This window comes from Pseudomonas sp. MYb541 (genome assembly GCF_037479595.1).
GTDB classification, from domain to species: domain Bacteria; phylum Pseudomonadota; class Gammaproteobacteria; order Pseudomonadales; family Pseudomonadaceae; genus Aquipseudomonas; species Aquipseudomonas canadensis.
In genome coordinates, this window is sequence record NZ_JBBGYS010000020.1 from 1 (window position 1) to 57,098 (window position 57,098).

General features: G+C 60.8%; 49 protein-coding genes and 5 pseudogenes (1 of these 54 running past the window's edge). 36 read left to right on the forward strand and 18 right to left on the reverse strand.

Features of this window, described 5'->3' with window-relative positions:
- The first annotated feature begins 125 nt into the window (after positions 1–125).
- The 7 genes from glgX to WH299_RS14100 all read left to right on the forward strand — a co-directional run bounded on the left by glgX (position 126) and on the right by WH299_RS14100 (position 7,472).
- Entirely contained in the window at positions 126–2,285 is a 2,160-nt protein-coding gene (gene glgX / locus WH299_RS14070; RefSeq protein WP_028616295.1) for a glycogen debranching protein GlgX, read from the forward strand.
- Position 2,286: 1 nt separating this feature from the next.
- Entirely contained in the window at positions 2,287–3,285 is a 999-nt protein-coding gene (locus WH299_RS14075) for an acyl-CoA dehydrogenase (protein WP_339550558.1), read from the forward strand.
- The gene (locus WH299_RS14080) at positions 3,282–4,040 is read left to right on the forward strand and encodes a PIG-L deacetylase family protein (protein ID WP_339550559.1); all 759 of its coding nucleotides are present in this window, start codon (positions 3,282–3,284) and stop codon (positions 4,038–4,040) included. The genes WH299_RS14075 and WH299_RS14080 overlap by 4 nt, the downstream gene beginning before the upstream one ends.
- Positions 4,037–4,636 carry an SAM-dependent methyltransferase gene (locus WH299_RS14085; RefSeq protein WP_339550560.1) on the forward strand — a complete coding sequence of 200 codons (600 nt, stop codon included), beginning with the start codon at positions 4,037–4,039 and terminating at the stop codon, positions 4,634–4,636. Before WH299_RS14080 ends, WH299_RS14085 begins: the two co-directional genes overlap by 4 nt.
- Complete coding sequence (locus WH299_RS14090; RefSeq protein WP_339550561.1) at positions 4,633–5,316, forward strand: glycosyltransferase; 684 nt, start codon at positions 4,633–4,635, stop codon at positions 5,314–5,316. The genes WH299_RS14085 and WH299_RS14090 overlap by 4 nt, the downstream gene beginning before the upstream one ends.
- Positions 5,317–5,471: 155 nt before the next feature.
- Positions 5,472–6,233 carry a PIG-L deacetylase family protein gene (locus WH299_RS14095; protein ID WP_122727263.1) on the forward strand — a complete coding sequence of 254 codons (762 nt, stop codon included), beginning with the start codon at positions 5,472–5,474 and terminating at the stop codon, positions 6,231–6,233.
- Between the two features lie 204 nt (positions 6,234–6,437).
- Positions 6,438–7,472: an alpha/beta fold hydrolase gene (locus tag WH299_RS14100; protein WP_126570359.1), complete on the forward strand. Its 1,035-nt coding sequence runs from the start codon at positions 6,438–6,440 to the stop codon at positions 7,470–7,472.
- On the opposite strand, the gene WH299_RS14105 is transcribed toward WH299_RS14100, so the two are convergent.
- Positions 7,450–8,877: an amino acid permease gene (locus WH299_RS14105; protein ID WP_339550562.1), complete on the reverse strand. Its 1,428-nt coding sequence runs from the start codon at positions 8,875–8,877 to the stop codon at positions 7,450–7,452. The genes WH299_RS14100 and WH299_RS14105 overlap by 23 nt on opposite strands.
- Positions 8,878–8,935: 58 nt before the next feature.
- The gene (locus WH299_RS14110) at positions 8,936–9,970 is read right to left on the reverse strand and encodes a histone deacetylase family protein (protein WP_028616302.1); all 1,035 of its coding nucleotides are present in this window, start codon (positions 9,968–9,970) and stop codon (positions 8,936–8,938) included.
- A gap of 121 nt (positions 9,971–10,091) precedes the next feature.
- Between WH299_RS14110 and WH299_RS14115 the strand changes: the two genes are divergently transcribed.
- From WH299_RS14115 to WH299_RS14125, 3 genes are all read left to right on the forward strand, one after another.
- Positions 10,092–10,583, forward strand: a complete 492-nt coding sequence (locus WH299_RS14115) for an Lrp/AsnC family transcriptional regulator (RefSeq protein ID WP_339550563.1) — start codon at positions 10,092–10,094, stop codon at positions 10,581–10,583.
- Between the two features lie 183 nt (positions 10,584–10,766).
- Positions 10,767–12,920, forward strand: coding sequence for a TonB-dependent siderophore receptor (locus WH299_RS14120; RefSeq protein WP_122727288.1), 2,154 nt, complete (start codon positions 10,767–10,769; stop codon positions 12,918–12,920).
- A 167-nt stretch (positions 12,921–13,087) separates the two neighbouring features.
- On the forward strand, positions 13,088–14,581 hold the full coding sequence (locus WH299_RS14125; protein WP_339550565.1) for a methyl-accepting chemotaxis protein: 1,494 nt from the start codon (positions 13,088–13,090) through the stop codon (positions 14,579–14,581).
- A 13-nt stretch (positions 14,582–14,594) separates the two neighbouring features.
- Here the strand turns inward: WH299_RS14125 and WH299_RS14130 are convergent, their stop codons facing one another.
- On the reverse strand, positions 14,595–15,260 hold the full coding sequence (locus WH299_RS14130) for a TIGR02466 family protein (RefSeq protein WP_339550615.1): 666 nt from the start codon (positions 15,258–15,260) through the stop codon (positions 14,595–14,597).
- A 245-nt stretch (positions 15,261–15,505) separates the two neighbouring features.
- On the opposite strand from WH299_RS14130, the gene WH299_RS14135 reads away from it, so the two are divergent.
- Positions 15,506–16,843: an MFS transporter gene (locus WH299_RS14135; protein ID WP_122727296.1), complete on the forward strand. Its 1,338-nt coding sequence runs from the start codon at positions 15,506–15,508 to the stop codon at positions 16,841–16,843.
- 418 nt (positions 16,844–17,261) lie between these two features.
- Positions 17,262–17,714, forward strand: coding sequence for a thiol-disulfide oxidoreductase DCC family protein (locus tag WH299_RS14140; protein ID WP_339550566.1), 453 nt, complete (start codon positions 17,262–17,264; stop codon positions 17,712–17,714).
- Positions 17,715–17,733: 19 nt separating this feature from the next.
- On the opposite strand, the gene WH299_RS14145 is transcribed toward WH299_RS14140, so the two are convergent.
- On the reverse strand, positions 17,734–18,900 hold the full coding sequence (locus WH299_RS14145; protein WP_122727300.1) for an MFS transporter: 1,167 nt from the start codon (positions 18,898–18,900) through the stop codon (positions 17,734–17,736).
- A 94-nt stretch (positions 18,901–18,994) separates the two neighbouring features.
- On the opposite strand from WH299_RS14145, the gene WH299_RS14150 reads away from it, so the two are divergent.
- Positions 18,995–19,888, forward strand: coding sequence for a LysR family transcriptional regulator (locus WH299_RS14150; protein WP_122727454.1), 894 nt, complete (start codon positions 18,995–18,997; stop codon positions 19,886–19,888).
- Here WH299_RS14150 and WH299_RS14155 read toward each other — a convergent pair.
- Positions 19,883–20,656, reverse strand: a complete 774-nt coding sequence (locus WH299_RS14155) for an NAD(P)-binding domain-containing protein (protein WP_339550567.1) — start codon at positions 20,654–20,656, stop codon at positions 19,883–19,885. The two genes, WH299_RS14150 and WH299_RS14155, sit on opposite strands and share 6 nt — an antisense overlap.
- A gap of 117 nt (positions 20,657–20,773) precedes the next feature.
- Here WH299_RS14155 and WH299_RS14160 point away from each other — a divergent pair, with 117 nt between their 5' ends.
- Positions 20,774–21,130, forward strand: a complete 357-nt coding sequence (locus WH299_RS14160) for a VOC family protein (protein WP_122727303.1) — start codon at positions 20,774–20,776, stop codon at positions 21,128–21,130.
- Between the two features lie 58 nt (positions 21,131–21,188).
- Here WH299_RS14160 and WH299_RS14165 read toward each other — a convergent pair whose 3' ends face one another.
- A complete protein-coding gene (locus WH299_RS14165; RefSeq protein WP_339550568.1) occupies positions 21,189–22,199 on the reverse strand; it encodes a zinc-dependent alcohol dehydrogenase family protein in 1,011 nt (336 codons plus the stop codon).
- Positions 22,200–22,369: 170 nt separating this feature from the next.
- On the opposite strand from WH299_RS14165, the gene WH299_RS14170 reads away from it, so the two are divergent.
- From WH299_RS14170 to WH299_RS14180, 3 genes are all read left to right on the forward strand, one after another.
- Positions 22,370–23,302 (forward strand): LysR substrate-binding domain-containing protein, encoded by a 933-nt coding sequence (locus tag WH299_RS14170; RefSeq protein WP_122727457.1) that lies wholly within the window; start codon positions 22,370–22,372, stop codon positions 23,300–23,302.
- Between the two features lie 103 nt (positions 23,303–23,405).
- Positions 23,406–24,044, forward strand: a complete 639-nt coding sequence (locus WH299_RS14175; RefSeq protein ID WP_339550569.1) for a hypothetical protein — start codon at positions 23,406–23,408, stop codon at positions 24,042–24,044.
- 97 nt (positions 24,045–24,141) lie between these two features.
- The gene (locus tag WH299_RS14180) at positions 24,142–24,684 is read left to right on the forward strand and encodes an ATP-binding protein (protein ID WP_339550570.1); all 543 of its coding nucleotides are present in this window, start codon (positions 24,142–24,144) and stop codon (positions 24,682–24,684) included.
- Positions 24,685–24,764: 80 nt separating this feature from the next.
- Here the strand turns inward: WH299_RS14180 and WH299_RS14185 are convergent, their stop codons facing one another.
- Positions 24,765–25,526: a hypothetical protein gene (locus WH299_RS14185; protein ID WP_126571735.1), complete on the reverse strand. Its 762-nt coding sequence runs from the start codon at positions 25,524–25,526 to the stop codon at positions 24,765–24,767.
- A gap of 317 nt (positions 25,527–25,843) precedes the next feature.
- Between WH299_RS14185 and WH299_RS14190 the strand changes: the two genes are divergently transcribed.
- The 3 genes from WH299_RS14190 (at position 25,844) to WH299_RS14200 (ending at position 27,773) form a co-directional block, all read left to right on the forward strand.
- Complete coding sequence (locus WH299_RS14190) at positions 25,844–26,464, forward strand: LysE family transporter (RefSeq protein ID WP_122727311.1); 621 nt, start codon at positions 25,844–25,846, stop codon at positions 26,462–26,464.
- 29 nt (positions 26,465–26,493) lie between these two features.
- Positions 26,494–27,213, forward strand: coding sequence for an SDR family NAD(P)-dependent oxidoreductase (locus WH299_RS14195; protein ID WP_339550571.1), 720 nt, complete (start codon positions 26,494–26,496; stop codon positions 27,211–27,213).
- Between the two features lie 77 nt (positions 27,214–27,290).
- Positions 27,291–27,773, forward strand: a complete 483-nt coding sequence (locus tag WH299_RS14200) for a VOC family protein (protein ID WP_068932877.1) — start codon at positions 27,291–27,293, stop codon at positions 27,771–27,773.
- Here WH299_RS14200 and WH299_RS14205 read toward each other — a convergent pair.
- Positions 27,770–28,666 (reverse strand): SGNH/GDSL hydrolase family protein, encoded by an 897-nt coding sequence (locus tag WH299_RS14205; RefSeq protein ID WP_323623768.1) that lies wholly within the window; start codon positions 28,664–28,666, stop codon positions 27,770–27,772. The two genes, WH299_RS14200 and WH299_RS14205, sit on opposite strands and share 4 nt — an antisense overlap.
- A 208-nt stretch (positions 28,667–28,874) precedes the next feature.
- Between WH299_RS14205 and WH299_RS14210 the strand changes: the two genes are divergently transcribed.
- The 4 genes from WH299_RS14210 (at position 28,875) to WH299_RS14225 (ending at position 34,076) form a co-directional block, all read left to right on the forward strand.
- Positions 28,875–30,266 (forward strand): hypothetical protein, encoded by a 1,392-nt coding sequence (locus tag WH299_RS14210; protein WP_339550573.1) that lies wholly within the window; start codon positions 28,875–28,877, stop codon positions 30,264–30,266.
- A 292-nt stretch (positions 30,267–30,558) separates the two neighbouring features.
- Positions 30,559–31,407, forward strand: coding sequence for a 4-hydroxy-tetrahydrodipicolinate synthase (dapA, locus tag WH299_RS14215; RefSeq protein WP_339550574.1), 849 nt, complete (start codon positions 30,559–30,561; stop codon positions 31,405–31,407).
- 129 nt (positions 31,408–31,536) lie between these two features.
- The gene (locus WH299_RS14220; RefSeq protein ID WP_323623771.1) at positions 31,537–32,913 is read left to right on the forward strand and encodes a cystathionine beta-synthase; all 1,377 of its coding nucleotides are present in this window, start codon (positions 31,537–31,539) and stop codon (positions 32,911–32,913) included.
- Positions 32,910–34,076: a cystathionine gamma-synthase gene (locus WH299_RS14225; RefSeq protein WP_339499874.1), complete on the forward strand. Its 1,167-nt coding sequence runs from the start codon at positions 32,910–32,912 to the stop codon at positions 34,074–34,076. The genes WH299_RS14220 and WH299_RS14225 overlap by 4 nt, the downstream gene beginning before the upstream one ends.
- Positions 34,077–34,148: 72 nt before the next feature.
- On the opposite strand, the gene WH299_RS14230 is transcribed toward WH299_RS14225, so the two are convergent.
- Entirely contained in the window at positions 34,149–36,347 is a 2,199-nt protein-coding gene (locus WH299_RS14230; RefSeq protein ID WP_339550576.1) for an OsmC domain/YcaO domain-containing protein, read from the reverse strand.
- A gap of 162 nt (positions 36,348–36,509) precedes the next feature.
- Here WH299_RS14230 and WH299_RS29655 point away from each other — a divergent pair.
- From WH299_RS29655 to WH299_RS14240, 3 pseudogenes are all read left to right on the forward strand, one after another.
- Positions 36,510–36,782: pseudogene (locus tag WH299_RS29655) on the forward strand (PAS domain-containing protein); the annotation flags it as partial.
- 318 nt (positions 36,783–37,100) lie between these two features.
- Positions 37,101–38,075: pseudogene (locus tag WH299_RS29660) on the forward strand (methyl-accepting chemotaxis protein); the annotation flags it as partial.
- Positions 38,076–38,160: 85 nt separating this feature from the next.
- Positions 38,161–38,304, forward strand: a pseudogene (locus WH299_RS14240) (LysE family translocator); the annotation flags it as partial.
- Positions 38,305–38,312: 8 nt separating this feature from the next.
- On the opposite strand, the gene WH299_RS14245 reads toward WH299_RS14240, so the two are convergent.
- Positions 38,313–38,969, reverse strand: coding sequence for an O-methyltransferase (locus WH299_RS14245; protein ID WP_339550580.1), 657 nt, complete (start codon positions 38,967–38,969; stop codon positions 38,313–38,315).
- 111 nt (positions 38,970–39,080) lie between these two features.
- Between WH299_RS14245 and WH299_RS14250 the strand changes: the two genes are divergently transcribed.
- Positions 39,081–39,746 (forward strand): TetR family transcriptional regulator, encoded by a 666-nt coding sequence (locus WH299_RS14250; RefSeq protein WP_126571495.1) that lies wholly within the window; start codon positions 39,081–39,083, stop codon positions 39,744–39,746.
- Here the strand turns inward: WH299_RS14250 and WH299_RS14255 are convergent.
- Positions 39,700–40,221 carry a GNAT family N-acetyltransferase gene (locus WH299_RS14255; RefSeq protein ID WP_323623778.1) on the reverse strand — a complete coding sequence of 174 codons (522 nt, stop codon included), beginning with the start codon at positions 40,219–40,221 and terminating at the stop codon, positions 39,700–39,702. The genes WH299_RS14250 and WH299_RS14255 overlap by 47 nt on opposite strands.
- Positions 40,222–40,323: 102 nt before the next feature.
- Here WH299_RS14255 and WH299_RS14260 point away from each other — a divergent pair, with 102 nt between their 5' ends.
- Positions 40,324–40,884: a cysteine hydrolase family protein gene (locus WH299_RS14260; protein WP_339550582.1), complete on the forward strand. Its 561-nt coding sequence runs from the start codon at positions 40,324–40,326 to the stop codon at positions 40,882–40,884.
- A gap of 9 nt (positions 40,885–40,893) precedes the next feature.
- On the opposite strand, the pseudogene WH299_RS14265 reads toward WH299_RS14260, so the two are convergent.
- The 3 genes and pseudogenes from WH299_RS14265 to WH299_RS14275 form a co-directional block, all read right to left on the reverse strand.
- A pseudogene (locus WH299_RS14265) lies at positions 40,894–41,123 on the reverse strand (hypothetical protein).
- A gap of 16 nt (positions 41,124–41,139) precedes the next feature.
- Positions 41,140–41,583, reverse strand: coding sequence for an HIT family protein (locus WH299_RS14270; RefSeq protein ID WP_339550583.1), 444 nt, complete (start codon positions 41,581–41,583; stop codon positions 41,140–41,142).
- A gap of 37 nt (positions 41,584–41,620) precedes the next feature.
- Positions 41,621–43,144: an FAD-dependent oxidoreductase gene (locus WH299_RS14275; protein WP_339550584.1), complete on the reverse strand. Its 1,524-nt coding sequence runs from the start codon at positions 43,142–43,144 to the stop codon at positions 41,621–41,623.
- A gap of 50 nt (positions 43,145–43,194) precedes the next feature.
- Here WH299_RS14275 and WH299_RS14280 point away from each other — a divergent pair, with 50 nt between their 5' ends.
- Positions 43,195–43,692, forward strand: coding sequence for a MarR family winged helix-turn-helix transcriptional regulator (locus WH299_RS14280; protein WP_038849624.1), 498 nt, complete (start codon positions 43,195–43,197; stop codon positions 43,690–43,692).
- A 52-nt stretch (positions 43,693–43,744) separates the two neighbouring features.
- On the opposite strand, the gene nirD is transcribed toward WH299_RS14280, so the two are convergent.
- Positions 43,745–44,107: a nitrite reductase small subunit NirD gene (gene nirD / locus WH299_RS14285; RefSeq protein ID WP_122727345.1), complete on the reverse strand. Its 363-nt coding sequence runs from the start codon at positions 44,105–44,107 to the stop codon at positions 43,745–43,747.
- Complete coding sequence (gene nirB, locus WH299_RS14290; protein WP_339550586.1) at positions 44,107–46,647, reverse strand: nitrite reductase large subunit NirB; 2,541 nt, start codon at positions 46,645–46,647, stop codon at positions 44,107–44,109. Before nirB ends, nirD begins: the two co-directional genes overlap by 1 nt.
- A 518-nt stretch (positions 46,648–47,165) precedes the next feature.
- Between nirB and WH299_RS14295 the strand changes: the two genes are divergently transcribed.
- The 3 genes and pseudogenes from WH299_RS14295 to WH299_RS29670 all read left to right on the forward strand — a co-directional run bounded on the left by WH299_RS14295 (position 47,166) and on the right by WH299_RS29670 (position 53,229).
- Positions 47,166–51,140 (forward strand): bifunctional nitrate reductase/sulfite reductase flavoprotein subunit alpha, encoded by a 3,975-nt coding sequence (locus WH299_RS14295; protein WP_339550587.1) that lies wholly within the window; start codon positions 47,166–47,168, stop codon positions 51,138–51,140.
- 232 nt (positions 51,141–51,372) lie between these two features.
- Positions 51,373–52,326: pseudogene (locus WH299_RS29665) on the forward strand (cache domain-containing protein); the annotation flags it as partial.
- A 198-nt stretch (positions 52,327–52,524) separates the two neighbouring features.
- The gene (locus WH299_RS29670; protein ID WP_445262710.1) at positions 52,525–53,229 is read left to right on the forward strand and encodes a methyl-accepting chemotaxis protein; all 705 of its coding nucleotides are present in this window, start codon (positions 52,525–52,527) and stop codon (positions 53,227–53,229) included.
- 63 nt (positions 53,230–53,292) lie between these two features.
- Here WH299_RS29670 and WH299_RS14305 read toward each other — a convergent pair whose 3' ends face one another.
- Both WH299_RS14305 and WH299_RS14310 read right to left on the reverse strand, forming a co-directional pair.
- Positions 53,293–53,772: an AAA family ATPase gene (locus tag WH299_RS14305; protein ID WP_123477718.1), complete on the reverse strand. Its 480-nt coding sequence runs from the start codon at positions 53,770–53,772 to the stop codon at positions 53,293–53,295.
- A gap of 18 nt (positions 53,773–53,790) precedes the next feature.
- The gene (locus WH299_RS14310) at positions 53,791–54,819 is read right to left on the reverse strand and encodes a UV damage endonuclease UvsE (protein WP_339550589.1); all 1,029 of its coding nucleotides are present in this window, start codon (positions 54,817–54,819) and stop codon (positions 53,791–53,793) included.
- A 172-nt stretch (positions 54,820–54,991) separates the two neighbouring features.
- On the opposite strand from WH299_RS14310, the gene WH299_RS14315 reads away from it, so the two are divergent.
- The 3 genes from WH299_RS14315 to WH299_RS14325 form a co-directional block, all read left to right on the forward strand.
- Positions 54,992–55,405, forward strand: a complete 414-nt coding sequence (locus tag WH299_RS14315; protein ID WP_016979973.1) for a DUF2231 domain-containing protein — start codon at positions 54,992–54,994, stop codon at positions 55,403–55,405.
- Positions 55,402–56,694, forward strand: coding sequence for a PQQ-dependent sugar dehydrogenase (locus WH299_RS14320; protein WP_122727354.1), 1,293 nt, complete (start codon positions 55,402–55,404; stop codon positions 56,692–56,694). Before WH299_RS14315 ends, WH299_RS14320 begins: the two co-directional genes overlap by 4 nt.
- A gap of 70 nt (positions 56,695–56,764) precedes the next feature.
- Positions 56,765–57,098 carry the 5' end (the start) of a bifunctional helix-turn-helix transcriptional regulator/GNAT family N-acetyltransferase gene (locus tag WH299_RS14325; RefSeq protein WP_339550591.1) on the forward strand. Its footprint extends 587 nt past the window's final position, so the window shows 334 of its 921 coding nt (coding positions 1–334); the start codon lies at positions 56,765–56,767; its stop codon lies beyond the right edge, outside the window.

Here is a 57,098-nt window from a genome sequence, read left to right on the forward strand (position 1 = left end):
ACAGACCCGCCCCCGTCGCCGGCAAGCCGGCTCCTACAATGATTTGCACTTATCAGACATTTGCCTGACCTCACGTCAGCACGGCCGTGTTCGGCCCGAAAAAAGACCTTTGCAGGAGCAACTCAATGAGCAAACCCGATAAAACCCCTTCGACGCCGGGCAACGAGCCGTCGCGGATTCGTGAAGGTTTGCCCTTCCCCCTTGGCGCCACCTGGGACGGCCTGGGTGTCAACTTTGCCTTGTTCTCGGCCAACGCGACCAAGGTCGAACTGTGCCTGTTCGATGATTCCGGCGAAGTCGAGCTGGAGCGCATCGAACTGCCGGAATACACCGACGAAACCTTCCACGGCTACCTGCCCGACGCCCACCCAGGGCTGATTTACGGCTACCGCGTGTATGGTGCGTATGACCCCGCCAACGGCCACCGTTTCAACCACAACAAATTGCTGATCGACCCCTATGCCAAGCAGTTGGTGGGCGAATTGAAATGGTCCGAGGCGCTGTTCGGCTACACCATCGGTCACCCGGACGACGACCTCAGTTTCGACGAACGCGACAGCGCACCCTTCGTGCCCAAATGCAAAGTCATCGACCCGGCACACACCTGGGGCAACGACCAGCCGGTGCGGGTGCCGTGGGACCGCACGATCATCTACGAGACCCACCTGCGCGGGATCAGCATGCGCCACCCTTCCGTGGGCGAGTCCGTACGCGGCACCTGCGCTGGCTTAATGGAAGACGACGTGCTCAAGCACATTCGCCAGTTGGGTGTGTCGTCAGTCGAGCTGCTGCCCGTGCATGCCTTCGTCAACGACCAGCATTTGCTGCAAAAAGGCATGACCAACTATTGGGGCTACAACAGCATTGCGTTTTTCGCCCCCGACCCGCGCTACCTGGCCAGCGGCAAGATCGCCGAGTTCAAGGAGATGGTCGCGCACCTGCATGAGCAGAAGCTCGAAGTGATCCTCGATGTGGTCTACAACCACACCGCCGAGGGCAACGAGCGTGGCCCGACCCTGTCCATGCGCGGTATCGACAACGCTTCGTACTACCGCCTGATGCCGGATGACAAGCGTTTCTACATCAACGATTCCGGCACCGGGAATACCCTGGACCTGAGCCATCCGTGCGTGTTGCAGATGGTCACCGACTCCCTGCGTTACTGGGCCAATGAGATGCACGTCGACGGTTTCCGCTTCGACCTGGCGACCATTCTTGGCCGTTACCGCGATGGTTTCGATGAACGTCACAGCTTCCTGGTCGCTTGTCGTCAGGACCCGGTATTGCGTCAGCTCAAATTGATCGCCGAGCCGTGGGACTGCGGCCCCGGCGGTTATCAGGTGGGCAACTTCCCACCGGGCTGGGTGGAATGGAACGACCGCTTCCGCGACACCGTGCGTGCTTTCTGGAAAGGCGATGACGGCCAACTGGCGGACTTTGCCGGGCGCATGACCGCTTCGGGCGAGATGTTCAACCATCGTGGCCGTCGTCCCTACAGTTCGGTGAACTTTATCACCGCCCACGACGGCTTCACCCTGCACGACCTGGTGTCGTACAACGACAAGCACAACGAGGCCAATGACGAAAACAACCAGGACGGCAGTAACAACAACCTGTCCTGGAACCATGGCGTCGAAGGGCCGACTGACGATCCGGAAATCAACGAACTGCGCCTGCGCCAGATGCGCAACTTCTTCGCCACCCTCCTGCTCGCCCAAGGCACGCCAATGATCGTGGCCGGTGATGAGTTCGCACGCACTCAGCACGGCAATAACAACGCCTATTGCCAGGACAGCGAGATCGGCTGGGTCAACTGGGACCTGGACGACGACGGCAAGGCCTTGCTCAAGTTTGTGAAGCGTCTGATCAAGCTGCGCCTGGCTTATCCGATTCTGCGGCGTGGGCGCTTTCTGGTGGGCGACTACAACGAAGACATCGGCGTGAAGGACGTCACCTGGCTCGCGCCGGATGGCAATGAGATGACCACCGAACAGTGGCAAGACAGCCACGGCCGCTGCCTGGGCATGTTGATGGATGGCCGCGCCCAGGAAACCGGGATACGCCGTGCCGGCGCCGATGCCACCTTGCTGCTGGTGGTCAATGCCCACCACGACATGGTCAATTTCCGCCTGCCGCCGGTGCCCGAAGGCGAGTTCTGGACCTGCATGCTCGACACCAACTCCCCGGCGGTACGTGGCCAGGAACGCTTTGATTTCGATCATGAGTACGCGGTGACTGGCCGTTCGTTGTTACTGTTTGAATTGCAGCGTGAAGACGAGGTGTGAAATGGCACTGCATGGATTCCTTCAAGGCTACCGGGGCTATGCGGACACGCAAGCCCTGGGCGCGGCCCTGAAGGCGCTTCAGGAGGAAGGCCTGGACCAGCTGCCCTTACCGGGCAGCGGTCAGACACTGGAACGGTTCAGCCGCTTGGCACAGGTGGCTGCCCATGACCTGCGCTTGTGCAAGCTGTTCGAGGGCCACACCGACGCGTTGGCAATCATTGCCGAACTCAATAGCCCCTTACCCCCCTTGGGCAGCATTTGGGGCATGTGGGCAGCTGAGCCACCCACCGCCAAGGTGCGCGTTTTCAAAGATGGCCATCGCCTGAAGGTACAAGGGCGTAAAGCCTGGTGTTCCGGCGCGGCGGTGGTCAGCCATGGCTTGCTGACGGCCTGGGACGAAGAAGACCGCCAGCAGTTGGTGGCGGTGCCTATGGATCAACCCGGTATCGTCGTGACGGACGAAGGTTGGAACGCCGTGGGCATGGCCGCCACCGGCAGTGTGGAAATAGTGTTCGACGAGGCCTGGGGGCTGGCCGTGGGCGGACCGGCTGATTACCTCGCGCGACCCGGTTTCTGGCAAGGCGGCATTGGCATTGCCGCCTGCTGGTACGGCGCGGCCCAACGCCTGGCAGAAGTCTTGCGTGAGCAGTGCAGCAAACGCCCCGAGCCCCACGCCCTCGCCCACCTCGGGGCGGTCGACAGCGCACTGAACAGCGCCGCTTGTGTACTGCGCGCCAGCGCGGAACAGGTCGACCGCGAACCCAAGGCCAATGGCAGGTTGCTGGCGCAACAGACTCGGGCCTGTATCGAGGACACCGTCGAACAAGTGATTCACCACGTCGGACGCGCTGTGGGTGCGGGGCCGTACTGCAAGGATCCGCATTTCGCCCAGTTGATGGCGGACTTGCCGGTGTATGTACGCCAGAGTCACGCCGAGCGCGACTTGGCCGGCCTTGGCGAGTTGGTCGCCGGCGAACCCACAGGGAGGTGGCAGTTATGAAACCCAATCCAATCGTTGGCCAAGGCACGCCGCTGCATCGTTGGCAGGCATCGCCAAAAATGGCCGAGCTGCCGCCGATCAGCGTTGCGCAATTGGTTCCCGAAGGCCACCGGGCGGTGATCATCGCCCCCCATCCGGATGATGAAGTGCTGGGTTGTGGTGGCTTGATGCAGGGGCTCGCGGCACTTGGCCGTCCGATCCAGCTGATTTCGGTGACCGATGGCAGCGCCAGTCATCCCGGCTCGCGGCGTTGGCCGGTCGAGCGCTTGAGTGTCGTGCGCCCCCAGGAATCGGCCCAGGCGCTGCATCGTCTCGGCTTGCCGCTGCACAGCCTGAAATGGCTGCGTGCGGGGTTTACCGACAGTAAGGTGGCGGCGCGGGAGGATGAACTCGCAGCGTTTATCCAGCGTTACCTCAAACCCACCGACGTGGTATTCACCACCTGGCGCGAAGACGGTCATTGCGATCATGAAGCCGTCGGCCGTGCCAGCGCCAAGGCGTCCCTTGCGGTCGGCGCAACCCTGTATGAACTGCCGGTGTGGACCTGGCACTGGGCAACGCCCGAAGATAACCAAGTGCCTTGGTACCGCGCCCGCAAGATTCCATTGACCTGTGAAGCGGTAGCCCGCAAACGCCACGCCATCCATGCCTTCGCCAGCCAGTTGGAGGGTGATCCGCAGATCGGCCTGGCGCCCGTGCTGGCGCCCTATGTAGTGGAGCGCCTTCTGCAGCCCTTTGAAGTGGTATTCGTATGAGTGTGGCCACACCGTATTTCGACCAATTGTTCGCCAATAACGACGACCCCTGGGCCTTTCGCCAACGCTGGTACGAACGGCGCAAACGCGCGTTGACCCTGGCGCTGCTCACCCGGCCACGTTATGCCTCGGTGTTCGAGCCCGGTTGCGCCAATGGCGAACTCAGCTTCGAACTCGCGCCCCGCTGTGACCGCCTGCTGTGTTGCGACACGGCCTCGGCCGCCGTCGCCCTGGCACGCAGTCGCTTGCTGGGCTTTGCGCATGCCCAGGTGCAGCAAAGCCGTTTGCCCGAACAGTGGCCTGCGGGCCAGTTCGAGCTGATCGTATTTAGCGAATTGTGTTATTACCTCGACGCCGATGACCTGAGCGAGCTGGTAGATCGTGCTCGCGCTTCGCTGACCGACAACGGCCAAGTGCTGGCCTGTCACTGGCGCCCCGCCATCGAAGGTTGCCCACAAACTGCCGAGCAGGTGCACACCCTGCTCCATCAGCGTTTAGACATGCCTCACGTCTGCAGCCACCACGAACACGACTTCCTACTCGACTTGTGGAGCCGTGACGGCACTTCGGTCGCCACCCTAGAGGGCTTGCGATGATCGGCATTCTGATCCCGGTACATAATGAGGAGGCCTTGCTGGCGGACTGCCTGAGCGCGGCATTGATCGCGGCCAGCCATCCAGGTTTACTGGGTGAGGAAGTGACTGTATTGGTTGTACTCGACAGTTGCAGCGATGACAGCGCCGTGATTGCCCAGGCCTACCCAGTGCAATGCCTGGAAGCCCAGGCGCGCAACGTGGGACACGTACGTGGCGTGGGCGCACGGCATCTGCTCAACCAGGGCGCACGTTGGATCTCCTGCACCGACGCCGACAGCCGCGTGGCGCCTGATTGGCTGGTGGCCCAATTGGCGCTGGGGGCCGATGCTGTGTGTGGCACGGTCACCGTGGACGCCTGGGGTGAAGGTTTCGACTCTGCAGCGCAGATTCGCTATAACCAGGCTTACGAGGCGCGGGACGGCCATCGGCACATCCACGGTGCCAACCTGGGTGTAAGCGCTAGCGCTTATGTCCGCGCCGGTGGCTTCGAACCCCTGCCGTGCCATGAGGATGTGCAATTGGTGCGTAACCTGGAGTTGTGCGGCGCCTCCATCGCCTGGAGCCATACCCCGCAGGTGATCACCAGTGCGCGCCTGGACGCCCGCGCTCAGGGTGGTTTCGGTGATTACTTGAAGACCCTGATGCACGCTACTTGGAAAAAACGACATTACAAAATGTAAAACCGACAGATCCTTGTCTATGCTGATGACGCCTTGCTGGCGTTCCAAGGGTGGAGTGCCATGCAACCACTGCGGCGGAGCCTGTAGTGGATAGAAGAGTGTCGTCCCGTCAACGGACCACGACCCAGCATCAATCGACAAGGATGTGACACCCCATGAAGCTTGCTTCCTTAAGCGACGGCCGTCGCGGCCCCGAGCAAATCTGGAACAGCGCCCCGCAGTTGGCGCAAATCCCTCCTATCTCCCCGTCCTCATTGGTGCCACCCGGCGCGCGTGTGGTCATCATCGCCCCCCATCCCGGTGACGAAGTACTGGCCTGTGGCGGCCTGCTGCAATTGCTCAGTACATTGGAGCATCCACTGCAACTCATCTCGATCACCGATGGCAGCGCCAGCCACCCAGGGTCCGACGTCTGGCCCGCCAGCCGCCTGAGCGTGGTACGGCCCCAGGAAAGTGTCGAGGCCCTACGCCGCCTGGGCATGCCCTTGCACAGCCTGAAGTGGATTCGCGGCGGCTTCTGTGACGACGCCCTCGCCGGCCGCGAGGCGCAACTGAGCCAATTCATCGCGCGCTACTTGCAACCGGGCGATGTCGTGTTCAGCACTTGGCGCAACGACGGCAATGACGACCACGACACCGTCGGCCGCGCCAGCGCCAACGCCTGCAGCCTGGTGAGCGCGCGTCTGTATGAACTGCCGATCTGGGCCTGGCACTGGCCCGCTCGGGAAGGCGCAATCATCCCCTGGCAACGTGCACGCAAGGTGCGCCTGGACACGTGGACCGTCGCACGCAAGCTCCATGCAGCCCATGCCTATGCCAGCCAGTTGGCTGGCGACCCGCAGATCGGCCTGGCACCGATGCTGGCCCAGGTGCTGCTGGAGAGAATGCGTGAACCCTATGAGATCGTGCTGTCTTAGCCGCCGATTCGTCCTACCTTGCAGCGGCTGCTGAAGGGGTGACTTGGGGATTCTCAATTCAACGTCTGCAAGGTTTGTATCGCAGTGTGTACAGAGCTCACTGCGATACACAGCCTTTAACTCAACGGGTTTCCTGAAACAGGCCAGATACAGCCCGGCGTTCAACTGAGCACCCGGCACACATCCAGCCGCAGGAGGCTCGCCATGCATACTCAGTTGACTCGCCGTTTCAACCGCCAATCCCTTTTCCTGGCCGTGGCCTTGTCGCAATTCGGCATTCTGGGCATGGCCCGAGCCGAAATGCCCGAGGCGCCTACCCGCGCCGTCGCCAGCCCACAAACCGCCTTCGGTGCCCTCAAGCACGTCAAGGCCGGCCTGCTGGACGTGGCCTACGCTGAAGTTGGCCCGGCCACCGGCCCGGTGGTAATCCTGCTGCATGGCTGGCCCTACGACATCGACAGTTACGCCCAGGTCGCACCGCTGCTGGCGGCCAAGGGTTATCGCGTGCTGATCCCCTATGCCCGGGGTTATGGCGGTACGCGTTTCCTCTCGGACAACACCCTGCGCAACGGCCAACCGGCTGCCCTGGCCAGTGACGTGATCGACTTCATGGACGCGCTGAAGATCAAGCAAGCCGTACTCGGTGGCTACGACTGGGGCGCACGCTCGGCCGACATCGTTTCGGCGCTGTGGCCGGAACGGGTCAAGGCGCTGGTGTCGGTCAGTGGTTACCTGATCGGCAACCAGGCGGCGGGCAAGAACCCTTTGCCGCCTAAAGCTGAACTGCAATGGTGGTATCAGTTCTACTTCGCCACCGAGCGCGGTGCAGCCGGCTACCAGAAAAACACCCACGATTTCGCCAAGCTGATCTGGCAACTGGCTTCGCCGCAATGGAAGTTCGATGACGCCACCTTTGACCGCAGCGCCAAGGGCCTGGAGAACCCGGATCACGTCGCGATCACCGTGTTCAACTACCGCTGGCGCCTGGGCCTGGTCCAAGGTGAGACGAAGTACGATCCCCTGGAGCAGAAACTCGCCCAAGCGCCCTCGATTGGCGTGCCGACCATCACCCTCGAAGGCGATGCCAACGGTGCCCCGCATCCGCAGCCCGAGGACTACGCCAAACGTTTTACCGGCAAGTATGAGTTCCGCCTGATCAACGGCGGCGTGGGCCACAACCTGCCTCAGGAAGCGCCCGAAGCGTTTGCCAAGGCGGTCATTGATGCGGATCACTTGTGACCGAATGCGGCGCCTTGATCCAATGGCCCCCCTTAAAGCGTGAAAACTGATAAGCAACCCCCAGCCAGATAAACCAGGCCGGCATCACGCACAGCGCCAAGCGTGTATCCGGCCGCAACGCCAACAGGCCCAGCACAAACGCGAGAAACCCCAGGGAAAACCAGGCCATCGGCACACCGCCGGGCATCTTGTAGAGGGATTTGGCGTGCAGGTCCGGACGCTTCTTGCAGTAGGCGATGTAGGACGCCAGGATCGTCGACCAGGTAAAAATCACCAGGATTGCCGACACTGTCGACACGATGGTGAAGGCGGTCATCACCTCTGGCACCACAAACAGCAGCACCAGCCCCAACAGCATCAGCAATGTCGTAAACGCCAGGCTGATAAACGGCACGCTGCTCTTCGACAAACGCCGGAAGATCCCCGGCGCATCTCCCAGGTCAGCCAGGCCGAACAACATACGGCTGGCGGAAAACACGCCGCTATTGGCCGACGACGCCGCGGAGGTCAGCACCACGAAATTGACGATGCCCGCCGCGGCCGGAAAACCCGCCACCAGGAACAACTCAACGAACGGGCTTTTGCTCGGCGAGACTTGCTGCCATGAGGTCACCGCAATGATGCATGCCAGAGCCAGCACGTAGAACAGGATGATGCGCAACGGGATCGAATTAATCGCCTTGGGCAAGGTTTTTTCCGGCGCACGGGTTTCGGCGGCGGCAGTGCCGATAAGTTCGGTGCCGGCAAAGGAGAAAATCGCCATCTGGAACCCGGCAAAAAAGCCGAACAAACCATTGGGAAACGCGGCCTGTTTATCCAGCAAGTGCGTCAGCGAAGCGGTGACGCCCGTCGGCGAGACAAACGAGCTGGCGATCAACACCACGCTCACCCCAATCAAGGTCACTATGGCGATGATCTTGATGATCGCGAACCAGAATTCCACTTCGCCAAACAACTTCACCGTCAGCACATTCAACGCAAACAGCGTAAGCAACATGCCCACCGCCGGCATCCAGGCCGGCACATGGGGAAACCAGTACTGGAAGAAGCCACCGACCACCACCGCATCCCCCACTACCGCCACGCTCCAGCTCAACCAATACGACCAGCCGAGAAAGAACGCCGCACGCGGCCCCAGATAGGCGCCGGCAAAGTCAGCGAAGCTCTTGAAGTTCAGGTTGGACAGCAGTAGCTCGCCCATGGCGCGCATCACGAAATACACGAAGAGCCCGATGATCATATAGATCAGGATGATCGAGGTGCCGGACAGCGCAATGATCTTGCCGGAGCCCATGAACAGGCCGGTGCCGATTGCACCACCCATGGCCATCAGTTGGATATGGCGGTTGCTCAGGGTGCGTTGCAACGCTGGCTTTTCACAAAGCCCGGACGTGGTTGTTTTCATCACAAAACCTCTTGTTATGTTTTTGAGTTTTGGCAGAAGAAAAGACGACGGGTTGTTGTTATCGGGTGCTGCTTTCGAAACCGTGCAGCACGTTGACGGCGTTGATGCCGATTTCATCGACCATGTAGCCGCCTTCCATCACGAACAGGGTGGGCACGCCGACGCTCGCGATGATTTCGCCCATGCCGAGGAAGTCCTGGCTGTCGAGCAGGAAGTGGCTGATGGGGTCGTCCTTGAAGGTGTCGACGCCGAGGGAGATCACCAGCACCTCGGGCGCGAAGTCGCGCAGTTGCTGGCACGCATTGATCAAAGCGGTCTGGTAGTGCGCCCACGTGGTGTTTTTCGGCAACGGATAATTCAGGTTGAAGCCCTCCCCTGCGCCCGCGCCGCGTTCACTGGCCGCGCCGGAAAAGTACGGGTAAGAGACTGCCGGATCACCATGCAGGGAAATGAACAACACGTCCGGGCGGTCGTAGAAAATATTTTGCGTGCCGTTACCGTGGTGGAAATCCACATCCAGCACCGCCACGCGCTTGGCGCCTTGAGTAATAGCCTGCTGCGCGGCAATCGCTGCGTTGTTGAGGTAGCAATAACCGCCCATGTATTCGCGGGCTGCGTGGTGACCTGGTGGGCGGCACAGGGCGAATGCACTGTGATGCCCTTCGTCGATCAGCGCCAGGCCGGTCAAGGCGATATCGGCGCTGGTTCTGACCGCATCCCAGGTGGTGCGGGTAATCGGCGAGCCGGCGTCCATGGCGAAGAAACCGAGCTTGCCGTCGATGAAGTCCGGGACTTGATGGTTGGCCAGGTCACGCACCGGCCACACCAGGGGCAATGCGTCATGGCTACGGCCAATGGCGGTCCATTCGGCCCAGGCCGACTCGAGGAATGCCACGTAGCGTTCGCTGTGGGCGTTGACGTAACAGGCTCGGTCAAAGCGGCGCGGCGTGATGATATCGCCCAGGCCCACCTGCCTGACGCGATCGCGCACGGTGTCGGCGCGGCTGGGTTGTTCGAACGACGGTTTGAGCACGCCGTCCTTCAGTTCAGTGCCGTGGTGCAAACGGTGGGCTTCGCTAAAAACAGTCAACATGGGTGGGCATCCGCCAGTAAAAGACAGGGTCTATTTTGTTCTGGCAGCCTTGGGCTTTCTTTGCTTTTATTTGCGGTGCTGTTAGTTTTATCGGGAATATTTACCCCTACAGCGCCTAGTTATGAAAAATAAAACCAAGCAGGTCGTTCTTGACGACACCGATCTCGCCATCCTCGCGCTACTGCAGGAAGACGCGAGTATTTCCAACGCGCAGTTGAGCGAGCGTCTATCCCTGAGCCTCACGCCCTGCTGGCGTCGGCGTAAACGCCTGGAAGAGGAAGGTGTAATCAAAGACTACCAGGCTAATCTCGATCGCAAGCTGCTCGGGCTGAACATCATGGCGTTCGTGCATGTGCGTTTCGCGATCCATACCGATCATGCGCCGGATGCGTTCGAAGCGGTGGTGAAGGAGCTGCCGCAGGTGCTGTCGTGCCACAAGATCACCGGTGATGCGGATTACCTGTTGCAGGTCCTCGCGGAAGATCTGGACAGCTACAGCGAGTTTGTCGAGAGCGTGTTGCGGCGCCAGTTGGGGATTGCGTCGATTCAGTCGAGTCTGGCGCTGAGGGAAGTCAAGGCGACGAGTCGGGTGGCCATTTCAAGGCGTGAATAGTCACCCATGAGATCGCGTTTGCTGGGGCTGATGTGGCAAATCGCTGTCAATCAATTGTGAAAAAAACGTTAACTAATTCTCTCTGAAGGCTTTTTCCTTCGAACTCAATCTGCCACACTGATGCGAATAATTATCAACATCTTTATTATTCGCCATGGAAGGCATTCGGGGAGAGTCAGTTCCATGTCTGTGCAACAACACGGCGGCAAAGGTTTTTCACCCAGTCTGATGGCGTTGGCTGTCTGTCTTGCAAGTTCAACGGCGGCCTTTGCCGCTGAGGCGGAAAAAACCGCCCCGCTCGAATTGGGTGCCACCCAGATCAGCACTGAACAGCTGGGCCAGACCACCGAAGGCACCCAGTCCTACACCACCGGCGAGATGGCGACCGCCACCAAACTCCCGCTGACCATGCGTGAAACACCCCAGGCCGTCACGGTCATCACCCGCCAACGCATGGACGACCAGGCCATGACCAGCGTCAACGACGTGGTCAAGAACACGCCCGGCCTGTTCCTCAGCCAGTCCAGCGGTCCTGGCCGGCAGACGTACAGATCGCGTGGCTTCGACATCGACAACATGATGTTTGACGGCATCCCCAGCTCCTATTCCGGCTACGCCAACAGCGTGCAGCCCAACCTGGCGATGTTCGACCGTGTAGAAGTGATCCGTGGCGCCACCGGTCTGGTGACCGGCGCCGGCAACCCTTCGGCGGCGATCAACTTTGTGCGCAAGCGCCCGACCGCCACGCCGCAGGTATCGATCACCGGTGCCGCCGGCAGTTGGGACGATTATCGCGGCGAATTCGACGCTTCCAGCGCCTTGAATGACAGCGGCACCCTGCGTGGCCGCGTCGTAGGCTCCTACCGCGACGCCAACAGCTTCCGCAAAGGCGAAGAAAGCGATCACGGCCTGTTCTACGCCATCGGCGAAGCTGACCTCAGCGAAAACACCACCGCCACCCTGGGTTTCTCGCGCCAGGAAGACCAGACCAACTTCTTCTGGGGCGGCCTGCCCATTGGCGCCGACGGCCATCACCTGAACCTGCCCCGCTCCACCAACCCCGGCTCCGACTGGGAAAACAAGAAGCTGACCATCGACACTGTCTTCGGTGATATCGAACATCGCTTCGCCAACGACTGGAAGCTCCACATCGCAGGTTCCTCCTCTCAGCTGGACGGTGTGTTCACCGGCACCTACCAGTCGCGCTACCAGACCACACTGGCGCGCACCGCCTATCAATCGCACCAGGACGACAAGCAGTACGGCCTGGACACGTTCCTCAGCGGCCCGGTCGAAGCGTTCGGGCGCACCCATGAAGTGGTGATCGGCACCAGCAAGCGCATCTACGACGCCACGTCCAAGGAATACAGCCCCTACGACACCAATTACCCGCTCAATGGGGCAAAACCGGACTTCGTACGTGACGGCAAAGGCCATAGCATCACCACCCAGGACGGCGTTTACCTGACCACCCGCCTGAACCTCGCAGACCCGCTCAAGGTGATCCTCGGCGCGCGCGTGGACTGGTATGACTACGATGACCGCCAAGGCGACGGCGACTACAAAGTCACCCGTAACCTCACGCGCTACGCCGGTGTGATCTACGACCTGAACGACCAGTACTCCGTCTACGCGAGCTACACCGACATCTTCACACCGCAGACAAGCCGCGACTTCTCGGACAAGCCACTGAAGCCTATCGTCGGCGAAAACTATGAAGTCGGTATCAAGGGCGAATACTTCAACGGCGCGCTCAACGCCAGCCTGGCGGTGTTCCAGATCGACCAGAAAAACCGTGCGACCCTGCCCGAGAGCCAAGCCGGTTGCCCGATCATGGCCTGCTACGAAGCGTCTGGCCTGGTACGTAGCCAAGGCATAGACCTTGAGCTGCAAGGTGCACTCACCGAAAACTGGCAGGTCGGCGGCGGTTTCACCTACACCCGTGCGCATTACATCAAGGACACCAATGCGGCCAACAACAACCAACGCTTCGACACTGACACCCCGGAACGCCTGTTCAAACTCACCACCTCCTACCGCTTCCAGGGCCCACTGGAAAAACTGCGCATCGGTGGCAACGTCTACTGGCAGAGTCGCATGTACAACGATGTGGTCCTCGCCAACAGCAATACCTATCGCCTGGAACAAGGCAGTTATGCCGTTGCCGACGTGATGGCCGGTTACCAGGTGAACAAACACCTGGACCTGCAGTTGAACGTGAACAACATTTTCGACCGCACCTATTACTCGGCCATCGCCACCAGCCCGATCTGGGGGTCGACCGACACTTACGGTAACCCGCGCAGCTTTGGCGTCACGGCCAAATACAGCTTCTGATCGTGATCCGATCAACGGCTACCCGCCCGGGTAGCCGTTCCTCAAGTCCCGCCGCCGGATGCCGATAACCGTTTGGCATCACTGAATCCAATAAAAACCAAAAACACCTGATTCGCTCCACCCTGCCCCTCACTTTGATTCGGCCAGACCACAGGGAGTAAGTGTGAATGCCCACCCGCGCGCGTTTTTTCGAGCACTACCGTAAAGCTGACCGCATCATGCTGGCGTTGATCTGGTTGATGTTCCTGTTCTCCCTAGGCTTGGCGTTCTGGCATGACACCTTGATGCAAGCCGCCATGATCGGCGGCGGCACCAGCGTGGTGCTCACGGCGCTGTACCGTGCGATAGGCAGCACCCGCGTGATGCGTTGTGCCCTCGGCGCGGGCCTGATGGTCATGGCGGCACTGCACATCAACCAGGCCCAGGGCGTGATCGAATCGCACTTCGGGATCTTCGCGCTTTTGGCGGTGCTGACGTTTTATCGTGACTGGCTGCCGATCCTGGTCGCCGCCGCCACCATCGCCGTGCATCACGTGGTGTTCCATGCCCTGCAACACCAAGGCTTCCCGGTGTTTGTGATGGAGCATCACGGTGGCTGGACCATGGTGTTCGTCCACGCCTTCTACGTGGTGATGGAAACCGTCGCCCTGCTCTACCTCGCTGTGCACAGCCAAGCCGAAGCGGTCGAGAGCCAGGAAATGCTGGAGAAGATGCTCGCAGTCACGTCCCAATTCAGCGCGCAAACCACCCAAGGCGAAGGCAAGGTGCATGTGTCGTTGGCCAAGCGCTTCGACCACTTCCTGCAACAGATCACGCACCTGATCGACGGCGTCGCCCGCGACTCCCACGGCCTCGGCCAACTCGGCCAGGAACTGGCCAGCGCCAGCGGCACCCTGGAAAAAGGCGCTCGGCACCAATTGGCGCAGATCACCCAGATGACCGGCTCGATGCAGCGCATGGAAGACGCCATGGGCCACATCACCGTGCACGTCGAGCAAGCGGTGGACCACGCCGGCAAGGCCAGTCAACAGATCCAGCGCGGCCAAGAAAGCGTCAGCCGTGCCCAGCAGGAAATCACGCAGTTGGCCGCCCGCCTGAACGGCACCCACGAAACCGTGCAGGGCCTGGCCGTGCAAGCCGAGCAGATCGGCAGCGTGCTCGAAGTGATCAACAGCATCGCCAACCAGACCAACCTGCTCGCCCTCAACGCGGCTATCGAGGCCGCCCGCGCCGGCGAGCAAGGCCGCGGCTTTGCCGTGGTCGCCGACGAAGTGCGCAGCCTCGCGCAGCGCACGGCGGTGTCCACCCAGGAAATCAAGACCATCATCGAAGGCCTGCAACACGGCAGCCGCCAGGCCGTGGAAGCCATGCACGACAGCCGCCAAGGCGTGGAGCGCTGCGTGGAAGACAGCCAGGTGGCCGTCGACATGCTGCGCGCGGTAGGCAATGACATCGCGCACATTGACGACCTGAACGGCCGGATCGTGACCACCACCCGCGAACAGACCACGGCGAACCTGGAGATTGTCGGGCGGTTGCAGTCGGTGCAGAGCATTGCGCAAAGCACCGCCGACGATGTGGAAACCCTGGCGCGCAGCAGCGAGCGATTACCGCCGATTGCAGTGCGGCTGGATGCGTTGGGCAGACGCTTCCATCAGTGAAACTTCAGGGTCGTCATACCCCAAAGTTGAACGCGATGGAGATCCGCGGCCGCGTCCCCTCAAAGCGTCGTACCGAATGCATCAACCAGGACGGAAACATGATCAATGTCCCGCTGCTGGCAACGCAGGTGCTGCTGAACCCGGCGGTCAGGCAATCCTCGACCCGCATGCGCAAGGCGGGATTGTAGGTCGAGGCCACCATGCCTCGCGGATCAACGAATTCCAGGTCGCCGCCGACGGTGGCGTCCTCTTCACGGCCTCCTGCATCGACCCAGTAAACGCCCGACCAAAATGCGCCAGGGTGCCCATGCAGCGCATTGCTGTGGCCCGCCTCGTTCACATTGACCCACGCGTTGAGTTTCCACTCGAAACCGGGCACGGTTAATCCGACGCCTTCGTGATGAACCGCGGTCAGTTCAGTGGCGAACTGCGTGGCGAATGCCACCAACGCGCCGCAGGCGTCCCCACCCCACGCCTGAAAATCGTTCGCGGATTGCCAGCCGCCATCGTTGCTGCGCTGGGCGCCGCACTGGTCCTGGGCCATGCGGTGGGTGACGAGCGCTTTGAGCTCGGCGTTGAGCGTGTCGGCGTTCGGGTATTGGATGCTGGCCAAGGGCGTTGTGAACAGCCGCCGGATGTTGATCAGCTCCGGATTCAAAAGATTGTCGCTCGACTGCATCGGGTACTCATCATGTTTGCCATTAGCCACAAACCATAACGGCATCAAAGGTTCAGCGATGTAAACCATTGTTAAAGTCTTAACCAAAGTTGCGCACACGCTCCTTGCCTCACCTGGCCCAATTCCTGCCTCCCCCAACTCGACCAAGTCGCTACTGACTACGCGGACGACTCTTTTGGGCCCCGCCGCCCAACCGCCTGCCCCGATAATCAACCATCCCCGCACCTATCCCGAGGCCTCACCCCATGACGAGCCCATCCACCGAACAGGTCAGCCCCCAGACCTTGCGAAAGGTCATTATCGCCGCCGGCATCGGTAACTTTGTCGAATGGTTCGACTTCGCCGTCTACGGTTTCCTCGCCACCACCATCGCCCAGCAATTCTTCCCCAGCGGCGACGCCAGCGCGGCATTGCTCAAGACCTTCGCCGTGTTTGCCGTGGCGTTTGCCTTCCGGCCGTTGGGCGGGATTTTCTTCGGCATGCTCGGCGACCGCATCGGCCGCAAACGCACGCTGGCCATGACCATCCTGTTGATGGCCGGCGCCACCACCCTGATTGGCCTGCTGCCGACCTACGCAGCCATCGGCGTAGCGGCGCCGATCCTGTTGTCGCTGATTCGCTGCGCCCAAGGGTTCTCCGCCGGGGGCGAATATGCCGGGGCCTGTGCCTATCTGATGGAGCACGCGCCCAGTGACAAGCGCGCCTGGTACGGCAGCTTCGTGCCGGTGTCGACGTTTTCCGCCTTCGCTGCCGCCGCGGTGGTGGCGTATGCGCTGGAAGCGTCGTTATCCGCCGAGGCGATGGGCAGTTGGGGCTGGCGCTTGCCGTTCCTGATCGCCGCGCCACTCGGCCTGGTGGGGCTTTACCTGCGCTGGAAGCTGGACGAGACGCCCGCCTTCCAGGCCGTGAAGGAAGAACACACGGTGGCCCACTCCCCGCTCAAGGAAACCCTGCGCAACCATGGTGCGGCGATCTGCTGCCTGGGCGCTTTTGTGTCACTGACGGCGCTGTCGTTTTATATGTTCACCACGTATTTCGCGACCTATCTGCAAGTGGCGGGCGGCTTGAGTCGGGCGATGGCGTTGCTGGTGTCGCTGATTGCGTTGATTTTCGCGGCGGCGATTTGCCCACTGGCGGGGCTGTATTCGGATCGGGTCGGGCGTCGTGTCACCGTGATGACCGCCTGTGTGTTGTTGATGGTCGTGGTGTATCCGTCGTTCCTGATGGCCAGCTCCGGTTCGTTCGCGGCATCCATTGTCGGCGTGATGCTGCTGGCGGTGGGGGCCGTGCTGTGTGGGGTGGTCACGGCAGCCTTGCTGTCGGAAACGTTTCCGACCCGCACGCGCTACACCGCCTCGGCGATCACCTACAACCTGGCCTATACGATCTTCGGCGGCACCGCGCCGTTGATGGCGACCTGGTTGATCAGCACCACGGGAAGCAATCTGTCACCGGCGTTCTACCTGATTGCCGTGGCGTTGCTGGCGTTGGCGGGTGGGTTGGCGTTGCCGGAGACGTCGCGGATTTCCCTGCATGACGTGGGTGCTGAGGAAAAAGACGTCGCGCCGGTGTTCTCGCGCTAAGTTCCAAAACAACGATGAGCAGGTGTGACAGCGCTGTGTCAGCCGATGATGATGTCGGCAATACCGCCGCCTTCGCAGCCTCGCCGGGGCTCGACAGCTCCCACAGTTGGGCGCTGTTGTGGCTGAAATTGCGACAGCAGCCAAAACCGAAATCCCACCCACAACATACATCCCCTGTGGGAGCCGTCGAGCTTTAGCGAGGCCGCGAAAGCGGTGGGTCAGCCGATGGAGATGCAAGCAATACCGCCGCCTTCGCAGCCTCGCCGGGGCTCGGCAGCTCCCACAGTTGGGCGCTGTTATGGCTGACATTGCGCCCGCTGCCTAGATTGAAATCGAGCTGCCTGACACAGCCGCACCCACGAGTCGCGCTGAACACAGGTATGATCCAGGCTTACCCGGCACAACTGGACCCACCCTGATGCCCGTATCCCAAACCCGCCCTTCCCCCGCGCCGTTGCTCAAACATGGCGAAACCGTGGTGCTGTTCGATGGCGTGTGCAAGTTGTGCAATGGTTGGGCGAGGTTCCTGATCCGTCACGACCGCCAACAACGCATACGCTTGGCGGCGGTGCAATCCCCCGAGGGCCAGGCGTTGCTGGCTTGGGCGGGGTTGCCCCTGGATCAGTTCGACACACTGGCGGTCATTCGTAACCACCACTACTGGATGCGTTCGGACGCCGTGTTCGAAATCATTGCGCAACTGCCTGCCGCGTGGCGTCCATTGCTGCTGTTGCGCATCATCCCGCGCAGGCTGCGGGATTGGGCTTACGACCGCATCGCACGCAATCGCTATCGGATTTTCGGGCGGTACGACACTTGTCTGTTACCGCATCCAGACCATGAACAGCGTTTTCTGAAGGCGCCGCAGTGAACCCTTTGGTGCGCATCTGCTAAACCGCCGCAGCCATGCGTGCTCGAGAACCCCAGGCGAACGTCACGACCATCAGCAACCCCAAGCCCGCCATCGCCGCGCCGGCCAGGGAAATCGCCGGGTAGCCCAGCCCTGCGTTGATCACTGCGCCACCCACTGCTGCGCCAATCGCGTTGCCGAAGTTGAAGGCGCCGATGTTCACGGCCGAGGCCAGGTTCGGCGCATCCTTGGCCGCTTCCATTACACGCATCTGCAACGGCGGCACGACGGCGAAGCTGGCGATACCCCAGATGAGGATGCTCACCGCAGCCGGTATCGGCCAACGCATCAGGAGTGCAAAGGCCAGCAGGACCAGAATCAGTGCGCTCAGCGAGACGATCAGGGTCCGGTCGATCGACCGATCTGCCGCCTTGCCACCCCATATATTGCCCAGGGTCAACCCGACGCCGAACAGCACCAGCATGGCCGTGATAAAGGGGGTAGACGCATGGGTCTCGTTGCTCAGGATCGGCGCGATATAGGTAAACACGGTGAACATAGCACTGGAACCCACCACGGTCAGGGCCAGTGCCGCGAGTACCGAACCGCGCCCCAACACCTTGATTTCGGCCAGCACACCGTCGCTTTTCGGCAGCGGCAGGTTAGGCAGCGCGAACCACAGCGCGACCATGGTCACCAGGCCCAGTCCGCCAATGCCCCAGAACGCCGTACGCCAGCCAAGCAGTTCACCAAACCAGGTCGCCAGTGGCACGCCACCAATGGTCGCCAGGGTCAGGCCCATAAACATCGCGGCGACGGCTCCGGCGCGCTTGTCCGGCGCGACCACACTGGCCGCGACGATGGAACCGACGCCAAAAAACGCGCCGTGGTTGAGAGAAGTGATGACGCGGGCAATCAACAGGTCGTAATAGCCGGTTGCAAGCGCCGACATCACGTTACCCAGGGTGAAAATGGCCATAAGCCCGACCAGCAAGTGACGACGGGGAATCTTGCCGGTGGTCAGGATCATCAGTGGCGCGCCGAGCAATACCCCCAGGGCGTAGGCGCTGACCAACAGCCCCGCAGTGGGAATCGAAACGCCAAGGTCATTGGCGATGGTGGGCAACATGCCCATGGGCGCGAACTCAGTGACGCCAATGCCAAAGGCACCGACAGCAAGGGCTACAAGGGGTGGATTGATACGCATGGAAGACTCCTCATTTATGCCGCAAATGCTACGATCAACGCTTTAGCGGCACTAGACCGTTTAATTGGCAATCACCTTTGCGCGCGAGGCAAAAATGGATTTCAACGGCAGGTCGGGTGAGATGGCGGTATTCGCGATGGTGGCGCAGGAAGGCAGCCTGTCGGCGGCGGCGCGGGCATTACGATTGACGCCCTCGGCCGTCAGCCGCGTCATCGCACGCACAGAACAACGCCTGGGTACCCGCCTGTTGATTCGCACGACCCGCGCCCTCGCCTTCACAGCCGAGGGCGAGGCGTACCTTCGCGGCGCCCGGCGCATCCTGGCTGACATGGCGGAAGTCGAAGAAGCCATCGCCGACCAAGGCGCGCCCAAAGGTCGGCTGCGGGTCAGTGCGGCCCTGGGCCACGGCCGCATGGCCATCGTGCCGTTGGTGGCGGCGTTCAGCGCCCGCTACCCGAACATTGTGGTGGACCTGACCTTGGGCGACGAAGTGGTCGACATCCTCGGCGGCCAGGCTGACGTCGCGATCCGCTTTGGCGACCTGCCAGACAGCCCGCTGACAGCCCGGCGCATCGGCGACACCGGCCAGGTCCTGGTGGCATCGCCGCACTACCTTCAGCAACACGGTACACCTCTGGAACCCAATGACTTGCTGCGCCACAACTGCCTGCGCTTCAACTTCCGCCGTGCGCAATCCGACTGGCCCTTCGCCCGTGACGGCCGGGAGTTTTCGTTGAAGATAAACGGCAATATCGAATGCAGCAGTGGCGAAGCGCTCGCTCAACTGGCGCGATTAGGCGCCGGTATCGCACGCATCGGCGAGTTCACGGTTGCAGAAGACCTGCAACGCGGTGACCTGGTGCCCCTGCTGGAATCCTGGAACCCCGGCGACCGGGAGCCGATCCACGTGGTGTTTGTCGGCGGTGCGAGCATGCCCGCGCGGATCCGCGTGTTTGTGGATTTCTTGCTGGAACATCACCGGCTATAAACGTGCAGGCTTGTGCAGCCGCTCAAGCACCTCGTCAGCCGCCTCGCGCCATGCCTGCGTCGCGCCTTTGTTTCTCAACACCTCCAACCCAGCCGCGGTAAAGGTGCCCGGTGTCGCAATCGCGCTACCCAACGCTTCCAGACTCGCGGATGGCTGGTGACGGGCGCTGGCCAAGCAGTCTTGCAGGTTGCCCATCACCAGTTGGGCAGCCTGATCCTTGGACAGGCCTTTGTCGGTAAACCACTGCTGAAGATCATTCAGGAAGAAATAGAACCAGCCGTTCATGCAGGCCGCGACAGTGGCCAGTTCGAACGCCTCTTCCTCGTCCAGCACCACCAATGAACCGAGCGCGCCCAGCAGTGTTGCATGGGGTTCGCCACCGGGCGTGATCACCACAGTCGTCTGGTTGATCTGGGCGGCATAGGACAGCATGGCGCGGACCACACGCGCTTGCGGGAAGCGACGTTGCAACTCAGCCAGCTTCAATCCCGCCACCAACGACACCAGCGTTTGCTCAGGTCTGAGCTGCACTTCATTCGAAAGCTGATCGACCACCTCCGGGCGCACGCCCAAGACTAACAAGTCCGCCCCATCGACAACCTGTTGATTGTCAGCCATCACCTCACAGTCCCACTGTTCAGCGAGTTGCTGCGCACGTTCGTGATTACGCGGAGAAAGCAAGACCCGCCCGCCAAACCCACTGCGCCGCAGGCCGATCACCACCTTTTCCGTCAGCTCACCGACGCCCAGGATTCCAATCTTCAGCACGCTGTCCACTCCGGTAATTTCTGTAGTCGGGTGCATCATAGGCATGATTGCCGTCTTCATGCAGGCAGGCGTTCACGCTACACTCGCCACTCGAAAAGATCAGCCAGGGAGGCAAACATGAGTGCTCAAGGTACAGACCGGCAAATCGACAACATCGAATTCAACGTCAGCGATATTGCCCGCAGCAAAGCCTTCTACGGCGGCGCGTTCAGTTGGACGTTTGTCGATTACGGCCCCACCTATACCGAGTTCAGCGATGGGCGTCTGACTGGCGGGTTCACTACGGGGGAGCAGGTTCGGCCGGGTGGCCCGTTAGTTATTTTGTACGCCGATGATCTCGATGCCACGCAGCAGCGACTCAAAGCCCTGGGGGCTGTCATCACCCGCGAGACATTTTCGTTCCCTGGTGGACGCAGGTTCCACTTCACCGATCCGGATGGCTATGAACTGGCGGTTTGGAACGCTGATCAATAGGTCTCTTTGCGACATCGGGGCGGCGCTGTCGGCTGCGGCTACCGCCCCTTTTTACGTATCAATCGATCTTTATGACGACTTTCCCGAACGCACCTTTGGCCAGATGCTCATAAGCTTCACGCGCTTTTTCGAACGGGTACACCTTATCGATCACGGGACGAATACCGTGTCGTTCAAGGAACACATTCATCCGGTCGAAGGATGAGCGTGGCGCCACGGCAATACCGCGAAGGGTGGTCTGACGGAAGATAAGCGGCATCAGGTTGAGTTCCACGGTCTGCCCCGTCAAAAAGCCGATCTGTGCAATACGCCCGGAGGCCTTGGTTGCTGCGACCGATTGGTTGATGCCGCTGCCACCGGCCACATCGAGCAGCAGATCGACGCCTTTGCCATCAGTGAGTCCAAGCACCTCATCCGCCCAGTTCGGCGAGGTTCGGTAATTGATGCCCGCGACCGCGCCCAAACGTTTTACCGCTTGAAGATTCTCGTCACTGCTCGACGTTGCGATCACTTTCGCCCCCAGCGCTGTTGCGATCTGCACTGCAAATATAGACACGCCCCCGGTACCCTGGACCAACACAGTTTGACCCGGCTGGATGTGCCCGAAGTCGACCAGCGAGTACCAGGCGGTCAGTGCCGCGATCGGTAGCGTGGCCGCCTCCTCGTCAGTCATGTTGGCGGGAGCGGCCACGGCACTGTCTTCGTGGATGATCATGTATTCAGCCAAGCCGCCAGGCAATGGCGAGCCGAAGCAGTAGTCCGGCTCGTTTGGCCCTGGCTCGCCATCCAGCCAGCGCGAGTAGAGGTGCGAGTTGACCCGGTCGCCAACGTTGAAGCGCGTAACACCATCACCGACTGCGACCACGGTGCCGGCCGCGTCGCTGACCGGGATCAGCAGTTTGGGCACCTTGTGCGGCTCGTAGATACCATCAACGATGGCCTTGTCGCGAAAGTTCAGCGACACCGCGCCAACCTTGACCAGTAGCTCACCCGCCTTGGGTTGCGGAGTCGTTGCTTCTCCGAGTTGCAGATTGTCCATTCCGAAATCTTTTAATTGCCAAGCTTTCACAGTGAATCTCCCAATGCATCGAATGGTTGCCAACCGAGGCCGGTTCGCCTTGGACACATCTTTCGTGATTAGAGACGCGCAATAAATGCACTGAAAAAGACATGATTGTTCTATCCTTTAGCAACAATCATTGGCAGCGCTTCGTTTCACTCGGGCGTATCGGAGACATCATGGAATTGCTGCAATCGATGCGACTATTCGCGCGCCTGGCCGAACTCGGCAGCTTCACAAAAGCAGCCGAATCGCTGGACATCGGTCGACCCCAGGTCACTCGATATATCCAGGAACTGGAGACGTCATTGGGCGTGCGCCTGTTCCAGCGCACCACGCGAAAGGTCGCACTGACCGCCGAGGGCGAGCGGTTCTATGAGCGCGTGCAGGACATTCTTGCGCAGATCTCCGCTGCGACCACGATGTTCGACCGCAGCGGAGCAACGCTCGTGGGCCGTCTGCGCATTGATATTCCCACTGCTTTCGCGCAAATGGAGTTCATCAAAAGTCTCAAAGGATTCGCCGCTGCGTTCCCGGGTATCAACATCGTGCTGGGCGTCACCGACCGAGCCGTTGACCTGATAGGCGAAGGCATCGATTGTGCGTTGCGTATCGGTGATTTGCCGGACTCGACCCTGATCGCCCGCCCTATCGCATTGGCAACCATGGTGACCTGCGCAGCCCCTGAGTACTTGCACACGCAAGGCCTGCCTGAAACGCTCGACGATCTGCCCGCCCACCGAGGCGTCAACTTCTTGTCCGGCCAGAGCAACAGGACACTGCCTTGGCACTTTTCAGTCAACGGACAGAGTCGGACATTTATCAGTAATGCCGGCATCACCGTCACCGAGTCGAACGCGTATGTGCAGTGCGGCGTGTCCGGCTTCGGCATCATCCAGGCGCCCGGTATAACCGTTGCCGAGCATCTGGACAGCGGCGCTTTGGTGGAGATATTAAGGCCCTATCGGCCAGCCCCTCGCCCGGTGTCGCTGCTGTACCCAAGCCGAACTCATTTGGCGCCTCAGGTGCAGGTCTTTATCGATTGGCTGCAGAAGCATTTCCCGCAGTTGCATGCTGCGTGGCTGGAAAACCCCACCCCTCTGCGCCTCTAGCCGTAAACCTGGCCGCCGGTCGGTTCAATTTGAACGCAAGCCAAGGCGCGCCCTTCATAGTATGGTTGCGCCCACCAACCATCACAGGACTTGAAGGTTAACCATGCGTTTTCTCTTTCCCCTGGCGTTCAGCTTGACGCTAATCGGCTGCGCCACCACCAAAACCGACGTTCGCAACGAAACCCAGATCAGCCAATACGACCCGGCCAACTCAGCCCGCGTCCGTTTCATCACGGGGGACACCACCAACGCGGGCTTCCTCAGTGGCCAGACTTGCGAGGCGTTTTACAACGGGTCCCTGCTGACCAAAACGCCTGAAGAAGCTGGATGGCAAACAGCCCATGCCGACTCGGCGGGTCTCTACCCTTTTAGGGCCACTGACAGTCAGAACAGCGTGATTGGCATGCCTGCCAGCAAGGCAAGCAAAGCCATCAACCAGTCACCCAAAGTGTTTGACGAGCACGTCATTCCGGCGGGTAAACCCTTTATTGCAGGGTTCGCCATGGGCGGTTCGCAAATGTCCTGCTTTCCCGCGCCTGTCACACTCATTCCCGAGCCCGGCAAAGACTATGAAATGGAACTTCAGATGGTCAAAATCAGCACGTTCAAGGCAGGTTGCGTAATAGCCGTTCGCCAACTCTCCGTTCAGAGCAACAACACGGTTGAAACACCGCTCAGGCCGCAGGTGTGTGCCAAAACCCCGTCGGGTTGGTACACCGTCAACCCGAAACCTTTGCCCTGAAACCTTTGCCCTGAAATGCCTGGGCAGGACGACAGAGTCGTCCTGCTTATCGGACATATCCCTGACTTGGGACCCACCTTGTGTTCATGGAGGAAAAATGCGGATCTACATCACAGGAGCATCGTGCGCGGGCGTCACCACGCTGGGTCACAACCTCGCCACGCGGCTCGGTATACGACACGTCGACGTCGATGACTTTTACTGGATGCCCACAAACCCTCCTTTCACAACCAAGCGACCTCCCAGCGACCGCGTTTCCCTGATGCAACGAGCACTCGGTGACGACGGCTGGGTGCTGAGCGGTTCTTGCATGGTCTGGGGCGATGCGTTGATTGCCGATGCTGACTTGATCGTGTTCGTCGCCACCCCCACGTCCGTTCGCCTCGAACGCCTGGCTGCCCGCGAGAAGGCGCGTTTTGGCGAGCGGATCGCACCCGGTGGTGATATGTACGCGATACACGTGGCTTTTCGGGAATGGGCTTCGCAGTACGATGATCCGAATTTCTCAGGGCGCAACCGGGCGTGGCATGAGGCGTGGTTATCACACATGGCGGCCCCAATCTTACGAATCGACGGGGCTGACAGTGTTGAAGCAATGGTTACTGCAGTCGTTCATTGGGTATCGAAAATGTCGCAATAGCTGGAAACCGTAACCGACGAGGCAGCTCAACTGCCTCGACTGTTCTATTTCTATCCGCCCGTTTCGCGATGCCACAACTGTCAATTGTATTTTTTGTAGCATATATCTATGGCTTGCTGATAAAGCACCTGACACGTGTCGTGGGTGAATACTCCATTTGAAATACAAGCAGAGTGCCGTTGACTTGCGCGATCCGTACAAACCGACAGAGGCGTTGGTATATCGGCGACTTCCCCAGTAACGCCATGTGATTTTGCTGAATTCACAGGACTCATAGATTTGTTGAGTGCTTGAGGTATCTGTTCAATCGTGGGGCTTTCAAAGCTACTCGCCAAAAAGAGAACGATTGAAGCTGCTTGCCGCGCAGGAGAATTGGCTGGCGAAAGCTTGAAATCCAGGAGTACATCACCTTGCTTAAGCGTGCCATCTTTGGTCCAACGAATCGGTACTCCTGAGCCATTTTCGAGGGTACCTTTCGAGTCGATGCTAACCATTGGCGCCCCGGCTGAGTCCTCCAAAATGGACGTAGCGCGCAAGACCGCCAACAACCTTCCTGAGGTATCAACGACGCGCCCATCCTGGCTTATCGTTCCCACAGCTGTTCGCGCGTATTTGAAACCTTCTGTTTTTTCGTACTCAGTAATCTCCCCTTTTTTGTCGACCAATATGAAAAACATACCGTTCTTATCTTCAACCTTGAAAGGATGGATCTGAACGACCGGTGGAGCGAACGATTTGTTATCGCAACCATGCGGGCCGGGATCACACTCAGGAGGTCTTGCAAAGCAGAAACCACTTGCAAACATCAACAAGCTCATTGCGATTGCGGTGAGCGTTTTCATGTGAAAATTCCTTTTTGGCACTGCGTACCGGACGATTAAGTGTGTTGGCCACGCGGAGAGGTCCAGCTTTGCCAGACGCCTCGTTGTAGTCGACAACTCAGCTTTACATCTTCGATAAGGCGAATTGAACAATAGACGACGTTGGTTGACGCTGACGCGAATTTTTTATGGTTTCCTATTTCGGTATATCGACGCTGAGAGTCTCAATCTGCACACGTCAACCGCCTGATACATTGCGGCCCCAACGCGCCGGTTGTCCAAGCGTCGCTACTCCCCTTATCCTCACCCCTCCCCGCCCACGCGAACCCGGAGCCGCCATGGACCTCGCCACCCTCGCCCTTTTCCTCCCCGCCTGCTTCGCCCTGAACATGGCGCCGGGCCCGAACAACCTGCTGTCCGTGAGCAACTCCACACGCTACGGCTACCGTACTTCGTGCCTGGCGGGCATCGGCCGCTTGCTGGCCTTCGCCGGCATGATCGCCCTCGCATCCGCCGGGTTGGCAGTGGTGCTGCAAACGTCGGAGTTGTTGTTCTATGGGATCAAGATCCTCGGCGCGGCGTATCTGTTTTATCTGGCGTTTCAGTTGTGGCGGGCTAATCCGGAGGCCGAGGCAGATTCGGCCACAGCGAAGGTGGGACTGTGGGCGTTGGCGCGGCAGGAGTTTTTGGTGGCGGCGGGCAATCCGAAGGCTATCCTTATCTTCACCGCCTTCCTCCCGCAATTTGTAGTGCCCGGCGAGCCCATCACCCCGCAATTCGCGCTGCTCGGCGCGATGTTCCTGGTGCTGGAGTGGATCGCCATCAGCGCCTACGCCTATATGGGCCTGCATATGCGCCGCTGGTTTGCAGAGCCGCGGGGCAAGCGGATTTTCAATCGGTGCTGCGCGGGGTTGTTGTCGACGGCGGCGACGGTGTTGTTGATGGCGCGCAGGGCTTAAATCACGTTTTACAGTCAAGGAGACACGCAATGAAAACCCTGGTGGTAGGTGCAAGCAAAGGATTGGGCAAAGCCCTGATCGAAGGGCTCGGTGAGCCTGGGGATACGCTGATCGGCGTGTCCCGCAGCCGCCCGGAACAGCTGGATCACAAGGACGGCGTCGAGGTGCAGTGGATCGAGGCCAATCTCGCCAAACCTGCCCAGGCCGCGCACGTCATCGCCGAGGCGATTGCCGATAAAGGCCTGGACACGCTGATCTACAACCTGGGCATCTGGGAAGAGTTCGCCTTCGACCCGACCTACAACTTCCTCGCCGACGACGATGAGCAGATCGAGGCCATCGTGACCTGCAACATCACCTCTACCCTGCTGCTGATCAAGCGCCTCTTGCCGATGCTGCTCAAAAGCCCAACCCCCAGGATCATCCTGACCGGATCCACCTCCGGCCTGCCGCAAAGTGGCCGTCCGGAGGTCGCCTTCGGGGCCTCCAAGTTTGCCTTGCGCGGGATTGCCGATGCGTTGCGTGAAGGCTATCGCCAGCAGCGCCTGGCTGTCACCTGCCTGAACCTGGGTTACTTGAACACTGAGGATCCTCTGGGCACGCCGCGCGAGCAAGCCGCGCAGCGGGATGAAGGCCACTCGATTCCTGTGCACGATGTGGTGCAGGTGGTGCGCATGACGTTGAGCCTGTCCTCGGCCAGCTTCGTCAAGGACATCACCTTGCCGGCGATACTGGACGAGCGCTTTTGACCCAGGAGTACGCGACATGACCCGAGACGAACTCGCCGTCTAGACTCCACACAGCCATTTTCCTGTGGAGACCGACCATGAAAAGCAAAAACACCCTCTGCCTCTGGTACAACGGCACCGCCTTGGAGGCTGCCACCTTCTACGCCATGACCTTCCCGGACAGCAAAGTCAACGCCGTGCACCTGGCGCCCGGCGATTATCCGTCCGGCAAACAGGGCGACGTGTTGACCGTGGACTTCACCGTCTTGGGCATCCCCTGCATCGGCCTCAACGGCGGGCCGATCTTTCCCCATACCGAGGCGTTTTCATTTCAGGTGGCCACTGATGACCAGGCCGAGACGGATCGTTACTGGAACGCCATCGTCGGTAACGGCGGCCAAGAAAGCGCCTGTGGCTGGTGCAAGGACAAGTGGGGTTTGTCGTGGCAGATCTCACCGCGCGTGCTGACGGACGCCGTCACCCACCCGGACCCGGCCGTCGCCAAGCGCGCCTTTGACGCAATGATGACCATGAAGAAGATCGACATCGCTGCCATTGAAGCGGCGGTGGCCGCCGGCTAAGGCAATGCCTTGAGCATGGCCTTTGCCGCCAGGGCGTGGACCTTGCGGGTGGGGTGCCATTCGTCCCAGTAGTAATGCGCATCGGCATTGGCGCACACCGGTTTCACGTCTGGGTAGGTGGCCTGGCACGGTGTGTCCAGGTCCGTGAATCCATTGGCTTGCGGATTGGCGCGTAGCGCGTCGCTGAACGCCAGGTGATCGAAGTAGCTGACCTTCGCCACGCCAATCTGCGCCAACATGGCCGGGAGCTTCTGTGCGAGCAATTGCTGGTAGTGCTTCGCGTTGTCGACCTGGTTGCCCTGCACCACGGCGGGCACGTGGCTGAGGTCCGTAGTGCCCACCACCATCACATGCCTGGCCCCCGCGGCCACCAGTTGCTCGGTGGCGTTGCGGATGTTGGCCAGGCTCGACTCGCTCAAGGCCTCGATGGTTTCAGGATGGGAGAAGTCGGCCCATTCGAAAAAATCGTTGGCCGAGATGAAGATGAAATACAGCGCCTTGGGGTCGGCCTTGTGGGACTTGGCGGCCTGCAAGTGCTCGGCGACTTGGCCGAGCACGCCGGTGTCCTGGGTCGGCATCAGCCACGTGTAGTAGTTGCCGTGGCCGCTTTTGGCGCCGCCCACGGCGTAGTCGGTCAGCGGTGTCTTCAACGCCTGGGCCAGGCCTTCGACGGCGGTTGGGCCGTTGCTCCAGCGTCCCTTCCAGTACAGCGGGCCAGGCAGTGCCTGGGCGTCCTTGACCTTCTGCGCGGCGAGCCGAGTGGTAAGCGCTTCGCCCGCGCCATTGTCGGAATAGCTGTCGCCAAAGGCATACAAATGATCGTAGGTCGAGGCACCAAAGGCGGTCGACACAGACAGGGTCAGCAAAGCGGCCAAACACGCGCGTCGGATCATCGAGGTTCTCCCGGAGTGTCCGAATAGACTACCGGCTGGCAGAAAGCACGGCTGGACGATTGCGACCCGCACATATCCGGCGGCGGCCATGCTAACGCTGTACAGATGCCGTCATGCTCGTTAGGCTTTTGTCTCGCAACATCCGGCTACAGATTCAGCTCAATCGGCCGCCACTCTTATATCCCTGAATGGACTCAACGAGGCTCTCGTGCGCGTTATTACTTCTCTCTTGCTCATCGGTAGCCTCGCTACCCTGGCGGGTTGTGCCACCCAGAAAACCCAAGTCGACCGCATGTTCGCCGACACCCTCACCCAGCCCCTGGTTGAAAACAGCATCGTGCGGGAGGGCGACTCGCTCAGCTTCGAGCTGCTGATGCCGGGCGGCCCGAGTGGTCTGCGTCGCACCGTGCAATGGGAGGCAGCTTGCTCATCGCCGCAATTGTATTTGCTGTACCTGGACGGTTCACAACGGGTCTACCCGGCCAGTGCTGGCCGTTACAGCGCAGCGCGCAAGTTGTCGCCGCAATTGCGCGCGACCTTGGCTGCCAACCAGACGTTCATACGCGCGTGTGCCGAAACGCCAAAGCCAGACTGGCGCCTGGTGCAGGCCAACGCGCACGATAGCCAGGTATTGATTGACGCCAACAGCATTAAGACGGTGAATGGCGAAACGCGCTTCTGGGCCGCCTTCGACGAACCGACGGTGCTCAACGACATGCCCTACAACGCCCCCTATGCCCAAAAGCGTGAACACTTTGCGGTGTCTTGCGCGGGCGGGACCTATAAGGAACTGGCCGGCTACGACATGGACGCCGACAATCGCGTCAGCGACGGCCGTGTCGACAGCTTTCCCACGCCGCAGAACATCGCTGGCAGCAATGCCGACTATGAGCTGTTGTTCAATAAAGTCTGCGCGACGCCACAGACAATCGCCGCGCTGCCGGTGTTCAAGCCACGCCTGAAAGCGCCGATAAACATCGCACTGACCTCGGTGCAACCTCAGGTGCTGGCCGCAATCACGCAGTTGAACCTGGACAAACCCGCGCGCGCCTTCAAATACGTGCATATGACCGGCACGTCGACGCTCAAGGGCGAAACCAGCCAGATTCAGAGTGCGGACTTCATCAGCCAAGACACGGCGAGCGGGCAACTGGCCATCGCCACCCGCGGGCAGGGCTATGAAAGCCACACGGTGAGCTGGCGTAACCTCATCCCGCTGGTGGCAAAAAACACCTACAGCTCCTCGGGCATGGCAGAAAGCGAGGCGCTGACGCAATTGAGCTTCACCGGCAATTGGAAGGCCCTGCCAGTTGGCGATACCGTGGTCTACCAAACCACCCGCGCCAGCCTCAACAGCCTGATTGGCAGCCGTACCAAAGTCCAGATCACCCGCTGCGTGGTTGAACGCGAGTTGCAGGCCAGCGAAATCAACCCCCGCCTGTTCGGTGCTGCGAAGGCCTTGCGCTGCAGCTTTGACAACGATGAATACAACCGGGTGAATCACCTGTACTACTTGGTCGATTACGCCTACTTCTACGAGTCGAGCACGGACAAGAACGCGTTCTACTACTCCGACACGCGTATCGATAAATTCGAATAAGCCCCGTTGACACACTCTGCAATATTCCATGAAGATGGAAGCCTTATTCAGGGTGTGTCAGCCAATGTTCGCAATGTCCTCCGTTAACCTTTCCGTCATTGGCTCCCCTGCCAAGGCGCAAGGTTGCGTTGCGCACGCCCTCAAATCGAAGAAACAGTCGCTCATGTGACCGGGGCGCGCTGTCCCGTCAGATGAGCTGACAGGACATTGAGCGCGACGGCCTTCCTCCCTTGCACAATTCCCTCTGCCCTTCTGACGGTGACTCCAGCGGTCAATCATCAGGAGAAAGTGCATGTCATCGTTTCAAGGTATCTGGGTTCCCGTGGTCACACCGTTCCATGACGGCGCCATTGATTTCATTGGCCTGCACCGCCTGGTCAGCCACCTGCTGGAAAAACACGTGGCCGGGATCATGGTGTGCACCACCACCGGGGAAGCGGCGTCGCTGAGTCGTCAGGAACAATTGGCGGTGCTCGATGCGGTGTTGCAATGGGTGCCGGCGCACCGCGTGGTGATGGGCTTGGCGGGCTATAACCAGATTGAGCTGCTGCACTTCCAGCGTGAAATCCTGCAACGCCCGGTGGCTGGGCTTTTGGTGCCGGCGCCGAGCTACATCCGCCCGTCCCAAGCGGGTTTGGAGGCGTTTTTCCGCACCGTGGCCGATGCCTCCAGCGTGCCGATCATTCTTTACGACATTCCCTACCGTACTGGCGCTACTTTCGAGCAGGCGACCCTGCTCAACATCGTCGCCCATGAGCGCATCGTGGCGATCAAGGATTGTGGTGGCAACCTGGGCAACACCCTTGCACTGCTGGCCAGCGGTGACGTGGACGTGTTGTGTGGCGAAGACGTGCAGATTTTCAACGCACTGTGCCTCGGCGCGACCGGTGCGATTGCGGCCTCGGCCCACCTGCACACCGAGCAATTTGTAGCGCTGTACCAACGGGTGCGCGACAACCAACTGGCTGAAGCGCGAGCGACATTCTTCCAGTTGCTGCCACTGATCAACACGCTGTTCATGGAGCCCAATCCAGCACCGGTAAAAGCCGCGCTGGCTCTGCAAGGCTTGATCGGCAGCGAATTGCGCGCACCCATGCAGGCCGCCAGTAGCGCCGTCGTCACGCGCTTGAGCAGGTACTGAACCCGACCGGCTAATGCGCCAAAAACAGACAGCCAACGGACCGTCCGTTGCGACCGGACCGATCCCGGCCTATCGTCGAACCCATGCTTTGCCTTTTGCTGTCCAACCCATTCGTATTCAGGTGACGACATGCCCACGCTTTCCCGCCCCGCCGTCCTCGAACTGATCGGCAACACGCCGCTGGTTCGGGTCAGCCGGTTCGATACCGGCCCCTGCACGTTGTTTCTCAAGCTTGAATCCCAGAACCCCGGTGGTTCCATCAAGGACCGCATCGGCCTGGCCATGATTGACGCCGCCGAACGCGACGGCCGCTTGCGCCCCGGCGGCACCATTATCGAAGCCACCGCCGGCAACACCGGCCTGGGCCTGGCGCTGGTCGGTCGGGCCAAGGGCTACCGGGTAGTACTGGTGGTACCCGACAAGATGTCCACGGAAAAAGTGCTGCACCTCAAGGCCATGGGCGCCGAGGTGCACATCACCCGCTCCGATGTGGGCAAGGGCCACCCCGAGTATTACCAGGACGTGGCCGCGCGCCTGGCCAAGGATATTCCGGGCTCGTTCTTCGCTGACCAATTCAACAACCCGGCCAACCCCCTGGCCCATGAAACCAGCACCGCGCCGGAAATCTGGGCGCAGACCCAGCATGATGTCGACGCGATCGTCGTCGGCGTCGGCTCTGCCGGCACCCTCACCGGCCTGACGCGCTTCTTCAAGCGCGTGCAACCCGAGCTGGCCATGGTGCTGGCCGACCCGGTGGGCTCGGTGATGGCCGAATACAGCCGCAGTGGCAAGATGGAAACGCCGGGGTCCTGGGCGGTAGAAGGCATTGGCGAAGACTTCATTCCATCGATTGCCGACCTGTCCAGCGTGCGCCAAGCCTATTCGATCAGCGACGAAGAAAGTTTCGACCATGCTCGGCAGTTGCTCAAGGCCGAAGGCATTCTCGGCGGTTCCTCCACCGGCACCCTGCTCGCTGCCGCCCTGCGTTATTGCCGCGAACAGACCGAGCCCAAGCGCGTGGTGACTTTTGTCTGTGACACCGGCACCCGTTACCTGTCAAAGGTCTACAACGACCAATGGATGAATGACGCCGGCCTGCTGCACTACAAGCACTACGGCGACCTGCGCGACCTGATCGCGCGGCGCTTCGAAGACGGCCGCGTGATCAGCGTAAGCCCCGACGACACGCTGCTCACCGCCTTCCAGCGCATGCGCCTGGCGGATGTCTCGCAGTTGCCAGTGCTGGTGGACGGTCAAAAACTGGTCGGTGTGATCGATGAATCCGACATCCTGCTGGGTCTGCATCAAGACGCCACGCACTTTTCCATGATCGTCTCCAGCGCTATGACCGACACTCTGCAAACCCTGGCCCCCAGCGCTAGCCTGGCAGAACTGCAGGCGGAGCTGGATCGCGGCCTGGTCGCCATCATTGCCGACGCGTCAGGCTTCCACGGCCTGATCACCCGCGTCGACCTGCTCAACCACCTTCGGAGATCCCTTGCATGAGTCAGTCCGATAAAAGCGCGTTTGCCACCCGTGTGATCCATGCTGGACAGTCCCCCGACCCGACCACGGGCGCGCTGATGCCGCCGATCTACGCCAACTCTACTTACCTGCAAGACAGCCCCGGCGTGCACAAAGGCTTCGACTACGGGCGCTCCCACAACCCCACGCGGTTTGCCCTGGAACGCTGCGTGGCCGACCTGGAGGGCGGCCGCCAGGCGTTTGCTTTCGCGTCCGGGCTGGCGGCGATTTCGACAGTCTTGGAGTTGCTGGATGCCGGCGCCCATATCGTGTCCGGCAATGACCTGTACGGCGGCACCTTCCGGCTATTCGATAAAGTGCGCCAACGCAGCGCCGGGCATCGTTTCAGTTTTGTCGACCTGAGCGATTTGTCGGCGTTTGAAGCGAGCCTGCAGGACGACACGCGCATGGTCTGGGTCGAGACCCCCAGCAACCCGCTGCTGAGCCTGACCGACCTGAGCGCCATCGCACGTATCTGCCATGATCGCGGCATCATCTGTGTGGCCGACAACACCTTCGCCAGCCCGTGGATCCAGCGTCCTCTGGAGCTGGGCTTTGATGTTGTGGTGCACTCCACCACCAAATACCTCAACGGCCACTCCGATGTGATCGGCGGCATCGCCATTGTCGGCGACAACCCCGAACTGGCTGAGCGTCTGGGCTTCCTGCAAAACTCGGTCGGCGCCATCGCGGGGCCCTTCGACGCGTTCCTCACCCTGCGCGGCGTGAAAACCCTGGCGCTGCGCATGGAACGCCATTGCAGCAACGCCCTGGACCTCGCCACCTGGCTGGAGCAGCAACCGCAAGTGGCACGGGTTTATTACCCAGGCCTCACGTCCCATCCCCAGCATGAACTGGCGCGCGAACAGATGCGTGGGTTTGGCGGGATGATTTCGATTGACCTGAACAGCGACCTGGCCGGCGCCACGCGGTTCCTGGAAAACGTCAAGATCTTCGCCCTGGCCGAAAGCCTTGGCGGCGTGGAAAGCCTGATCGAACACCCGGCGATCATGACCCATGCAAGCATCCCGGCGGTAACGCGGGCGCAGCTGGGGATTGGGGATGGGTTGGTACGCTTGTCGGTGGGGGTTGAGGATGTGGAGGATCTGCGGGCGGATTTGGCGCAAGCCTTGGCACTTATCTAAAGTCGTTTAGCTTGGCCTGCGTGGTGAACCGGCCCACTCACCACAGCAAGCCAGTTCCCACAGAAAGTTGTGTCAGGCTGAGGTGACGTTGGCACGCGCCGCATGCAGTTTCTTGTAGCTGTCGATCAAGCGCAAATGCCGATCCAACCCTTCCAGCTTCATGCTGGTCGGCGTCAAACCATAGAAGCGCACATCGCCCTGTACCGAACCGATCACCGCATCCATCCGCTCATTACCAAACATGCGGCGGAAGTTGGCTTCGTAGTCCGCCAGTTCCAGGTCATCGTCCAATTCCATCTCCAGCACCGCATTCATCGCCTGGTAGAACAGGCCACGTTCAGCGGTGTTGTCGTTGTACTGCAGGAACATCTCCACGCACTCCTTGGCCTCTTCATATTGCTGCAAGGCCAGGAAGATCAGCAGTTTCAACTCCAGGATGGTCAGTTGACCCCAGGCAGTGTTGTCATCGAATTCGATGCCGATCAGCGTGGTGATATCGGTGTAGTCATCCAGCTCGCTTTCGATCAGGCGCTCGACCAACGCTTGCAACTCTTCCTCGTTGAGGCGGTGCAGGTTGAGAATGTCCTCGCGGAAAAACAGCGCCTTGTTGGTGTTGTCCCAGATCAGGTCGTCCACCGGGTAGATTTCCGAGTAGTCCGGCACCAGGATGCGGCACGCGGTGGCGCCAAGGTGTTCGTACACGGCCATGTACGATTCTTTACCCATGCCTTCTAGAATGCCGAACAGGGTCGCAGCTTCCTGGGCGTTGGAATCCTCACCTTCGCCTGAGAAGTCCCACTCGACGAATTCGTAATCCGATTGGGCACTGAAGAAACGCCACGACACCACTCCGCTGGAGTCGATGAAGTGCTCGACGAAGTTATTCGGCTCGGTCACCGCCTGACCTTCGAAGGTCGGCTGCGGCAAGTCGTTGAGGCCTTCGAAACTGCGGCCTTGCAGCAGTTCGGTGAGACTGCGTTCCAGCGCCACTTCCAGGCTTGGGTGCGCGCCGAACGAGGCGAACACGCCACCCGTGCGCGGGTTCATCAGGGTCACGCACATTACCGGGAATTCACCGCCAAGGGACGCGTCTTTCACCAGCACCGGGAAGCCTTGGGCTTCGAGGCCCTGGATACCGGCGAGAATGCCTGGGTACTTGGCCAGCACCTCGGCCGGCACGTCCGGCAAGGCGAACTCGCCTTCGATAATTTCACGCTTCACGGCGCGCTCGAAGATCTCCGACAGGCACTGCACCTGGGCTTCAGCCAAGGTATTGCCGGCGCTCATGCCGTTGCTGAGGTAGAGGTTTTCGATCAGGTTGGACGGGAAGTACACCACTTCACCGTCCGATTGGCGCACGAACGGCAGCGACACAATCCCGCGCTCTTCATTGCCGGAGTTGGTGTCGAACAGGTGAGAACCGCGCAGCTCACCGTCGCGGTTGTAGACCTTCAGGCAGTAGGCGTCGAGGATTTCACCTGGCAGTTCGTCGTTGGGGCCAGGCTGGAACCAGCGCTCATCCGGGTAATGCACGAACGGCGCATTCGCCAGTTCTTCACCCCAGAACTGATCGTTATAGAAGAAGTTGCAGTTGAGCCGCTCGATGAACTCGCCCAGTGCCGACGCCAAGGCGCCCTCTTTGGTCGCGCCCTTACCGTTGGTGAAGCACATCGGCGAATGTGCATCGCGGATATGCAGCGACCACACGTTGGGCACGATATTGCGCCACGACGCGATTTCAATCTTCATGCCCAGGCCGGCCAGGATGCCGGACATGTTGGCAATGGTCTGTTCCAGCGGCAGGTCTTTGCCGGCGATATAAGTGCCACCCTCTGACGTCGAGTTGGGCATCAACAAGGCCTGGGCATCGGCGTCCAGGTTTTCGACTTCTTCGATGACGAACTCAGGCCCGGCCTGCACCACTTTCTTGACCGTGCAACGGTCGATGGAACGCAGGATGCCTTGGCGGTCTTTGTCGCAAATGTCGGCCGGCAGCTCGACCTGGATCTTGAAGATCTGGTTGTAGCGGTTTTCCGGGTCGACGATGTTGTTCTGCGACAGACGAATATTTTCAGTGGGGATATTGCGCGTCTGGCAATACAACTTCACGAAGTACGCCGCGCACAACGCCGACGACGCCAGGAAGTAATCGAACGGCCCCGGTGCCGAGCCATCGCCTTTATAGCGGATGGGCTGGTCGGCAATCACCGTGAAGTCGTCGAACTTGGCTTCAAGCCGGAGGTTGTCGAGAAAGTTGACCTTGATTTCCATGGGGGCACACCAGAATAACGGCTAAACAAAAATGGCCGCCATTATGAGGTTTTTCGGCAGGAAGTTTCAGGCTTTTGACCAGTGGCTGGCGAATTGGCCAATGTGGATTAACCTTTTCGCACATGGCGCCGATGGACTGAGGGCAACCAGGGAGTAGTCGGAATGCGCAATAACCAGCCCGTAACACAGCGTGAGATTTCCCTCGCGCCTTCGCAAAAACTCATCTCCGCCACGGATGTCCGAGGTGTCATCACTTACTGCAACGACGCCTTTGTGGACATCAGCGGCTTTGAACGCGCTGACTTGATTGGCGCCCCGCAGAATATCGTACGTCACCCCGATGTGCCCCCCGCCGTGTTTGCGCACATGTGGAGTGCACTCAAGCAAGGCCTGCCCTGGATGGGCATCGTCAAGAACCGCTCGAAAAACGGCGATCATTATTGGGTCAACGCCTATGTAACGCCGATCTTCGACGGCAGCAAGGTGGTGGGTTTCGAATCGGTGCGGGTCAAACCCACTGCCGATGAGATCCGCCGTGCTCAGGCCCTTTACCGCCGCATCAGCCAGGGTAAGCCGGGCGTGCCACGCCAGGATGCCTGGCTGCCTGCCGCGATCAGTTGCGTGCCGTATGTGGCCACCGGATTGGCCGGCAGCCTCGCCGGCCTGTTCCTCAGTGCACCGCTGGCGATTGCGGTGGCCGTCGTTGTCGCGGTGCCAGTGGGCGTACTTTGCTCGCGCGTGCGCCAAGGCAGCACACTGCGCCTGTTGCAGGGGGTGGAACCCTCGACTTCGGACGCCTTGATCGCACAAATGTACAGCGATGCAAGCGGGCCCCAGGCACGCTTGGAAACCGCGTTCCTCAGCCAAAACGCGCGCCTGAAGACCTGCCTGACGCGTTTGCAGGACAGCGCCGAGCAACTCAGCGCCCTGGCCGGGCAATCCGATCAGTTGGCCACCGCCAGCTCCAAAGGCCTGGACCGCCAGCGTGTCGAAACCGAACAGGTCTCGGCCGCCGTCAACCAGATGGCCGCCACCACCCAGGAAGTCGCCAGCCACGTTCAACGCACCGCCGACGCCACCCAGCAAGCCAACGTCCTGACCGGGCGCGGGCGCGAAGTGGCACGCGATACCCGTGAGGCGATCGAACGCCTGTCTGCGGTGGTCAGCGAAACCGGCGCCACCGTGGCGCAACTGGCCAAGGACAGCGACGAAATCGGCAGCGTGGTGGACGTGATCAAAGGCATTGCCGACCAGACCAACCTGCTGGCCCTCAACGCGGCCATCGAAGCGGCGCGTGCCGGCGAGCAAGGCCGTGGTTTTGCCGTGGTGGCCGACGAAGTGCGGCAGCTGGCACAACGCACGTCCCAGTCCACCACCCAGATCCATGGGTTGATCACCCAGCTGCAGGCGTCCTCCAACAATGCCGTGCAAAGCATGGAACACGGCCAGCGCCAGGCCCAGGAAGGTGTGGCCTGGGTGCTGGAGGCGGACCAGGCGCTGGTCGGCATCAGCGAAGCGGTGTCCCATATCACTGACATGACCACCCAGATCGCCGCCGCCACCGAGGAACAGAGCGCGGTCGCCGAGGAAATCAGCCGCAACATCACCACCATCGCCGAACTGGCCGACCAGACGTCGATACAAGCCCATCAATCCACGGACCTGAGCAAGGAGCTGACGAACAACGCGTCCACCCAATATGCGTTGGTTGAGCGGTTCAATCGCTGAGCCTACGTTTACAGTGGCAAGCCCGCTTTCTGTAGTGAGCGGGCTTGTTGTGGTGAGCGGGCTTGCCCTGCTCACCAATGGCGATCTGCTGTGGTCTCTAATATTGATCGGCGCCACGCAGTCGCTTTCCGGTTTCCTGCGTCGCGAAAAGGTCATCCAGTGGATGGACCGCACCACCGGTATGATCTTTGTGTTGTTCGCTGCAAGGCTGACGTTCAGCAAGCGCTGAATACTCGCTTAGCCCAAGCGCATTGAAAGTTCGATGTCATCGGTAAACGGCACCGACAAGTAGCCGTTCTCCGGAGCGCGCACGTAGGCCAGGTATTCAGGGCAATAATCGGTGTTGTCCGCGACTACCAGTGCGCCAGGACGCAGGTTGTTTTCCACCAGGTTCAGCACGTCGCCATACAGCGTCTTGGCGCCGTCCAGCAGCAACAGATCGACAACCTCCGGCAAGTCGCTGGCCAGGGTCACCAGCGCGTCACCTTCGCGAATGTGGATCAGGTCGCTCACGCCGCCTTCGATGAAATGCTCGCGCGCCAGGGCGATCTTCGAGGCTTCGAATTCGCTGCCGATCAGCACACCGCCGCCGTTGTCACGCAGCGCGGCAGCCAGGAACAAGGTCGACAGCCCAAATGAAGTGCCAAACTCCACAATCGCTCGCGCCTTGTTGCTGCGCGCCAGCATGTAGAGCAGCTTGCCGGTGTCCTGCGACACGGGCAGCCACAGGTCCTTGAGCATCGAATACAGCGCCACGTATTCGGTTTTGCTGTGCATCAGCCGTTCGCGTTCTTCCTTGGATACCGAGTTCACCAACGGGCTGGTGGCCGCATTGGCCTGGGCATAAAGACGTTCAATCAGGGGCGCCAGAGGCGCGGTGGTCAGGCTCGACATAATTGATTTCCAGTGAGTTGGGACTAAGATGCGACTAATTCGTCGCATTAAAAGTATGCGAGTCATTCGCATCCTTCGCTATTCGCATTAGCCCTGCTTCAGGAGCCCCGTATGACCAGCCGCCAGACCCCACGTATTTCCACGCGCAAACAGCCGCAACAGGCCCGTTCCACCGAGTTGGTGGCGGCGATTCTGCAAGCGGCTATTCAGGTTTTGGCCAAGGAAGGCGCCACCCGTTTCACCACCGCACGGGTCGCGGAAAAAGCCGGCGTGAGCGTGGGGTCGGTGTACCAGTACTTCCCCAACAAAGCGGCGATTCTGTTTCGGTTGCAGAGTGATGAGTGGCAGCAGACCACCCAGATGCTGCGCGGCATACTGGAAAACCACGACGAGACGCCGCTGGAACGTTTGCGTAGCGTGGTGCACGCCTTTATCCAGTCAGAATGCGAAGAAGCGCAAATGCGCGGGGCGCTGAACGATGCGGCGCCGATCTATCGTGATGCGCCGGAGGCCCTGGAGGTGCGCGCGGCGGGACGCCAGGCGTTCAAGGGGTTCATGCTGGAGTTGTTGCCTGAGGTGTCGGTTGACACGCGTACGTTGGCCAGTGATTTGATCCTGACCACGCTCAGTTCAGTGGGGAAGGCGTTCTCCAACAGTCCGCGAACGGCTGAAGAAATCGCGGTTTATGCCGAGGGGATGGCTGAAATGTTTCGTGCGTATGTGAATGTGCTCAACCTGGTCCAAAGGGCAACCGATACCTCATTTCTTCCAGAGTGACACCTCCCCTCTGAAGATTACGTTCACTCCCCGCGTCCTCGACACAGCCCATCCTGCGATAAAACCGGATAGCTCTTTCATTACGGCTCAAGACCCAAAGCGTCAAACACTCATACCCCTGCTCCATCAAGACCTGCAGGCCTGCCTTCCACAAAGACAGCCCGACGCCTGTTTGCCAATACCTGGCTAAAACGTAGATAGCCATGACCTCACCCGCGTTCTGCCCTGCCGCTTCTTCGTCACGACTGGCACCGACCGATATCCAGCCGACAACTTGCCCATCCAACTCCGCGACCCACACGTCGGACTCGCCCGACTCAATCGAGCGAACCCAAAAGGATTCACGCCGAGCCAGCGTTGCATCCAGCCCATTCAAGAACTCGGCAGGCATCAAGTCACGATAGGCTTCCTGCCAACTGCGAATATGCACCTGGGCGATGGCGTTGGCGTCGCCAGGTAACGCTTTGCGGATCATTGATCTATTCCTTATGCAGTCAATGGCCTTCAAGTAAACCCAACCTTCATGACCGTTTACCCTCGTGGTATGTTTCGAGCCCTGCCCGCAAAAGGAGGTGCCATGCAATCGTTAGCCATCAACGCCGCACTGCTGATCATCGACATGCAGCAAGGCATGAACCAACCAAAGCAGGGGCGACGCAACAACCCCGACGCCGAAGTGCAGATACAGCGTCTGCTGACAGCCTGGCGTCAATCCGACCGCCCTGTTGTTCACATCCGGCACATGTCCCGCTCGCCCGATTCGGTGTTCTGGCCGGGCCAGCCGGGCTGCGAATTCCAGCCCGCGCTGCAACCGTTGGCGCATGAGCATGTGACCGAAAAGAACGTTCCGGATGCCTTCGTCGCCTCAGGGCTAGAACGCTGGCTGCACGCGCGCGGGATCCGGCAACTGGTGATCGTTGGCGTGATCACCAACAACTCGGTCGAGGCCACGGCACGCTCAGGCGGCAACCTGGGTTTTGCGGTGACGGTGGTTTCAGATGCGTGCTACACCTTCGACCAAACCGATTTGTCCGGGCGCCTGTGGCCCGCGGAAGATGTGCATGCGCTCTCACTGAGCAACCTGGCGATGGACTATGCCGCCGTGATGGAGACCGACAAAATCCTGGTTCATTGTTGACCACGACGGTCAGGTAGCGGGTTGAAACACGCCCTCTTTCACAAGCATATCGATCAGTGATTGCGGCCAGACGGTCTCTTCGGTAGAGCGCAGCGCATTGGCAGACCACCAACGATGATCCGCCATGACCTGAGTCTCATTTGCCCGGCCAATGGTCCGTCTTTATGGACGAACCTGAACAGAAGCACCTCCTGGGAGGGGTTGATCACCAGCAGGCGTGACGCCTTTCGTTCGCGCATTGAATCCGTCCCATCCTTAGGTCGATGTCGTCGCTTCCAATAATCGCGCAATCGTCTTGCGCATCTCCCCGTGGTCGACCTCCGCATACGGCTGTGCGTTTTTCCAGTCATAAAACCACGCCGGCATCGTGCGTTTGTCGTCCGGTTCCGAGGCATAGCGCGGGAAGAGATGGCAATGCAGCTCCGGCTCGGAATTGCCCAGGATCTCGTAGTTCATGCGCAACGCACCGGTGGCCTGCAACACCGCATCGCCGAGGCGGGCCATGTCCAGCAGGTAGGCAGTGCGGGCTTCGGTGTCCAGGTCGTTCAGGCTGGCAACGACCGGGTCAGGCAGCAGCAGGCAGTAACCAGGGAGAAACTGTACATCACCCATGACCGCCCAGCCCGAGGCCATGCGGCATATAACCTTGTCGTTGGTGCTGTTACGGGCCTGTGCTACACGTTCGGTGATAAGCGCCATGCAAAATCCTTGATCAACCTGAAGTCCAGGCGGCATCTTAACGCGATTTCAAGCACTGCCATTCACCTTGCGCACACGGCATAACCTGCTGAAGGTAAGCGTCCAGGACATCGGTATTCGCTGACGACCCCATCGCCCCGATATACCCATCAGGCCGCACCAGCACCCACTCGCCCATCGCCAGTCCGTAGGCATGTTCAACGTAGCCCTGGTCGTCGAGCACATCACCCTCAGGTCCAACTATATGGACATGCACGCCCGGCCGAGCAGGCACCACCCCGCACGCTACGCCATAACCGAGCACCGTCCAGTGTGTTCCCTTGAACAGATGGAACAGCCGCAACGCCTGCCCAGCGGCACCTCGGACCGGCGCGTCCGGCGCCCGGTCGCCCGCTGCAACGCCGTTACGCACGGGGCTCTTCAACGCCAGCGAGGACTCTGGATAGGCAATATCCAACTGATGCACTTCCCTGCCCCGACGCAGTTCGCCGTTCTTCATCTCACCCAGCAGTTGGGTGGACAAACCAAGCACGCAAGCGGCGACAGGCCGACGCTCCGCTTCATAGGTATCCAGTAAATCATCAGGTGCCCCCTGTACTACCGCCGCCAGCTTCCAGCCCAGGTTGTAAGCGTCCTGCACGCTGGTATTCAGGCCCTGGCCGCCGGTGGGTGGATGGATATGGGCGGCGTCCCCCACCAGCAGCACCCTCCCCACGCGGTATTGATCCGCCAGGCGGGCATTCATGGTGTAGGCCGACGACCAAGACACCGCGTGCACCCGGATATCGGCGCGACCGGTGCGATGGGCGATGATTGCGGTGAGCCCCTCGGCACTGAAATCGACGTCAAGATCCGCGGGAATCGGCCCCTGAATCTGGAACAGCTCGGTGCCGGCCAAGGGGCATATCGCAATCTGGCGCTGCAGATCGCCGTCACCAAAACGGTGCCAGGCATCACGCGTGAGGCCGCTGAGTTCGACATCCGCCACCAAAGCGCGTACGCCAAGGGTCTTGCCGGGAAAGCCGATATCCAGGGCATGTCGAACAAAACTGCGCCCCCCATCAGCGCCCACCAACCAACGCACACGGATGTGTTCTTCACCTGCGTTGCCGATCAGCCGTGCGGTGACTGCGTTGCCGTCCTGCTCGAACCCCACTAATTCACAAGCAAATTCAGGCTGATGTCCCCACTCAAGCAGACGTTCGCGCATCACGCGCTCGGTCAAAAACTGCGGCACCATCAACGGTTGTCGATAAGGCTCGGCGGGCGTCGACGCCTTGGATTCTGTGAATTCTGCTTCGCTGTAGCTGCCATCGTCGCGGTAGCGCCGGTCAGTCGGATAGACTCCACCCACTGCCATCAGACGGTCGAGAATCCCCAGGTCTTCGAACACTTCCTGAGACCTTGGCTGGATACCTTTGCCACGCGAACCCTGGAAGGGATGCGCATTTTTTTCGATCAGCCGAAAAGTGATACCCCTTCTCGCCAGGTCGATCGCCAAGGTCAGGCCGGCGGCACCGGCACCGCAAATCAGTACATCGACAGCGAATTGCGCTTTCATACTGGATCACCTATATGTGCAATACGCACATATTAAGAGAGGCGAACACCGTGTCAATTAAAAATGTGCAAAACGCACATATATCCGCCCAACTGCGTGACCTGCATGGTTCATTGGTTGAGATTGTGGGGGTGATGAACCGCCCGCAGCGCGACGAAGCGATGGTGCGCGAAGCTGGGATTTCACTGGATCGCGCCCTGTTTCCGCTGCTGGTGCTGGTGGAAAGGTTGGGTCCGATCGGCGTGGTCGAACTGGCTGACCGCGTGGGCCGTGACTACACCACCGTGAGCCGGCAGGTGGCGAAGCTGGAAAGCCTGGGCTTGGTTCTGCGCCAGGCAAGCGCAGTCGACCGCCGCGTACGCGAGTCGGTGATTACCGAGAAAGGCAAAGCCATGACTGACCGCGTCGACGACGCGCGGGAGAGGATCGGTGTGTCGATCTTCTCCACCTGGGATGAAGGCGACTTCGACAATCTGGTGCGGCTGATGCGCAAGTTTGCCGAGGATATCAAGGATGACTCGGTGCGTGCGACGAAGGGCATTTCCTAAGGCCATGCACGTTTCCTGTGGCAAGCGGGGCAAGCCCGCTTGCCACACAGCATCAATCCAATGCCAATTCCACCACCCCAGCGTTCAACCGCACCGGCCATACCCGCAGCCTCTGATCAGGCGCCTCCAGGCACTGCCCATCCTCGAGCCGGTAATGCTGCTTGTAGATCGGCGCCGCCACCACCAAGTCACCCTTGATGCTGCCGATCAAGCCGCGTCCGATCACATTCGCGCCGGATTCCGGGTCATGGTTGTCGATGGCGAACAGCGTCTGGTCCTGCGCACCCGGCAGGTAGAACAGCGCCACTTGCGCGCCGTCCAGCCACACCACTACGCCGGAATTGCTCACCAGGTCGGTCTCGCTGCACACACCTTTCCAGGTGGCCAGGTTGCGTTGCGGGTTGGCTTGGCTCATCAGGCAATCTCCTCGGTGACGGGAATCAGGTTGAGTTCGGCGGCCATGATCGGCCGGCGTTGGCCGCGCTCCTGGACGAAGTGGATGTCCGGGTCGGGGCGTTTGTCGTTGACGAAGGTGCGGAAGCGCTTGAGTTTTTCCGGGTCTGCGAGGGCGTTGGCCCATTCGCATTCGTAGCGGTCGACCACCAGTTGCATCTGCGCTTCCAGCTCTGCGCCGAGGCCCAGGCTGTCGTGCAGGATCACGTCCTTGAGGAAATCCAGGCCGCCTTCGAGGCTTTCGCGCCAGACCGAGGTGCGTTGCAGCTTGTCGGCGGTGCGGATGTAGAACATCAGGAAGCGGTCGATGTAGCGGATCAGCGTGGCGTCATCCAGATCGGTGGCGAACAGCTCCGCATGGCGTGGGCGCATGCCGCCGTTGCCGGCGATGTAGAGGTTCCAGCCCTTCTCGGTGGCGATCACGCCCACGTCTTTGCTCTGGGCTTCAGCGCATTCGCGGGTACAGCCGGACACTGCGAATTTGAGCTTGTGCGGCGAGCGCAGGCCCTTGTAACGGTCCTCGATCAACAGCGCCATTTTCACGCTGTCCTGCACGCCGTAACGGCACCAGGTGCTGCCCACGCAGGACTTCACCGTACGCGTGGATTTGCCGTAGGCGTGCCCGGTTTCAAACCCGGCGGCGATCAGTTCGCTCCAGATATCCGGCAGTTCGTGCAGTTGTGCACCAAACAGGTCGATGCGCTGGCCGCCGGTGATTTTGGTATAGAGGTCATATTTCTTCGCGACCTCGCCGATCACGATGAGTTTATCCGCGGTGATTTCGCCGCCTGGAATACGCGGCACCACCGAGTAGGTGCCGTTTTTCTGCATGTTGGCCATGAACGTATCGTTGGTGTCCTGCAACGGCACCAGGGACGCATCCATGATCGGCTGGTTCCAGCACGACGCCAGGATCGAGCCCACCGCCGGCTTGCACACATCGCAGCCGGTGTGACCACGGCCGTGTTTGGCCAGCAGTTCGTCAAAGGTGAGGATGCCTTCCACGCGCACCAGCGCGTACAACTCCTGCCGGGTGTAGGCGAAGTGTTCGCACAGGCTCTTGTCGACGCTGACGCCACGGGCGATCAGTTCATGTTCGAACACCTGCTTCAGCAAACCGGCGCAGCCGCCGCAACCGGTGCAGGCGTTGGTCTGGGCTTTGAGCAGGCCGAGGTCGCTGCAGCCGCCGTCGATGGCCGAGCAGATCGCGCCCTTGGTCACGTTGTGGCAGGAGCAGACGGTGGCCGATTCCGGCAGCGCGCCGGGGCCGAGGGTCGGTGCGCCGCTGGACGACGGCAGGATCAGGCTGGCCGGCTCGGACGGCAGCGCGATGCTGTTCTGCATGTATTGCAGCAGGGTGTCGTAGTAGCTGTTGTCGCCCACCAACACCGCGCCGATCACATGTTTGCCCGACGCATCCACCACCAGACGCCGGTAGCTGGCGCTGGCTTCGTCGATGAACTGGTAGCTGCGTGCGCCCGGCGTGTGGGCATGGGCGTCGCCGATGGAGCCCACGTCGACGCCGAGCAACTTGAGTTTGGTCGACATGTCGGCACCCACAAACGGCTCGGCGGTTTGCGCGCACAGCAGCGCGGCAACTCCACGGGCCATCTGATAGCCCGGCGCGACCAGGCCGAACAGGCTGCCGTTCCAGGACGCGCATTCGCCAATCGCGTAGATGTTCGGGTCGATGCTCAGGCATTCGTCATTGATCACCACACCGCCACGCGGGCCGATGTCCAGGCCGGCCTGGCGGGCCAGCGCATCCTGGGCGCGGATACCGGCGGAGAATACGATCAGATCGGTTTCAAGGAACTCGTCATTGGCAAAATTCATGCGGTAGCGGTACTGCTCGCCCGCGCTGATGGATTGGGTGGCGCGCGACAAATGCACGCCCACGCCCAGCCGTTCGATCTGCGCCTTGAGTGCCAGGCCGCCAAAGTCGTCGAGTTGCACCGGCATCAAGCGCGGCGCGAACTCCACCACATGGGCCTCAAGGCCGAGGCTTTTCAGGGCGTTGGCGGCTTCCAGGCCCAACAGGCCGCCGCCCACCACCACGCCGCGTCGTGCATTGGCGGCGGCCTTGCGAATCGCGTCCAGGTCTTCAAGGGTGCGATACACCAGCCGCGAATCGCCTTCGGCGCCTTCGATAGGCGGCACAAACGGATAGGAGCCGGTGGCCAACACCAGCTTGTCATAGGCGACGCAGCCGTCAGCGGTGATCACCTCGCAGCGGGCGCGGTCGATCTCCAGCACCGGTACGCCCAAGTGAAGCGTCACGCCCGGCGTCTGATACAGCGACGCTTCGGATAATGCCAACGATTCCGCATCACGGCCGGTGAAATACTCGGACAGGTGCACCCGGTCATAGGCGCGCATCGGCTCTTCGCTGAACACATGCAAACGGTAGTGATCCAGCGCGCCGCGCTCGATCAATTGCGCCACACAGTGGTGGCCGACCATGCCATTGCCGACGACGATCAAGGTTTTGAGATGGTTCATAGTAAGCACCCGACAAAGCTCATCACGGTTTTAAAAAAGCAAAAAAAAACGCCTGAAACCTTGCGGTTCCAGGCGTCTTTGCCTGTTCTTATGCGGGTTCGGATCGGGCGACTGCGCCGGATTCTCCGCTATTGCCCCTGGTGTCGATCGTCGTTGACCGAAGTGGGTTGAGGGGGAGCTTGCAGGGTCTGTGCCAAGCGGATGCAAGGCCTGTGTTCACGGCTCAACAGGTGAGCCGCCAATGCCAAGCACCACCTCCAGCGCCTACAACTGGTGCATCTCGCGTCATAAAAGTGCATGACTCGCCATGAATGAATGGTTTTCTGTGGTGAGCGGGCTTGCCCCGCGCCCAGGGCGCCTCGGTATCAAAGGGCAGTTCAAAAACCTGGCGCGTGACTTGCTAGGAACACCCCAACCAAGCAGTCAACGCTGACTGCCCTCTCACGACAAAGGCGCCGTGTAATCCCCGTTCTGAACGGAGGGTTGCAAGGCGCCTTTTTTGTTTACGCAGGTTTCAGATGGCCAACCAAAGCATACGCAGTGTGTGTCCCTATTGTGGCGTGGGCTGTGGCATCGTCATGCAGGTACAAGACAATAAAGTGGTCAAGGTGATCGGCGATAAGGCCCACCCCACCAACTTTGGCCGCCTGTGCACCAAGGGCACCACCTGCGGGCAAGCCATCGCCGAGTCCGGGCGCATGGAAAACGCCTATGTACGCCAGGCCCGGGAGCATGACCCGGTGCGCATCGGCATGGACAACGCCATCCGCGAAACCGCGCGCCGCCTGCGTCACACCCTCGACACGCACGGCCCGGACGCATTGGCTTTCTACGTGTCAGGGCAGATGTCGCTGGAGTCCCAGTACCTGATCAACAAATTGGCCAAGGGTTTCGTCCGCACCCCCAACATCGAGTCCAACTCGCGGCTGTGCATGGCCAGCGCCGGCAGTGGCTACAAACTCTCCCTCGGCTCCGACGGCCCGCCGGGGTCATATGAAGACTTCGATCGCGCCGACCTGTTCTTCGTGATCGGCGCGAACATGGCTGACTGTCACCCGATTCTGTTCTTGCGCATGATGGACCGGGTCAAGGCCGGGGCGAAGCTGATCGTGGTCGACCCCCGGCGCAGTGCCACGGCGGACAAGGCCAACCTGTTCCTGCCGATCAAACCCGGCACCGACCTGGCGTTGCTCAATGGTCTGCTGCACCTGCTGGTCAAAAACGGCCACACCGACCCTGCCTTTATCGCCGCCTTTACCGAAGGCTGGGAGGCGATGCCGGAATTCCTGGAGGACTATTCGCCAGATCAAGTCGCCGCCATCACCGGCCTGGCCGAAGCCGATATCCGCCAAGCCGCCGACTGTATCGGCCAGGCTGCCGAGTGGATGAGCTGCTGGACCATGGGCCTCAACCAGAGCACCCACGGCACCTGGCACACCAACGCGCTGTGCAACCTGCACCTGGCCACTGGCGCCATCTGCCGTCCGGGCAGCGGGCCGTTTTCCCTCACGGGTCAACCCAACGCCATGGGCGGGCGCGAAATGGGTTACATGGGCCCTGGACTGCCGGGGCAACGATCGGTGCTGGTCGAGGCCGACCGCGCCTTTATCGAAGACCTGTGGCAGATCCCCCACGACAGCCTGCCGCGCCAGGCTGGCAGCGGCACCGTGGCGATGTTCGAACAGATGGCCGCCGGGCAGATCAAGGCCTGCTGGATCATCTGCACCAACCCGGTCGCCAGCGTGCCTAACCGGCAGACCGTGATCAAAGGCCTGCAAACCGCCGAACTGGTGATCACCCAGGATGCTTTTCTCGATACCGAGACCAACCGCTACGCCGACATTCTGTTGCCCGGCGCGCTGTGGGCCGAGGCCGAAGGGGTGATGATCAACTCCGAACGCAACCTGACCCTGATGCAAAAGGCCGTCGACGCGCCCGGCGAGACCCTGCCCGACTGGCAGATCATCGCCAGGGTCGCCTGTGAAATGGGCTTTGCCGATGCGTTCACCTATGCATCCGCCGCCGACGTGTTTGAAGAAATCAAACGCGCCTGGAACCCCAAGACCGGCTACGACCTGCGTGGCGCGAGCTACCCGCGCCTGCGTGAGAAGCCGCTGCAATGGCCTTGCGCGTCGGAGGATGGCGCGGACCGCAACCCAATCCGCTACCTGGACACAGGCACCCTCGCCTTCGCCACCGAAAACGGCAAAGCCCAGTTTTTCGCCCGCCCCCATATGCCACCCGCAGAAATGCCGGAAGACGCGTTCCCCTTCGTGCTCAACACCGGCCGCGTGCAACACCAATGGCACACCCTGACCAAGACCGGCAAGGTTGCGACCCTGAATAAACTCAACCCCGGCCCCTTTGTGGAATTACACCCCGAAGACGCGAGCCGCTTGGGTATCAAGGACAAGGATCGAGTCGAAATACGCTCCCAGCGCGGCCGCGCCGTTCTGCCCGCCGTGGTCACCGACCGTGTGCGGCCAGGCAATTGTTTTGCGCCGTTCCACTGGAACGATGTATTCGGTGAAAACCTGGCAATCAACGCGGTGACCAACGACGCGGTGGACCCGATCTCCTTACAGCCGGAGTTCAAGTACTGCGCCGTCGCCCTGGCTCGCGTCGAGCTGATCGACCACCAATTCCTGGACCGCCCTTCCCCCGTAGCAGAGGACACCGCCATGTCGCGCCTCGACGCCTTTGCCGAAATCGCCGGCATCCGCAACCTACCCGCGCCACCCTTGAGCGAGAATGAGCGCACCTACCTCGCCGGCTTTCTCAGCGGCCTGCAGTCCAACGCCACACGCCAGGCGGTCGGCGTGCCGACCATGCCCGCCAATGCGCCGCTGACGGATGCCGCGCGGCTGTGGCTGAACGGCTTGCTCGGCGGTTTGTTCAGCCATACGCAATCCCACGCAGCGCCCTCCCCAGACGTCACCTTGTTGTGGGCCTCGCAAACCGGCAACGCCGAAGCCTTGGCCGAGCGTTTTGCCAAACGGCTGCGCGACGCGGGCATTGCCGTGGAACTGAGCGCGATGTCGGATTTCCCGGCGAGCAAACTGGCAAGCACCCACACCCTGGCGCTGATCAGCAGCACCTTTGGCGACGGCGACCCACCGGACAATGGCGAAGGTTTCTGGCGCAGCCTCAGCACCGCCGAGACGCGCCTGGAGTCCTTGCGCTTCGCAGTGCTGGCCCTGGGTGATCCGAACTATGACCAGTTCTGCAACCACGGCAAGCAACTCGACCAACGCCTGTTGGAACTGGGCGCCACCCGCCTGCTGGAACGCGTCGACTGCGACACCGAATTCGAAGCGCTGGCCGATGCGTGGCTGGTGCGTTTCCAGCAAACCCTCGCCCCGACAAAGCCCATCGCGCCCGCCACCCCCGCCGGTAAAACCAAATTGTACGGCTCACGCCTGCTGCTCAACCGGCACCTGAACCCGCTCAGTACCCACAAGGAAACCCGTCAGTTCGCCCTGGACCTGGCCGGCTCCGGGCTGACCTACGAAGCCGGCGATGCGCTGGGCGTGCGGCCGCGCAACTGCCCCGAACTGGTCAACGAACTGCTCGACCTCACCTGCCTGAACGCCCATACCAGCGTGAACATCGACACCTTCGGCGATGTGCCGCTGCAACAGGCCTTGACCCAGCACTTCGAAATCGCCCGGCCCAGCAGCGACACCTTGGCCTTCATCGCCGAGCGCAGCGCCAACCCTGGCCTCAAGCACTTGCTCAACCCCGAACACAAGGCCGAACTGAATGACTGGCTGTGGGGCCGGCAACTGGCGGATGTGCTGCAGGCATACCCCATCGAGTGCTCGGCGGATGAATTACTGGGCACCCTCAAGCGCTTGCAACCACGCTTGTATTCAATCGCTTCGAGTGCCAAGGCCTATCCGCAGGAAGTGCATCTCACCGTGGCTGCCGTGCGCTATGGCAAGCGCAAGGGTGTGTCCTCGACGTTCCTGGCTGACCGGGTCGGCGACGGCGAAGTGCCGCTGTTCGTGCAGCCGTCCAAGCACTTTCGCACGCCCACCGACGGCGACGTACCCATGATCATGATCGGGCCCGGCACCGGTATCGCGCCCTTTCGCGCGTTCTTGCAGGAACGTCGCGCGCTGGGTCATCAGGGGCGCAACTGGCTGTTCTTCGGTGAACAGCACGCCGCCAGCGATTTCTACTATCAGGACGAACTGCAAGGCATGCAGCGCGACGGCCTGCTCAACCACTTGAGCCTGGCGTTCTCGCGCGACCAGGCGCAAAAGGTCTACGTGCAGGACCGCATCCGCGAACAGGGGGCCGAGCTGTGGCGCTGGTTGCAGGATGGCGCCAAGCTGTACATCTGCGGTGACGCCAGCCACATGGCCAAAGATGTCGACCAGGCCCTGCGCCAAGTCGCGCAAACCCACGGCGGGCTTGGCGTCGAGGGTGCTGTGGAGTACTGGCGGCAGTTAAGTGAGCAGAAGCGATATCTGCGTGATGTGTATTGATTGGATACAGAACAATAAGCACTTTGTATTGTGTACAAAAAACCCTAAAGATTTACCGGGACCGGGCCGAAACATCAGTGATAGCAAATCGCCGCAATCCTGATCGAGGTGCGCGATGATTTGGCCGCCCTTCACGCTGATGGTCGTCTCGATGAAAATAAAAAATAAGCTGGTACTCGCATTTGTCTCCGTTGCTTTCATCCCGGTAAGCCTGGTGGCCGTGATTTCGGTCATGAACACGCGGACCCAGGCGGTGGATCAGTTTATCGACGGCAGTACCCGGGAAATCCGTCAGATCGACGGCAATATCCGCCAGTTCTTCGACGGTACGCTGCAAAACGTCGATCAAATGGCCACTGATCCTGTATACACCTCAGTGAACACGCTGAAGAACTACCAGCCTGCCGACGCGGCCAGCCAGCCCATGCCCGCCGAGGCGCAAGCGGTGATCGACCGCTTCGCGCGCTTTGGCGCCACACACCCGGCGGCGGCCATCCTGTCCATCGGCCTCGAAGACGGCACCTACGCCAAATGGCCGGATGACCCGCAACTGGCCAAGTACGACCCGCGCACCCGCCCCTGGTACAAGGCGGCCATGGCCAGCCCCGGCAAGACCGTGCGCACCCCCGCGTATTACTACGACAAAGACGACGTCGCCCTGGTGGGTACCGCGCGCGCCCTACTGGAAAACGGCAAGGCCAAGGGCGTGTTCGTGGTCAGCGTTTCACTGAAAAACCTCACCGAACTGCTCAAGAGCATCAAGCTGGGCGAAAGCGGCTACGTGATGCTGATCGAGGACGGCGTGGTGCTGGTCGACCCGCGCAACGCCGCCCACAACTTCAAGCCGCTCAAAGACCTGGGCACAGCCTATGCACAGTTGGCCGACACAGCGCAGGGCTCCACCGAAGTGGTGATCGACGGCGTACGCTACATGGCCAACGTGTGGACCTCCCCCGGCCTCGGCTGGCGCTATATCGGGCTGATCGAACACCGTGAAGTCATGGCCGAAGCCACGCGCATGACCTACCTCACCGCCATCATCGTCGCGGTGCTGGTGCTGATCTTCGGGCTGATCGCGGCAGCATTTTCCAAGGTCATCGTCAAACCCATCGGCCAGGTCAGTACCGGCTTGCAGTCCATCGCCCAGGGCGAAGGCGACTTGCGCCACGAATTGCAGGTCCAGGGCAAGGATGAAACCGCCGAACTGGCCGGCTGGTTCAACAAGTTCCTTGCGGCGATCCGCCAACTGATCCAACACATCGGCGCGGCCTCGGCCAACTTGCAGAACGCGTCCAAGGTCAACAGCGAGGTGGCGCACAACATGAACGAGGCGGCCGGGCGCCAGCGTGAGGCGGTAGAACTTGTGTCTACGGCGTTCAACGAGATGGTCGCCACTGCCAACGAAGTCGCACGCTCCTGCAGTGGCGCGGCGGAATCCGCCGAGAACGGGCACCGTCGCGTCGCCGAGGGCAAGCAGCAGATCGAAGTCACCACCGACAACGTCAACCGCCTGGGGCGCCGCCTGACCGAGTCATCCCAGGCCATGGTCGAACTGGAAGCCGGCAGCCGCAGCATCAACCAGATCCTCGGCACCATCCGTGCGATTGCCGAACAGACCAACTTGTTGGCGCTCAACGCCGCCATCGAAGCCGCCCGTGCGGGTGATCAAGGCCGTGGTTTTGCGGTGGTAGCCGACGAAGTGCGCGCGCTGGCCAAGCGCACGTCCGACTCCACTGGAGAGATCGAGCAACTGCTCGGCACCCTGGAAAACAAGACCCAGGAAGTCACGCAAAAGATGGGCAGCTGCCTCGACCTGTCGCGGGCCAGTGTGTCGTCCATCGAAAACGCGCGGGACAGCTTTGAAGGCATCCAGACGTCGGTCAATGAGATCCGTGACCAGAACCTGCAGATCTCCGCTGCCGCCGAGGAACAACACAGCGTGGCCGAAGAGATCAACCGGCATATCCAGCAGATCTACGACGAAGCACGGCTGGTGGAAAGCCTGGCCAACTCGGCGCAGGACGATTCGGGGCGGTTGTCGAACCTGTCGGATGAGTTGAATGGGCTGGTGGGACGGTTCAAGTCCTGAGCAAACCGGCGATTAAAGTCACCGTTCACGGCCAAGGCAATGTCCAGGGACGGCCGAAACCGCTTATGGACGGTGCCTCTCAATCACCAGGCCTTCCGACTCGCTGGGCGCACAGAAGTGACGGGTGATCAGGTCAAACTCGGCATCAGTGGCGGCGAAGTCATGCTCGCCCTGTGCATTGCGCGCATGCAGTCGGGCCCGGCAGGTGCTGTCATCGAGTTCAAGGTAGTGCAAACAGTGCGGCACCTCGGCTGTCTGCGCGAGGCCTAGCAGCCATTCACGATTGGCCAAGGTGTTGGCAGGAAAATCCAGCACCACATTGACACCCGACTGCAGCAGATTGATGACCAACGGCCCCAACACACCGCGCATGCGCTGGGAGCGAGCAAGGTAGTCAGAAATAGAGCTGACTTCACCGGGGTAAAGCGTAGCGAGCCAGTGGTCTTCACTGAACAAAAAGGCGTCGTGTTTGACTGCAAGGGTCTTGGCGAGTGTGGATTTGCCAGAGGCTATTTTTCCGCAGAGCAGGTGGAGGGTCGGCATAGGTGAAGGCTCCTTCTTCTAGATTGAATGTCGCTTGAAGTGTTCATAAAAGGCCAGCGCCGCCACGTTTTTATCCTTGGCTTCCAGCATGATGTCGAAGCGGTCAAGGAACTGCAGCGCGTAGTCGTTGGTCCACCGGTTCCACATCTGAGCGCTGTGGGCGTAGAGGTCGCGCTTGGACACCACCTGCAACAGCGCGTCCATTTCCAACTTGTGCTCGGCGTCGAAACCCAGTTCCTGCAAGACTTCCTGGGGCTGGGAGTAATGCATGGTTGGGCGCACGCCGCGCCAGCTTTCAATCACGCGGGCGACGCGCTCGGAGTGGGGGTCGATGTAGTCGTTTTCGTTGATCCAGCAGTGGTGGATGTCCAATACCACCGGCGCCAGGTCAGCGACTTGCAGGCAATGGTCGAGCCCGTAGGTTTTCTCATCGTTCTCGAAGGTGATGCAGTTACGCGCCACCTCCGACAGGCGTGACCACACCGCGCGGGTGCCTTCCACGCCAAGGCGGCCGGCGATGTGCACGTTGCACTTGAGGTCCTGGAAGCGACGGCCGTAGCCCATCATGCGAATCATATCGGCATGGTATTCGAATTCGGCCAGGCTGTTTTCCACCACGCCGGGGTTTTCCGAACCGAGCACGCAGTACTGGCCGGGGTGGAAGGACAGGCGGATATCCGACGCGCGGGCCAACTCACCGATGGCGGCGAACCCTTCCACCAGTTGCCGCTCGATGGCCGGGTCTTGGTACACGGCAGCGACTTTCGGGTGGCTGTAGAACGGCAGCAGATCGCTGCTCAGGCGCAACATGCGCAAGGTCGGCGGCAATTGCGCCACATAAGCCAAAAGCTGTAACTGGGCGGCCAGGTTGTGCGTGACCACTTCCACCAGCTTGTCGCGGGCCACTTGCGGCGTGACGCTGTCCATCCAGCGCAACGTGGTGGTGCGTGGGTTGAACGGGCCTTCAATCAACTTCAAGGCACTGGCGGACAGCAGGCGCTCAGGATGTTTGTACTGACACGCAAAGCCGATGCGAGGTTGAGTCATGGAGGCGCCTGGCGAGAGAAAAAGCCGGAATGATACGGCGTTAGGCCGGGGCGCCCCTAGAGGGTTCCCACTATTTCGAAACGTTTCACGCTGAACTTTCTCACACGCACTGCGTTCACTTCTTATGCGCTGCCCCGTCCAGGGGCGTTGTACAACAAGGAGCCGCCCCCTTATGACTACCCTTCCCGCCTACCGATACGCACCCGGGCCGCTGCATGCGACCTTGCTCGCCGGCACCGTGCCGTTGTTTCTCGGTGCCTTGCTCAGCGACATTGCCTACACCCAGACCTACCAGATTCAATGGGCCAACTTCTCGGCCTGGCTGATTGCCGGTGCGCTGGTGTTCGCCGGTTTCGCGTTTTTGTTTGCGCTGGTCAACCTGCTCCGTGCCGAGCGCAAGGCAGGCCAACCCACGCGTTATGTACTGCTGTTGTTGGCCACCTGGATACTCGGCCTGGTCAATGCCTTCCAACACGCCAAGGACGCCTACGCGTCGATGCCCGGCGGCCTGATCCTGTCGGCGATTGTCTTGCTGCTGACGTTGGCGGCCACCTGGACCGGCCTGCGCGCGGGAGGTGTTAAATGAAAACGTCCAACACATTGACGCTATTGAGCGCCGCCCTGCTGCTGACCGCCTGCGGTGGTGAAGGCGACAAGACCCAGGCCCGCGGCCCCGATCCCAAGCTGCCGGAACAACAAAGCAGCCTGCTGCCGAGCATGAAGATTGCCGAGCCCGCGCCCTGGGGCGATCAGAAACCCAAGGTGCCGCAAGGCTACAGCATCACTGCGATTGCCACTGATCTCGCAATCCCGCGCCAGACCCTGGTGCTGCCCAACGGTGACATCCTCGTCGCCGAGGGCCGTGGCGGCAGCGCGGCCAAGCTCAAGCCCAAGGATGTGATCGCCAGCCTGATCAAGGCCGAAGGCAACACCAAGGTCAAGGGCGGCAACCGCCTGACCTTGCTGCGTGACGCCGACGGTGACGGCACCTATGAACTCAAGACCGTGTTCGCCGAAAACCTCAACGCGCCGTACGGCCTGGCGTTTGCCAACGGCAAGCTCTACGTGGCCAACCAGGATGCGCTGGTGAGTTTCGACTACGCCGACGGCCAGACCAAGGCCGCTGGCCCGCCCACCAAGGTCACCGACCTGCCGGCGCAGATCAACCACCACTGGACCAAATCCCTGGCGGTGAGTGCCGATGGCAGTCAGCTTTACGTGGGTATCGGCTCCAACAGCAACGTTACCGAACGTGGCATGGAAGTGGAGATCGATCGCGCAATGGTCTGGCAGATCGACGCCGCCACTGGCGCGCACAAGCCTTATGCAACAGGCCTGCGCAACCCGACGGCACTGACGATCCAGCCGGACACCGGGCAACTCTGGACCGTGGTCAACGAACGCGACGAACTGGGCCCCGACCTGGTACCGGACTACCTGACCTCGGTGCGTGAAGGCGCGTTCTATGGCTGGCCCTACAGCTACTGGGGCCAGAATGTCGACCCGCGCGCCCAACCGCAGAACCCGGCCAAGGTCGCCGCCGCGATCAAGCCGGATTACAGCCTGGGCTCCCATGTGGCAGCGCTCGGCGTGGACTTCTCCATCCCGCAAATGGGCGAGCAGTTCGCTGACGGCGTGTTTGTCGGTGAGCACGGCAGTTGGAACCGCGACAACCCGGTGGGCTACAAAGTGATCTTCGTGCCGTTCAGCAACGGCAAGCCGTCCGGTGAACCGATCGACTTTGCCACCGGCTTTCGCGGAGACGACGGCAAGACCCGTGGCCGCCCAGTCGGTGTGACGGTGGACCCGAAAGGTGCGCTGATCATTGCCGATGACTTGGCCAATACCCTTTGGCGGGTGACGCGTAACCGCTAAGCAAAGTGTTTGACATGGTTGCCTGAAGCAACAATATAATTGCTTCAGGCAACCATTCGAGCATTCCCGCATGTCCACTCCCCTGCTTGTCGAACGCGCCGGCATCGTGCGCGGCTTCAATCGCTTCTACACCCACCAGATCGGCGTGCTGCAGGAACACCTGCTGCAGAGCGACTATTCGCTCACCGAAATCCGCGTGATGTACGAATTGTCTACCCGTGGTGATCTCACCAGCGCCGACCTCTGCCAGATGCTCAGCCTCGACGCGGGTTACCTGAGCCGATTGACCAGTGGTTTCGAAAAGAAGGGCCTGATCCAGAAAGTCCGCTCCGCCACCGATGCCCGCGCGGTGCAACTGCACCTCACCGACCACGGCCGTGCGGTGCTGGCGCCTCTGGAACAGC

Bases quoted from the DNA above. Each gene is read 5' to 3' on its own strand.
- WH299_RS14145 (WP_122727300.1), bottom strand. From the start codon at position 18,900: ATGCGTATCAATCCACCCCTTGTAGCCCTTGCTGTCGGTGCCTTTGGC.
- WH299_RS14085 (WP_339550560.1), top strand. From the start codon at position 4,037: ATGAGTGTGGCCACACCGTATTTCGACCAATTGTTCGCCAATAACGAC.
- WH299_RS14270 (WP_339550583.1), bottom strand. From the start codon at position 41,583: ATGGCGCTTATCACCGAACGTGTAGCACAGGCCCGTAACAGCACCAAC.
- WH299_RS14250 (WP_126571495.1), top strand. From the start codon at position 39,081: ATGACCAGCCGCCAGACCCCACGTATTTCCACGCGCAAACAGCCGCAA.
- nirD (WP_122727345.1), bottom strand. From the start codon at position 44,107: ATGAGCCAAGCCAACCCGCAACGCAACCTGGCCACCTGGAAAGGTGTG.
- WH299_RS14150 (WP_122727454.1), top strand. From the start codon at position 18,995: ATGGATTTCAACGGCAGGTCGGGTGAGATGGCGGTATTCGCGATGGTG.
- WH299_RS14130 (WP_339550615.1), bottom strand. From the start codon at position 15,260: ATGCAGTCGAGCGACAATCTTTTGAATCCGGAGCTGATCAACATCCGG.
- WH299_RS14105 (WP_339550562.1), bottom strand. From the start codon at position 8,877: ATGAAAACAACCACGTCCGGGCTTTGTGAAAAGCCAGCGTTGCAACGC.
- WH299_RS14200 (WP_068932877.1), top strand. From the start codon at position 27,291: ATGAAAAGCAAAAACACCCTCTGCCTCTGGTACAACGGCACCGCCTTG.
- WH299_RS14305 (WP_123477718.1), bottom strand. From the start codon at position 53,772: ATGCCGACCCTCCACCTGCTCTGCGGAAAAATAGCCTCTGGCAAATCC.
- dapA (WP_339550574.1), top strand. From the start codon at position 30,559: ATGTCATCGTTTCAAGGTATCTGGGTTCCCGTGGTCACACCGTTCCAT.
- WH299_RS14080 (WP_339550559.1), top strand. From the start codon at position 3,282: ATGAAACCCAATCCAATCGTTGGCCAAGGCACGCCGCTGCATCGTTGG.
- WH299_RS14185 (WP_126571735.1), bottom strand. From the start codon at position 25,526: ATGAAAACGCTCACCGCAATCGCAATGAGCTTGTTGATGTTTGCAAGT.
- WH299_RS14120 (WP_122727288.1), top strand. From the start codon at position 10,767: ATGTCTGTGCAACAACACGGCGGCAAAGGTTTTTCACCCAGTCTGATG.
- nirB (WP_339550586.1), bottom strand. From the start codon at position 46,647: ATGAACCATCTCAAAACCTTGATCGTCGTCGGCAATGGCATGGTCGGC.
- WH299_RS14180 (WP_339550570.1), top strand. From the start codon at position 24,142: ATGCGGATCTACATCACAGGAGCATCGTGCGCGGGCGTCACCACGCTG.
- WH299_RS14310 (WP_339550589.1), bottom strand. From the start codon at position 54,819: ATGACTCAACCTCGCATCGGCTTTGCGTGTCAGTACAAACATCCTGAG.
- WH299_RS14075 (WP_339550558.1), top strand. From the start codon at position 2,287: ATGGCACTGCATGGATTCCTTCAAGGCTACCGGGGCTATGCGGACACG.
- WH299_RS14230 (WP_339550576.1), bottom strand. From the start codon at position 36,347: ATGGAAATCAAGGTCAACTTTCTCGACAACCTCCGGCTTGAAGCCAAG.
- WH299_RS14245 (WP_339550580.1), bottom strand. From the start codon at position 38,969: ATGTCGAGCCTGACCACCGCGCCTCTGGCGCCCCTGATTGAACGTCTT.
- WH299_RS14125 (WP_339550565.1), top strand. From the start codon at position 13,088: ATGCCCACCCGCGCGCGTTTTTTCGAGCACTACCGTAAAGCTGACCGC.
- WH299_RS14320 (WP_122727354.1), top strand. From the start codon at position 55,402: ATGAAAACGTCCAACACATTGACGCTATTGAGCGCCGCCCTGCTGCTG.
- WH299_RS14140 (WP_339550566.1), top strand. From the start codon at position 17,262: ATGCCCGTATCCCAAACCCGCCCTTCCCCCGCGCCGTTGCTCAAACAT.
- WH299_RS14115 (WP_339550563.1), top strand. From the start codon at position 10,092: ATGAAAAATAAAACCAAGCAGGTCGTTCTTGACGACACCGATCTCGCC.
- WH299_RS14175 (WP_339550569.1), top strand. From the start codon at position 23,406: ATGCGTTTTCTCTTTCCCCTGGCGTTCAGCTTGACGCTAATCGGCTGC.
- WH299_RS14275 (WP_339550584.1), bottom strand. From the start codon at position 43,144: ATGAAAGCGCAATTCGCTGTCGATGTACTGATTTGCGGTGCCGGTGCC.
- WH299_RS14260 (WP_339550582.1), top strand. From the start codon at position 40,324: ATGCAATCGTTAGCCATCAACGCCGCACTGCTGATCATCGACATGCAG.
- WH299_RS14160 (WP_122727303.1), top strand. From the start codon at position 20,774: ATGAGTGCTCAAGGTACAGACCGGCAAATCGACAACATCGAATTCAAC.
- WH299_RS14225 (WP_339499874.1), top strand. From the start codon at position 32,910: ATGAGTCAGTCCGATAAAAGCGCGTTTGCCACCCGTGTGATCCATGCT.
- WH299_RS14255 (WP_323623778.1), bottom strand. From the start codon at position 40,221: ATGATCCGCAAAGCGTTACCTGGCGACGCCAACGCCATCGCCCAGGTG.
- WH299_RS14220 (WP_323623771.1), top strand. From the start codon at position 31,537: ATGCCCACGCTTTCCCGCCCCGCCGTCCTCGAACTGATCGGCAACACG.
- WH299_RS14090 (WP_339550561.1), top strand. From the start codon at position 4,633: ATGATCGGCATTCTGATCCCGGTACATAATGAGGAGGCCTTGCTGGCG.
- WH299_RS14195 (WP_339550571.1), top strand. From the start codon at position 26,494: ATGAAAACCCTGGTGGTAGGTGCAAGCAAAGGATTGGGCAAAGCCCTG.
- WH299_RS14190 (WP_122727311.1), top strand. From the start codon at position 25,844: ATGGACCTCGCCACCCTCGCCCTTTTCCTCCCCGCCTGCTTCGCCCTG.
- WH299_RS14170 (WP_122727457.1), top strand. From the start codon at position 22,370: ATGGAATTGCTGCAATCGATGCGACTATTCGCGCGCCTGGCCGAACTC.
- WH299_RS14295 (WP_339550587.1), top strand. From the start codon at position 47,166: ATGGCCAACCAAAGCATACGCAGTGTGTGTCCCTATTGTGGCGTGGGC.
- WH299_RS14315 (WP_016979973.1), top strand. From the start codon at position 54,992: ATGACTACCCTTCCCGCCTACCGATACGCACCCGGGCCGCTGCATGCG.
- WH299_RS14205 (WP_323623768.1), bottom strand. From the start codon at position 28,666: ATGATCCGACGCGCGTGTTTGGCCGCTTTGCTGACCCTGTCTGTGTCG.
- WH299_RS14095 (WP_122727263.1), top strand. From the start codon at position 5,472: ATGAAGCTTGCTTCCTTAAGCGACGGCCGTCGCGGCCCCGAGCAAATC.
- glgX (WP_028616295.1), top strand. From the start codon at position 126: ATGAGCAAACCCGATAAAACCCCTTCGACGCCGGGCAACGAGCCGTCG.
- WH299_RS14110 (WP_028616302.1), bottom strand. From the start codon at position 9,970: ATGTTGACTGTTTTTAGCGAAGCCCACCGTTTGCACCACGGCACTGAA.
- WH299_RS29670 (WP_445262710.1), top strand. From the start codon at position 52,525: ATGGTCGCCACTGCCAACGAAGTCGCACGCTCCTGCAGTGGCGCGGCG.
- WH299_RS14135 (WP_122727296.1), top strand. From the start codon at position 15,506: ATGACGAGCCCATCCACCGAACAGGTCAGCCCCCAGACCTTGCGAAAG.
- WH299_RS14100 (WP_126570359.1), top strand. From the start codon at position 6,438: ATGCATACTCAGTTGACTCGCCGTTTCAACCGCCAATCCCTTTTCCTG.